Annotated in this window: 42 protein-coding genes (1 of these 42 only partly in view); 28 read left to right on the top strand and 14 right to left on the bottom strand. The window is 75.3% G+C overall.

Annotated features, from left to right (window positions below; genetic code table 11):
- The 12 genes in view from ACP7TJ_RS32315 to ACP7TJ_RS32370 are tightly spaced (at most 48 nt apart) and all read left to right on the top strand, a layout consistent with a single transcriptional unit that may run on beyond the window.
- A protein-coding gene (locus ACP7TJ_RS32315) for an amino acid adenylation domain-containing protein (protein ID WP_427767627.1) crosses the window boundary here: on the top strand, nucleotides 1-86 show its 3' end. 15,229 nt of this gene lie to the left of the window's left edge; the window shows 86 of its 15,315 coding nt (coding positions 15,230-15,315); its start codon lies off the left edge, out of view; it ends in the stop codon at nucleotides 84-86.
- Nucleotides 83-7,297 carry a beta-ketoacyl synthase N-terminal-like domain-containing protein gene (locus ACP7TJ_RS32320; RefSeq protein ID WP_427767630.1) on the top strand — a complete coding sequence of 2,405 codons (7,215 nt, stop codon included), beginning with the start codon at nucleotides 83-85 and terminating at the stop codon, nucleotides 7,295-7,297. The genes ACP7TJ_RS32315 and ACP7TJ_RS32320 overlap by 4 nt, the downstream gene beginning before the upstream one ends.
- A gap of 39 nt (nucleotides 7,298-7,336) precedes the next feature.
- Nucleotides 7,337-7,612, top strand: a complete 276-nt coding sequence (locus ACP7TJ_RS32325; RefSeq protein ID WP_093769500.1) for a phosphopantetheine-binding protein — start codon at nucleotides 7,337-7,339, stop codon at nucleotides 7,610-7,612.
- Nucleotides 7,609-8,907 carry a beta-ketoacyl synthase N-terminal-like domain-containing protein gene (locus ACP7TJ_RS32330; RefSeq protein ID WP_427767633.1) on the top strand — a complete coding sequence of 433 codons (1,299 nt, stop codon included), beginning with the start codon at nucleotides 7,609-7,611 and terminating at the stop codon, nucleotides 8,905-8,907. The genes ACP7TJ_RS32325 and ACP7TJ_RS32330 overlap by 4 nt, the downstream gene beginning before the upstream one ends.
- 26 nt (nucleotides 8,908-8,933) lie before the next feature.
- Nucleotides 8,934-10,187 carry a hydroxymethylglutaryl-CoA synthase family protein gene (locus ACP7TJ_RS32335; RefSeq protein WP_093769496.1) on the top strand — a complete coding sequence of 418 codons (1,254 nt, stop codon included), beginning with the start codon at nucleotides 8,934-8,936 and terminating at the stop codon, nucleotides 10,185-10,187.
- The gene (locus tag ACP7TJ_RS32340) at nucleotides 10,184-10,957 is read left to right on the top strand and encodes an enoyl-CoA hydratase/isomerase family protein (protein WP_367560643.1); all 774 of its coding nucleotides are present in this window, start codon (nucleotides 10,184-10,186) and stop codon (nucleotides 10,955-10,957) included. The genes ACP7TJ_RS32335 and ACP7TJ_RS32340 overlap by 4 nt, the downstream gene beginning before the upstream one ends.
- A complete protein-coding gene (locus ACP7TJ_RS32345; RefSeq protein ID WP_093769492.1) occupies nucleotides 10,954-11,721 on the top strand; it encodes a polyketide synthase in 768 nt (255 codons plus the stop codon). Before ACP7TJ_RS32340 ends, ACP7TJ_RS32345 begins: the two co-directional genes overlap by 4 nt.
- A gap of 48 nt (nucleotides 11,722-11,769) precedes the next feature.
- Complete coding sequence (locus tag ACP7TJ_RS32350; RefSeq protein WP_427767638.1) at nucleotides 11,770-17,901, top strand: SDR family NAD(P)-dependent oxidoreductase; 6,132 nt, start codon at nucleotides 11,770-11,772, stop codon at nucleotides 17,899-17,901.
- A 21-nt stretch (nucleotides 17,902-17,922) separates the two neighbouring features.
- On the top strand, nucleotides 17,923-25,671 hold the full coding sequence (locus tag ACP7TJ_RS32355; RefSeq protein ID WP_427767641.1) for an amino acid adenylation domain-containing protein: 7,749 nt from the start codon (nucleotides 17,923-17,925) through the stop codon (nucleotides 25,669-25,671).
- Nucleotides 25,672-25,686: 15 nt separating this feature from the next.
- Nucleotides 25,687-26,577, top strand: a complete 891-nt coding sequence (fabD, locus tag ACP7TJ_RS32360; RefSeq protein WP_093769488.1) for an ACP S-malonyltransferase — start codon at nucleotides 25,687-25,689, stop codon at nucleotides 26,575-26,577.
- A complete protein-coding gene (locus tag ACP7TJ_RS32365; protein WP_093769486.1) occupies nucleotides 26,574-27,413 on the top strand; it encodes a 4'-phosphopantetheinyl transferase family protein in 840 nt (279 codons plus the stop codon). The genes fabD and ACP7TJ_RS32365 overlap by 4 nt, the downstream gene beginning before the upstream one ends.
- 31 nt (nucleotides 27,414-27,444) lie before the next feature.
- Nucleotides 27,445-27,996, top strand: a complete 552-nt coding sequence (locus tag ACP7TJ_RS32370) for a flavin reductase family protein (RefSeq protein WP_281403092.1) — start codon at nucleotides 27,445-27,447, stop codon at nucleotides 27,994-27,996.
- Between the two features lie 25 nt (nucleotides 27,997-28,021).
- On the opposite strand, the gene ACP7TJ_RS32375 is transcribed toward ACP7TJ_RS32370, so the two are convergent.
- The 5 genes from ACP7TJ_RS32375 to ACP7TJ_RS32395 form a co-directional block, all read right to left on the bottom strand.
- A complete protein-coding gene (locus ACP7TJ_RS32375; protein WP_093769484.1) occupies nucleotides 28,022-29,014 on the bottom strand; it encodes an AfsR/SARP family transcriptional regulator in 993 nt (330 codons plus the stop codon).
- 18 nt (nucleotides 29,015-29,032) lie between these two features.
- Nucleotides 29,033-30,187: an N-methyl-L-tryptophan oxidase gene (gene solA, locus ACP7TJ_RS32380; protein WP_390924367.1), complete on the bottom strand. Its 1,155-nt coding sequence runs from the start codon at nucleotides 30,185-30,187 to the stop codon at nucleotides 29,033-29,035.
- Entirely contained in the window at nucleotides 30,184-30,939 is a 756-nt protein-coding gene (locus ACP7TJ_RS32385; protein ID WP_193459934.1) for a thioesterase II family protein, read from the bottom strand. Before ACP7TJ_RS32385 ends, solA begins: the two co-directional genes overlap by 4 nt.
- Nucleotides 30,940-30,964: 25 nt before the next feature.
- Nucleotides 30,965-32,044 (bottom strand): LLM class flavin-dependent oxidoreductase, encoded by a 1,080-nt coding sequence (locus ACP7TJ_RS32390; RefSeq protein WP_404715769.1) that lies wholly within the window; start codon nucleotides 32,042-32,044, stop codon nucleotides 30,965-30,967.
- A gap of 146 nt (nucleotides 32,045-32,190) precedes the next feature.
- Entirely contained in the window at nucleotides 32,191-32,493 is a 303-nt protein-coding gene (locus ACP7TJ_RS32395; protein ID WP_093769479.1) for a phosphopantetheine-binding protein, read from the bottom strand.
- Nucleotides 32,494-32,796: 303 nt separating this feature from the next.
- Between ACP7TJ_RS32395 and ACP7TJ_RS32400 the strand changes: the two genes are divergently transcribed.
- The 4 genes from ACP7TJ_RS32400 (at nucleotide 32,797) to ACP7TJ_RS32415 (ending at nucleotide 36,409) form a co-directional block, all read left to right on the top strand.
- Entirely contained in the window at nucleotides 32,797-33,618 is an 822-nt protein-coding gene (locus ACP7TJ_RS32400; protein ID WP_093769477.1) for an AfsR/SARP family transcriptional regulator, read from the top strand.
- Nucleotides 33,619-33,749: 131 nt separating this feature from the next.
- Nucleotides 33,750-34,016 (top strand): acyl carrier protein, encoded by a 267-nt coding sequence (locus ACP7TJ_RS32405; RefSeq protein WP_093769475.1) that lies wholly within the window; start codon nucleotides 33,750-33,752, stop codon nucleotides 34,014-34,016.
- Nucleotides 33,985-35,340, top strand: a complete 1,356-nt coding sequence (locus ACP7TJ_RS32410) for an FAD-dependent monooxygenase (protein WP_367490427.1) — start codon at nucleotides 33,985-33,987, stop codon at nucleotides 35,338-35,340. The genes ACP7TJ_RS32405 and ACP7TJ_RS32410 overlap by 32 nt, the downstream gene beginning before the upstream one ends.
- Before the next feature lie 121 nt (nucleotides 35,341-35,461).
- Entirely contained in the window at nucleotides 35,462-36,409 is a 948-nt protein-coding gene (locus ACP7TJ_RS32415; protein ID WP_189912140.1) for an MBL fold metallo-hydrolase, read from the top strand.
- Nucleotides 36,410-36,500: 91 nt separating this feature from the next.
- On the opposite strand, the gene ACP7TJ_RS32420 is transcribed toward ACP7TJ_RS32415, so the two are convergent.
- Nucleotides 36,501-36,959: a nuclear transport factor 2 family protein gene (locus ACP7TJ_RS32420; protein WP_255304028.1), complete on the bottom strand. Its 459-nt coding sequence runs from the start codon at nucleotides 36,957-36,959 to the stop codon at nucleotides 36,501-36,503.
- Between the two features lie 101 nt (nucleotides 36,960-37,060).
- The gene (locus tag ACP7TJ_RS32425) at nucleotides 37,061-37,852 is read right to left on the bottom strand and encodes an SDR family NAD(P)-dependent oxidoreductase (RefSeq protein WP_093769472.1); all 792 of its coding nucleotides are present in this window, start codon (nucleotides 37,850-37,852) and stop codon (nucleotides 37,061-37,063) included.
- Between the two features lie 179 nt (nucleotides 37,853-38,031).
- Here ACP7TJ_RS32425 and ACP7TJ_RS32430 point away from each other — a divergent pair, with 179 nt between their 5' ends.
- Both ACP7TJ_RS32430 and ACP7TJ_RS32435 read left to right on the top strand, forming a co-directional pair.
- A complete protein-coding gene (locus ACP7TJ_RS32430) occupies nucleotides 38,032-39,099 on the top strand; it encodes a glucose-1-phosphate thymidylyltransferase (protein WP_167743290.1) in 1,068 nt (355 codons plus the stop codon).
- Nucleotides 39,100-39,114: 15 nt separating this feature from the next.
- Nucleotides 39,115-39,774 (top strand): dTDP-4-dehydrorhamnose 3,5-epimerase family protein, encoded by a 660-nt coding sequence (locus tag ACP7TJ_RS32435; RefSeq protein ID WP_093769469.1) that lies wholly within the window; start codon nucleotides 39,115-39,117, stop codon nucleotides 39,772-39,774.
- Nucleotides 39,775-39,794: 20 nt separating this feature from the next.
- On the opposite strand, the gene ACP7TJ_RS32440 is transcribed toward ACP7TJ_RS32435, so the two are convergent.
- Nucleotides 39,795-41,198: an NDP-hexose 2,3-dehydratase family protein gene (locus ACP7TJ_RS32440; protein WP_093769467.1), complete on the bottom strand. Its 1,404-nt coding sequence runs from the start codon at nucleotides 41,196-41,198 to the stop codon at nucleotides 39,795-39,797.
- A gap of 220 nt (nucleotides 41,199-41,418) precedes the next feature.
- Here ACP7TJ_RS32440 and ACP7TJ_RS32445 point away from each other — a divergent pair, with 220 nt between their 5' ends.
- Entirely contained in the window at nucleotides 41,419-42,525 is a 1,107-nt protein-coding gene (locus tag ACP7TJ_RS32445; protein WP_266404722.1) for a Gfo/Idh/MocA family protein, read from the top strand.
- On the opposite strand, the gene rfbB is transcribed toward ACP7TJ_RS32445, so the two are convergent.
- Nucleotides 42,420-43,406, bottom strand: coding sequence for a dTDP-glucose 4,6-dehydratase (gene rfbB, locus ACP7TJ_RS32450; RefSeq protein ID WP_093769464.1), 987 nt, complete (start codon nucleotides 43,404-43,406; stop codon nucleotides 42,420-42,422). The two genes, ACP7TJ_RS32445 and rfbB, sit on opposite strands and share 106 nt — an antisense overlap.
- 282 nt (nucleotides 43,407-43,688) lie before the next feature.
- Between rfbB and ACP7TJ_RS32455 the strand changes: the two genes are divergently transcribed.
- The 8 genes from ACP7TJ_RS32455 to ACP7TJ_RS32490 all read left to right on the top strand — a co-directional run bounded on the left by ACP7TJ_RS32455 (nucleotide 43,689) and on the right by ACP7TJ_RS32490 (nucleotide 52,328).
- Complete coding sequence (locus ACP7TJ_RS32455) at nucleotides 43,689-46,574, top strand: DEAD/DEAH box helicase (protein WP_367490430.1); 2,886 nt, start codon at nucleotides 43,689-43,691, stop codon at nucleotides 46,572-46,574.
- Nucleotides 46,571-47,869 carry a hypothetical protein gene (locus ACP7TJ_RS32460; RefSeq protein ID WP_093769462.1) on the top strand — a complete coding sequence of 433 codons (1,299 nt, stop codon included), beginning with the start codon at nucleotides 46,571-46,573 and terminating at the stop codon, nucleotides 47,867-47,869. Before ACP7TJ_RS32455 ends, ACP7TJ_RS32460 begins: the two co-directional genes overlap by 4 nt.
- A gap of 218 nt (nucleotides 47,870-48,087) precedes the next feature.
- On the top strand, nucleotides 48,088-48,351 hold the full coding sequence (locus ACP7TJ_RS32465) for an acyl carrier protein (RefSeq protein WP_093769461.1): 264 nt from the start codon (nucleotides 48,088-48,090) through the stop codon (nucleotides 48,349-48,351).
- 2 nt (nucleotides 48,352-48,353) lie between these two features.
- Nucleotides 48,354-49,382 carry an anthranilate phosphoribosyltransferase gene (locus tag ACP7TJ_RS32470; protein ID WP_427767658.1) on the top strand — a complete coding sequence of 343 codons (1,029 nt, stop codon included), beginning with the start codon at nucleotides 48,354-48,356 and terminating at the stop codon, nucleotides 49,380-49,382.
- Between the two features lie 57 nt (nucleotides 49,383-49,439).
- The gene (locus tag ACP7TJ_RS32475; protein WP_093769458.1) at nucleotides 49,440-49,814 is read left to right on the top strand and encodes an ectoine synthase; all 375 of its coding nucleotides are present in this window, start codon (nucleotides 49,440-49,442) and stop codon (nucleotides 49,812-49,814) included.
- 141 nt (nucleotides 49,815-49,955) lie between these two features.
- Entirely contained in the window at nucleotides 49,956-50,819 is an 864-nt protein-coding gene (locus ACP7TJ_RS32480) for an NAD(P)H-binding protein (protein WP_167743295.1), read from the top strand.
- Entirely contained in the window at nucleotides 50,816-51,862 is a 1,047-nt protein-coding gene (locus tag ACP7TJ_RS32485; protein WP_167743296.1) for a zinc-binding dehydrogenase, read from the top strand. The genes ACP7TJ_RS32480 and ACP7TJ_RS32485 overlap by 4 nt, the downstream gene beginning before the upstream one ends.
- A 16-nt stretch (nucleotides 51,863-51,878) precedes the next feature.
- The gene (locus ACP7TJ_RS32490) at nucleotides 51,879-52,328 is read left to right on the top strand and encodes an ester cyclase (RefSeq protein ID WP_167743297.1); all 450 of its coding nucleotides are present in this window, start codon (nucleotides 51,879-51,881) and stop codon (nucleotides 52,326-52,328) included.
- Between the two features lie 79 nt (nucleotides 52,329-52,407).
- Here the strand turns inward: ACP7TJ_RS32490 and ACP7TJ_RS32495 are convergent, their stop codons facing one another.
- From ACP7TJ_RS32495 to ACP7TJ_RS32505, 3 genes are read right to left on the bottom strand one after another with little or no spacing between them, the layout of a single operon-like run.
- On the bottom strand, nucleotides 52,408-53,301 hold the full coding sequence (locus ACP7TJ_RS32495) for an NmrA/HSCARG family protein (protein ID WP_193459927.1): 894 nt from the start codon (nucleotides 53,299-53,301) through the stop codon (nucleotides 52,408-52,410).
- Nucleotides 53,302-53,319: 18 nt separating this feature from the next.
- A complete protein-coding gene (locus tag ACP7TJ_RS32500; protein ID WP_167743299.1) occupies nucleotides 53,320-54,159 on the bottom strand; it encodes an NAD(P)H-binding protein in 840 nt (279 codons plus the stop codon).
- A 2-nt stretch (nucleotides 54,160-54,161) separates the two neighbouring features.
- Nucleotides 54,162-54,596: an ester cyclase gene (locus ACP7TJ_RS32505; protein WP_228916394.1), complete on the bottom strand. Its 435-nt coding sequence runs from the start codon at nucleotides 54,594-54,596 to the stop codon at nucleotides 54,162-54,164.
- Between the two features lie 204 nt (nucleotides 54,597-54,800).
- Between ACP7TJ_RS32505 and ACP7TJ_RS32510 the strand changes: the two genes are divergently transcribed.
- Entirely contained in the window at nucleotides 54,801-55,673 is an 873-nt protein-coding gene (locus ACP7TJ_RS32510) for a class I SAM-dependent methyltransferase (RefSeq protein ID WP_093769450.1), read from the top strand.
- Nucleotides 55,674-55,766: 93 nt separating this feature from the next.
- Here ACP7TJ_RS32510 and ACP7TJ_RS32515 read toward each other — a convergent pair whose 3' ends face one another.
- Together ACP7TJ_RS32515 and ACP7TJ_RS32520 are read right to left on the bottom strand one after the other, a co-directional pair.
- Entirely contained in the window at nucleotides 55,767-56,498 is a 732-nt protein-coding gene (locus ACP7TJ_RS32515) for an SDR family NAD(P)-dependent oxidoreductase (protein WP_404715774.1), read from the bottom strand.
- An 86-nt stretch (nucleotides 56,499-56,584) separates the two neighbouring features.
- Nucleotides 56,585-57,661, bottom strand: coding sequence for a serine hydrolase domain-containing protein (locus tag ACP7TJ_RS32520; protein WP_427767666.1), 1,077 nt, complete (start codon nucleotides 57,659-57,661; stop codon nucleotides 56,585-56,587).
- Nucleotides 57,662-57,671: the final 10 nt, after the last annotated feature.

Genomic DNA, 57,671 nt, shown 5'->3' on the forward strand with positions numbered 1-57,671 from the left:
CTCCCCCGCCGGCCGGCGCCGCCCCCGCCCGGCCCTCCCGCCGTGAGCTGCGGCGCGCGTTCCGACTCGGAGACGACCAACGATGAACGAACTGCCCCCCGACCTCGACCCCAACGCCGTCGCCGTCGTCGGCATGGCCTGCGCGTTCGGGCCCGCCACCTCCGTCGACAGGCTCTGGGAGCTGCTGCGCGAGGGCCGTACCGGCATCCGCCGTCACACCCCGGCCGAACTCGTCGCCCTCGGCCACGACCCCGAGACCGTGCGCCGGGAGAACTTCGTGCCCGCCGGGGTGGTGCTCGAGGACGCCGACGCCTTCGACGCCGAGTTCTTCGGCTACAGCGCCCAGCACGCCGAATGGCTCGACCCGCAGCAGCGGCTGCTGCTGGAGACCGCCTGGCACGCGCTGGAGGACGCCGGCTTCGCACCCGACCGCACCGGACTGCGCACCGCCGCCTACGTCTCCGTCGGACAGCCCACCCTCCCGCCGGTCGGCATCACCGAGCTGGACGCCGCCGGAATGATCCGCTTCTCCTCCGCGGACAAGGACTTCGCCGCCACCCGGGTGTCGTACAAGCTGGGCCTGACCGGGCCGAGCATGACCGTGCAGACCGCCTGCTCGAGCGCGCTGGTGGCCCTCCACCTGGCCGCGGAGGCGCTGCTGGCGGAGGAGTGCGAACTGGCGGTCGTCGCCGCCGCCTCGCTGCACTTCCCGCAGGCCGGCTACCTCGCCGCCCCCGGCATGATCCTCTCGCCCAGCGGCACCTGCCGGCCCTTCGACGACCGGGCCGACGGCACCCTCTTCGGCAACGGCGGCGGCGCCCTGGTGCTGCGCCGCCTGGCCGACGCCCTCGCCGACGGGGACCCGGTGCGCGCCGTGCTGCGCGGCAGCGCCGTCAACAACGACGGCGCCCGCAAGATGGACTACCACGCGCCGTCCCCCGAGGGGCAGGAGGCGGTGCTGCGCGAGGCGCTCGCCGTCGCCGGCGTCGACCCGCACTCGGTCGGTCTGCTCGAGACCCACGGCACCGGCACCCACCTCGGCGACCCCGTCGAGTTCGCCGCACTGGAACGCGTCTACGGCGGCGACCGTCCGCACCCCGCCGCCGTCGGCTCCGTCAAGTCCGTGGTCGGCCACCTCAACACGGCCGCGGGCATCGCCGGCGTCGTCAAGGCCGTCCTCGCCCTGGAGCACGGCACGGTGCCCCGCCAGGTCCCCTTCGACACTCCCAACCGCGCGCTCGGCGGGACGGGCGGACTGCGCATCGCCGACGCCGACGTCGCCGAGGCGGGCTGGCCGGTGCCCGGCGGACCGCGGCGCGCCGCCGTCAGCTCCTTCGGCATCGGCGGCACCAACGCGCACGTCGTCCTGGAGCAGGCGCCCGCGCCGGCCCGCCCGGCGGGGGCGGCCGGCTCCGTCCCGGACGGCGGACGGCGCTGGGCGGTGCTGTCCGCGCACACGGAGACCGCCCTGCGCGAGCTGGCCGGCGCCCTCGCCGGCGCGGTGGAGCCGCTGTCCCTGCCGGATGTCGTGCACACCCTGCGCGAGGGCCGCAGCCACCGCCGCACCCGCCTCGTCGTCGGCGCCAGCACGACGGACGAACTGCGGGACAAGCTGCGGGAGTTCGCCGCCGACGGCCGGCTCGACGACGGGGACGTCCCGGACGCGTACCGGGCCTGGGCGGCCGGCGAGGGACCGCTGCCCGCGGCCGACGACGAGCAGCGCACCCCGCGCCGCGTCCGGCTGCCCGGTTACCCCTTCGCCCGCGTCCGCCGGCCCCGGCCGGGCGCCGCGCTGGTGCGCACCGTGCGCCCCGACGAACCGCTCGCCGCCGACCATGTGGTGGCCGGCCGGCCCGTGCTGCCCGCCGCGGCCCAGCTCGACCTCGCCCTGACCGCCGTCCGGCGCGACGGGACGGACACCGCCCGCCTCACCGACGTCGCCTTCCACCGGCCCGTGGAGGTCACCGCCGCCGTCACCCTGAGCGCCGCCGTCGCCGACGGCGCCGTCACCGTGGCCTCCGACGTCCCGCACACCGAGGCCCGCGTCTCGGCCACCGGCTCTGATGCGGCCGGCCGGATCGATCTCGCCGCGCTCCGCGCGGCCCACCCCGACGTGGCCGAACCCGCGGACCTGTACCGCTGGTTCGCCGCCCACGGCGTCTCCTACGGACCCGCCTTCCAGGTGCTGCGCGAACTGCGCCACGGCGAGGAGGGCGCCCTGGCCCGGGTCGAGGCCCCCGAGACCCCCGCCGACGGCGACACCGTGTCCCCGTACGTCCTCGACGGCGCCCTGCAGACCGTCGCCGGCTGCGTGCTGCGGGAAGACCTCGGCGGCGAGACCTTCATCCCGTTCGCCGTGGACGCGCTCACCCTGCACGCCGGGCTCCCGCAGGAGGTGTGGGTACACATCCGGCCGCTGCCGCTGGCCGGCCGCGGCCGCCGGGTGCGCAAGTACGACGTGACGGTCGCGGACCCCGACGGGCACGTGGTGCTGACCCTGACCGGCCTCGCCCTGCGCCCGGTCCCGCGCCCGGAGGACACCGCGGCCCGCGAACTTCCCGCGGACGTGCACCTGTTCGCACCGGCCACGGCGCCCCTCACCGCGGCCGGCGGCGGGACGTCCGGGCCGACCGGGGGACCGGACGGGGCCGAGGAGGCACCCCCCGGGCCCGTCGTCGTCATCGGGGACGCGCACGTCGACGACGCGACCCTGGTCCTCGACGACCCGCGGGACCCCGAGGCGGCCGCCGCCACCGGGGCCGAACTGGTCAGGCGGCTCGGCGACGGCACGGCTCCGCCCGTGGTGGTGTGGCCGATCACCGCCTCCGCGCGCGGGACCGCGGACGCCGGGCTGCGCATGCTGGCCCTGCTGCGGGCCCTGCTGCGCCCGCTCGCCCGCCGCGGCGCCCGGGTGATCGTGCCGTACCCCGACAACCCGCTCGACGACGCGGCCGCCGTCAGCGGCGCCGGGATCGCCGCGCTGGGACGTTCCCTGGCAGGGGAGAACCCCCGCTTCGAGCTGACCGCGCTCGCCCTGGACCCCGGCGCGGGCCCCGCCGCCCTGGCCCGGGCACTTCGGCGGCCCGCGCCCGCCTCGCGGCGGCTGGCCGTGGGCGGCGACGGCACCCCGGCCACGACCGAGCTGCGCCCGCTGCCCGTCCCGGCGGCGCACCGCGAGCCGTTCCGGCGCGGCGGACGCTACTGGATCAACGGCATGGGCGCCCTGGCCGCCCTGCTCGCCGCCCACCTCCTCGACCGGTACGCCGCCCATGTCGTGCTGACCGGCCGCTCCGCCGCGGACGGCGGGCGCGCGGCCGAACTGGCCCGGCTCACCGCACGCGCCGAGCGCACCGGCGGCTCGGTCCGCTACCACCGCCTCGACGCCACCGACGCCGACGCGGTACGGGACCGCGCCGTACGTCTCTCCGCCGAGGGCCCCGTCCACGGCGTACTGCACTGCGCGGGAGTCCTGCGCGACGCGTACGTCCTGCGCAAGGAGACGGCCGACGCCGCCGACGTGATCGCCGCCAAGCTGACCGCGGCCGTGGCGCTCGACGAGGCCACCGCCGACTGGCCGCTGGACTGCTTCGTCGTCTACTCGTCGGTCTCCGGGGCGCTGGGCAGCCCCGGCCAGGCGGACTACGCCTTCGCCAACGCCGCGGCCGACGCCCTCGTCGCCCTGCGCGCCCGCCGCGTACGGGCCGGACTGCGCCGGGGGCGGTCCCTGTCGGTCGGCTGGCCCTACTGGGCCGACGGCGGCATGCGCACCGCCGGCGAGGCCGAACAGGTCCTCGGCGGCCTGGGCATGCGGCCGATGCCCGGCACGACGGGGCTGGCCGTCCTGGAGACGCTGCTCGCGGCGGACGACGACGCCGCGCACCCGGCGCCGGTCGTGCTGTACGGGGACCGGAAGCGGCTGCTGGAGTCGTTCCCGCTGCTGCGGGAGGACCCTGCCGCCCCCGCCCCGGCCCCCACCCCGGTCCCCGCTCCTGCACCCGCACCCGCCCCCGGCCCGGCCCCGGTCCCGTCCTCCGCGTCCGGAGCCCGGGACGGAGCCACGGTGCTCGTCGAGCGGCTGCGGGCCGTCGTCGCCGAGGCGACCCGGACACCGCTGAAGGACGTCACCGGGGAACGCCCCTTCGACGACCTCGGCATCGACTCGCTGCTCGCCATCCGGGTCGTGGAGATGCTGGAGGCGGACTTCGGACGGCTGTCCAAGACGCTGCTCTTCGAATGCCGCACGGTCGCCGAACTCGCCGAGCACCTCACCGAGGAGTTCCCCGAGCGGTGCGCGGAGCTCGGCGGCGGCGCCCGGCCGGACGGCTCGCGGCCTTCGGCCCCTCCCGAGCCCGAGCCGCCGGCCTCGGCGACGGCGCCGCTGCCCGCCGTCCAGGTCCTCGGGGAACCCCCGGCCGAGCCGCCGTCACCGGCCGCCGAGGCGGACCCGCGTGCCGTCGCCGTCATCGGTGTCGCCGGGCGCTTCCCGCAGGCCGACGGACTCGACCAGCTCTGGAGCAATCTGCTGGCCGGCCACGACAGCATCACCGAGGTGCCGCGCGACCGCTGGGACGCCGACGCCCTGTACGACCCGGACAGGAGCCGCGTCGACCGCACCTACACCAAGTGGGGCGGATTCGTCGACGGCGTCGAGACCTTCGACGCCCCGCTGTTCAGCATCTCGCCGCGCGAGGCCAGCACCGTCGACCCGCAGGCGCGGCTCTTCCTGGAGGCGTGCTGGGCCGCCGTCGAGAACGCCGGATACACCCCCGACCGGCTGGTGACCACCGGCGACGCGGTGCACCGCAAGGACGTCGGCGTGTTCGTCGGCGCCATGTACGGCGAGTACCAGCTGCACGAGGCCGAGGAACGGCTGCGCGGCAACCCGGTGCTCGCCAACAGCGCCTACTGGTCGATCGCCAACCGGGTGTCGTACTTCTTCGACTTCCAGGGACCCAGCACGGCCGTCGACACGGCCTGCTCCTCCGCGCTGACCGCGCTGCACCTCGCCGTGGAGTCGCTGCGGGCCGGAAGCTCGAAGGTGGCGATCGCGGGCGGGGTCAACGTCCTCATCCACCCCAACAAGTACTTCATGCTGGGCCAGGGCAGATTCGCCTCCGGCGACGGCCGCTGCCGCAGCTTCGGCGCGGGCGGCGACGGCTACGTCCCGGGAGAGGGCGTGGGCGCGTTCGTGCTCAAGCCGCTTCCCGACGCCCTCCGCGACGGCGACCACATCCACGCCGTGATCCGCGGCACGGCCGCCAACCACGGGGGACGCACCAACGGCTACACCGTGCCCAACCCGCGAGCACAGGCCGACCTGGTCACCAAGGCGCTGCGGGACGCCGGACTGACGGCGGCCGATCTCGACTACGTCGAGGCGCACGGCACCGGCACCGCGCTCGGCGATCCCATCGAGATCCGCGGGCTGACGACCGCGTTCGCCCGCGACGGCGTCAAAGGGCCGGGCGAGCTGCCCATCGGCTCGGTGAAGTCCAACGTGGGCCATCTGGAGTCCGCCGCCGGCGCGGTGGCGCTGGCCAAGGTGCTGCTCCAGCTGCGCCACCGCACCCTGGTCCCGTCGCTGCACGCCACCCCCGCCAATCCCGAGATCGACTTCGGCAGGGTGCCGTTCACCGTGCAGCGGGACGTGGCGCCGTGGGCCACCCGCGACGGGACGGAGCGCCCGCTGCGCGCGGGCATCAGCTCCTTCGGCGCGGGCGGCGGCAACGCGCACATCGTCGTGGAGGGCCCGCCCCCGGCTCCGCCCCGGCCCGCCCCCGGGCCGCGTCCCGTCGTGGCGTTCCTGTCCGCGCGCACGCCCGCCGCGCTCGCCGCCACCGCGCGGGACCTGCGGGCCTTCCTGCTGGCGGCCCGCGAGCGGGGCGAGGAACCCGCGCTCGTCGACGTCGCCCTCACCCTGGCCGCCGGGCGCGTCGATCTGGACCACCGGGCGGCCGTGGCCGCCGACTCGCCGGACGCGCTGCTGGACGGGCTCGCCGCCGTGGCGGAGGGCCGCCCGCAGCCCTGGCCGCGTGCCGAGGCCGCGGCCGACGACCCCGTCCGGGAGTGGCTGGACGGCGGGCGCGTCGACCGTGTCGCGGTGTGCGGGGCCGGCCCGGACGCGCGCCGGGTGCCGCTGCCGCACTACCCGTTCGAGCGGGTCCGCTGCTGGTACGACCTCCAGATCGGGCACCTGCACCGCCACGGCCTGGGCACCGCCGCGCACGAGCCCCCGCTGTCCCGCCCCCATCTGCGTGACTTCGGCCGCCCGCGGCGCGGTCCCGGAACCACCGGAGCGCGCGGCACGGAGCCGGAGCGCGAGTCCGCCCCGGCCGCCGGACCGGCCCCGGCGTCCCCACCGAAGGCAGAACCCCAGGAGAGGCCCTCCATGACCCCTGACCGCAAGATCTCCCTGAGGCCGCTGGGCGCGGCGGCACCGGCGCCGGCGCCGTCACCGGCGGCTGCCGTTCCCGCCGTCCCGGCGCCGTCCGCCGCGCCGCCCGTCGTGCCCGCGCCCGTCGTGCCCGCATCCGCCGCGCCCGCCCGTGCCGACGACGCCCTCGTCGCCCAAGTCGCGGACGGCGTGCGGGAGGTGCTCGCCGGGGTGCTCTACGCCGAGCCGGGCGAGCTGGACACCGGGCAGACCTTCCAGGCGCTGGGCGTCGACTCCATCCTCAGCGTCGAGTTCGTGGCGCTGGTCAACGCCCGGTACGGCACCGACGTCAAGGCCACCGAGCTGTACGACCATCCGACCCCGGACGCCTTCGCCCGGCACGTGGCGGCGCAGACGGGCGGCGGGGCCCCGCAGAGGCCGGCGTCCGAGCAGGCGGTGCCGTCCCCGGCGCCGTCCCCCGCTCAGGCTCCCGCGCCCGCACCGGTGCCCGCTGCCGCCCCGGCCGACGGCGACCGTGTCGCCGCCGTCCTCGGCACCCTGCGCGAACAGCTCGCCGAGACGCTGTACTGCGACCTCCACGACGTGGACCCGGGCGCCAGCTTCAGCAGCCTGGGGCTGGACTCCATCCTGGGCGCCGAGTTCGTGGCCTTCGTCAACAACGCCTACGGCCTGAAGGAGAAGGCCGGCGTGCTCTACGACCACCCGAGCCCCCGGGCCCTGGCCGCGCACATCGCCGCCCGCACCGCGGACCCCTCCCCGGCCGCCGCCCCGGCCTCCGCCGCCCCGGGCGGCGCGGCCGGCGGTGGCGTCGCCGCCGCCGAACTCGACGCGCTGCTCGCCGCCGTGCGGGACAACCGCCTCACCGTCGAGCAGGCCCTGCAACTGCTGCCGCAGCACAGCTGACGGCGCGTCCCACCGAGCAATGACGAGGAATGACCAGGAATGACGAGGAATGAGGAACTCACCGTGACCGACGAAGAGATCTTCGCCGTCCTGCGCGCCCAGATCGTCGACGTGCTCCCCGAGGCCGCCGACGTGGAGATCACGCCCGACCACAGCATGCGCGACCTGGGAGCCAACTCCATCGACCGCATGGACGTCGTCATCGCCGCCCAGGAGGAACTCGGCGTCAAGGTGCCCAACAGCGAACTGACCGGCGCGGGCGACCTGCGGTCTCTCGTCGGCGTGTTCCGCCGGTCCCTCAGCGCCCGCGCATGACCCCGCCGGTTCCCGGCGCCGTGGCCGTGACCGCCGCCGCCGTCCTCAGCCCGCTCGCCGACGACCTGGACGGTTTCACCGCCGCCCTGCTCGACGGCCGCAGCGCGGTGACGCTCCCGGACGGCGCACCGGACACCCTGCCCGTCGCCGCGCTCGACGGGTTCACCCTCGGCGGCTGGGCCGGCCGGCATCTCGCCGACGCCCCGGACACCGCGGCGCGGCTGCGCAGGACCGCGGGCCGGGCCGCGCTGCCCGCGCGCACCGCCGCCTGCGTGGCCCTCCGTGCCGTACGGGACGCCGGCCTGACGGACGACCAGCTCGCCGACGGCACCGCCCTGCTCGTCGCCGGCGGCAACCTCGCCCTCGCGCACCAGGCCGAGACCGTCCTGGGCCACCACCGTGCCCCGGGCCGGCTGCGCGCCTCCTACGCGCTCACCCACCTCGACGCCGACGTCATCGGCACCGTGAGCGAGCTGACCGGCATCCGCGGGGAGGGCTGGCTCGTCGGCGGGGCGTCGGCGGCGGGCGCCCTCGCCCTGGTCCAGGCGGCCCGCACCGTCGCGGCCGGCTGGGCCGACCGGGTCCTCGTCGTCGCCCCGGCGGCCGAGCTGTCCCCGGTGGAGGCCGAGGCGTTCCGCCGTGCCGGGGCACTGGCCCATGAGCGGTTCCGGGACCGGCCCGCCCGTATGTGCCGCCCCTTCGACCGCGACCGGCAGGGCTTCGTACCCGGCGAGGGCGCCGCCGCCGTGGTGCTGGAGCGGCCGGACTCCGCCCGGGAGCGTGGCGCACCGGTCCTCGCCGAGCTCGCCGGATGCGGCCAGCGGCTGGACGCCCGGCGCGGCACCGAGCCGGACGCCGAGGGCCAGGCGGCGGCGATGCGCGCCGCGCTCGACGCGGCCGGCCTCGCCCCGGAGGACGTCGACTACGTCAACGCGCACGGCACCGGCTCCGTCCTCGGCGACGAGACCGAGGCGGCCTCCCTGCACAAGGTGTTCGGCGGCCGTGACACCCTCCGCGTCAACTCCACCAAGCCCCTCACCGGCCACTGCCTGTCCGCGGCCGGTCTGGTGGAGGCCGTCGCCGTCGTCGCCCAGCTGCGGGCCGGCGCCGTGCACCCCAACCCCCATCTGGACCACCCGTGCGCCGACCTGCCGCTGGCGGGACGCACGAGCGAACCGCTGCCGCTGCGCACGGCGCTGAGCAACAGCTTCGCCTTCGGCGGCATCAACGCCTCCGTCGTCCTGCGCCTGCCGCGCGACGACCGTCCCGCCTCCCCCTCGGCTCCCGCCCCGTAGGCGCCCTGTAGTTAACGGAGAAGACCATGAAGCAGGTCGGCATCGAAGCCATCAACGCGTACTGCGGCGAGACCTATGTCGACGTCCCCACGCTGTTCGCGGCACGCGGTCTCGACGACAGCCGGATCGGCAACCTGATGATGGCGCGCAAGAGCGTCGCGCTGCACTGCGAGGACGCGGTGTCCTTCGCCGTGAACGCGGCCAAGCCGATCGTGGACGCCCTCACCGAGGAGGAGCGCTCCTCCATCGAACTGCTGATCGTCGGCACCGAGTCGGGCGTCGACTTCGGCAAGTCGCTGGCCACCTACGTCCACGACCACCTCGGACTGCCGCGCAGCTGCCGCCTGTTCGAGACCAAACAGGCCTGCTACAGCGGCACCGCCGCCCTGCAGACGGCCGCGGCCGTCGTCGCCGCCAGCCCCTTCGAGGGCACCAAGGCGCTGGTGATCAGCAGCGACGTGGCCCGGCCCGTGCCGCACACCTATGTCGAGCCCAGCCAGGGCGCGGGCGCGATGGCCATGCTGGTCTCCGACCGGCCCGTGGTCGCCGCCTTCGACCACGGGGCCAACGGCTTCCACAGCTACGAGGTGATGGACACCTGCCGCCCCGACCCCGAGCGGGAGGCCGGCGACACCGACCTGTCCCTGCTGACGTACATCGACTGCCTCAAGGGCGCCTTCGCGGACTACGCGCGCAAGGTGGAGGGCGCCGACTTCGTCGACACCTTCGACCTGCTCGCCATGCACACCCCGTTCCCCGGCATGGTCAAGGGCGCCCATCGCGCCGCGCTGCGCAAACTGCGCCGCGGGATCTCGCCGCAGGCCGTCGAGGACGACTTCACCGCCCGTCTCGGCGCCGCCGTCCAGTACCCGCAGCAGGTGGGCAACATCTACGCCGGCACCGTCTTCCTCGCCCTCGCCTCCACCCTCGACAACGCGGTCGTCGACCGGGAGCGGCGCGTCGGCGTCTTCTCCTACGGGTCCGGCTGCGCCTCGGAGTTCTACAGCGTCGTCGTCACCCCCGACTCCCAGCGCGCCGTGCGCGCCATGGGCATCCGTGAGGCGCTGGACGCGCGCTACCGGCTGAGCATGCAGGAGTACGACGAACTCCTCGCCGCCACCGCCGAGCTCAAGTTCGGCGCACGGGACTTCACCTTCGACCTCGACCGGTTCCCGCAGATCACCAAGGAGCGCTTCACCGGCGGACGCCGCCTGGTCCTCGAGGCCGTGCGCGACTACCACCGCGAGTACGTGTGGCTCGGCCAGGGCGCCGCGCGATGACCGGCGCCCCGGCCGCCCCCGTGGCGCTGAGCCGCTCGCGGGGGGTGCTGCACGCCCTGCTGGACGCGCCCGGGCGGCGCAACGCCGTCACACCGGAACTGCTGGACGCCCTGCACGCCGCCGTCGACACGGCCGAGGCCGACCCCGGCTGCCGCGTCCTGGTGCTGTCCGCCCGCGGCGAGCACTTCTGCGCGGGCACCGATCTGACCGCCCCGGTCCCAGAACCGGCGGCCGGACCGGCGGCCGGCCCGGAGGCCGAACTGCCGTACTGGACACTGCTCGACCGGCTCACGCGCACCCCCGTCGTCACCGTCGCGCTCGTCGAGGGCCGGGCCACCGCCGGCGGCGTCGGACTGGCCGCCGCCTGCGACCTGGTGCTCGCCGGACCCGGCGCCCGGTTCCGCCTGACCGAGGCGCTCGTCGGTCTGGTCCCCGCCATGGCGCTGCCCTTCGTCGCCCGCAGAACCGGCGAGCAGCGGGCCTTCACGGCCACCCTGCTCGCCGAGGACCTCGACGCCCCTGCGGCGGTCGCCGCGGGACTCGCCGACCTGCACGCCGGCGAACCGGCACAGGCGCTGCGCCGCACCCTGGTGGCCCTCAGCCGGGTCGACCGGTCCACGGCCGGCGCGCTCAAGACGTACCGGTCCCGGCTCTACCCGCGCGACGCCCGTCTGGGACAGGACGCCGGCCGGGTCTTCCTCGACCGTCTCACCGACCCCGCGGTCCAGCCGCTGCTGGACCGGATCCCCACCCCGGAGCGTGCCGTATGACCGCACCCGTCGCCGAGTCCGTCGTCCGCCTCTCCTGGGAGGGAGCCGTGGCCGTCGTCACCATGGACGACCCCGGCGGACGCAACACCTTCTCCTCCGGTCTGACCTCGGGCCTGGTCGACTCCGTGGAGTCGGCCGTCGCCGACCCGCGCACCCGGGCCGTCCTCGTCGAAGGGCGCCCGGAGCTGTTCTGCGCCGGCGGGACCCAACGAGAGCTGATCAACTTCGCCCAGGGCAACGGCAGTTTCGACACCGACGACTTCTTCCGGGTGTTCGCCCGCTGCCCCCTCCCGGTGATCGCCTCCGTGCAGGGGCACGCCATCGGCGGCGGCCTGGTGCTCGCGCTGTACGCGGACTTCGCGGTCTTCAGCGAACGCTCCCTGTACGCCGCCAACTTCATGCGGTACGGGTTCACGCCCGGGATGGGCGCCACGCATCTGTTCCCGACGCGCTTCGGCCGCGAACTCGGCACCGAGATGCTCTTCTCGGCCCGCAACTACCGGGGCGCCGAACTGCGGGAGCGGGGCGCTCCGGTCCGGGTCGTGCGCCACACCGACGTGCCCGCCGCCGCGCGGGAACTGGCCCGCTCCGTCAGCGGCGCTCCCCGGGCCTCGCTGGAACTGCTCAAGCGGGAGCTGGCGGCGCCGCTGCTCGCCGACACAGGAGCGGCGGTGGCCCGCGAAGCGGCCCTGCACCGCACCTCGTTCCGTCTCCCCGAGGTCCTGGAGCGCATCGTCGCCGGCTACGGCGACCCCGTGGCCTGACCTCCTGACGCAGCCCGCCGCCCGCCCGCACGAGGACCGATGGAAGCCATGGACGCCAAAGAGATCCTGACCCGCGTGAAGACCGGCACCCTGGACGCCGCGTCCGCCGCCGCCCTGCTCCGGGCCGCCGCCTCCGGGAGCCGCGAGACCCCGGCCGCGGCCCCCGCGACGGGCCCGGCGGACACGGTGTCGCCGGAGCGTGCCGCGGAGCTGCTGCGGGCGGCCGCACCCCGGCGGGACGTGCCCGAGCCCGTGGCCGTCGTCGGGTACAGCGCCCGTTTCCCCGGAGCGGCGGACGCCGACGCCTTCTGGCAGCGGCTGCTGGACGGCGACGACCTCGTGACGGAGGTCCCCGCCGACCGGTGGCGGATCGCCGAGCACTACGACCCCGACCCCGGCGCCGAGGGGAAGTCGGTCAGCAAGTGGGGCGCCTTCGTGGAAGGGGCCGACCGCTTCGACGCCGAGTTCTTCCGGATGCCCCCGCGCGAGGCCGAACTGACGGACCCGCAGGCCCGGCTGTTCCTCCAGGAGGCCTGGCGCGCGCTGGAGCACGCCGGGCAGCGCACCGCGGACCTCGCCGGAACGCGCTGCGGTGTCCACGCGGGCGTCATGATGAACGACTACCAGGACCTCATCGAGCGGGAGAGCGAGCACGCCCGGCTCGCGCAGGTGATGCAGGGCAACTCCAACTCCCTGCTCGCCGCGCGCATCGCCTACCACCTCGACCTCAAGGGCCCCGCCGTCACCGTCGACACGGCATGCTCGTCCTCGCTGGTCGCCCTGCACCAGGCCTGCCAGGCCCTGTGGCTCGGCGAGGCCGACATGATGCTCGTCGGCGGCGTCACCCTGTACCTCACCGAGCTGCCGCACGTGTTCATGAGCCGCGCCGGCATGCTCTCCCCGACCGGCCGCTGCCGCCCCTTCGACGCCGCCGCCGACGGCATCGTCCCCGGCGAGGGCTGCGCCGTCGTCGTCCTCAAGCCGCTGAAGAAGGCCCTGGCCGACGGGGACCCGGTGCACGCGGTGGTGCGCGCCTCCGGGATCGGCCAGGACGGCCGCACCAACGGCATCACCGCCCCCAGCGCCGCCTCCCAGGCCCGGCTCGTCACCGCCACCCTGGACCGCTTCGGCCTCGACGCGTCCGGCATCGACTACGTCGAGTGCCACGGCACCGGCACCCCGCTCGGCGACCCCATCGAGGTCACCGCGCTCAACGAGGCCTTCGCCCCGGCCGCCCGGCCCGCCGGCAGCGTCCCCATCGGCTCGGTCAAGGGCAACGTCGGCCACACCTCGGCCGCCGCCGGGCTGGCGGGGCTGCTCAAGGCCGTCGGGGTGGTGCGCACCGGCCAGGTGCCGCCCTCGCTGCACTGCACCGAGCCCAACCCCCGGATCCCTTTCGGCGAGGGCCCGTTCACCGTGGCCACCGAGGCCGTCCGGCTGCCCGCCACGGGAGGACGGCCCCGCCGCGCCTCGGTCAGCTCCTTCGGATTCAGCGGCACCAACGCCTACGTCGTCGTGGAGGAGGCGCCGCCGCGCCCGTCCTCCCCGACGCCGGACGCGGCGGCGCCGGTGCTCGTCCCGCTGTCCGGACACCGGCCCGAGTCCGTCACCGGCCGGGCCGCCGAACTCGCCCGCTGGCTGCGCTCGCCCGCCGGCGCGGGGACGGCCCTGGCCGACCTCGCCCACACCCTCGCCTGCGCCCGCGACCACCACCGCCACCGGGCGGCGGTCCTGGCGGCCGGCCGTGCCGGACTCCTCGCCTCCCTGGACGCCCTGGCGTCCGGGACGCCCGACGAGCGCACCGTCACCGCGGACGGTCCCGTCCCGGCGGGCGGCCGGGACGCCGCCGGTCCCGACACCGTCCAGGACCGGGCCGCCGCGGGAGACCCGGACGCGCTGCGCGAGGTGGCCGGACGCTACACGGCGGGCCGCCCCGTCGACTGGTCCCGGGTCTGCCCGCCCGCGCGTCACCGTCGCGTTCCCGCCCCGGGGTACGCCTTCGTCCCCGACCGGCACCACGTCGTCCCGGCGGCGGACACCGCCGCGAACGACGGGGACACCGCCGGGAACGCCGAAGGCGCCGCCGGGAGCGTCGCAGGCGCCGTCGAGGAGCCGGCCGGCGCCGCTCCCCGGCCCGGACACGACGGGCTCGACGGCCTGGTGCTGTACACGCCCGGCTGGGAGGAGTGCCCGCTGCCGCGACGCGACGCCGGCCCCGGCGCCGCGCTGTACGTGCACGACGCGCACGGCGACCTCGCCGCCGCGCTCGGCGGCGCCCCGCCGGACCGGGCGGCTTCCGCACCGCAGCCGGCCGCCGCCGCCCTGGTGCTCCGGCTGACCGGGGACGACGTCGCCGCCCTCGACGCCGCGCGGAAGGTCCTCGCCGCCCACCGCACCCAGCCGCTCACCCTGATCGCCGTCACCGCCGACCCGCGCCGGGCCGACGCCGCCCGCGCCCTGGTCCAGACCCTGCGCCAGGAGAACCCGCGGCTGACCGGCCGGGCCCTGCTCGTCGGCGACGACGGTCCGGCCGCGGCGCCGCACCTCCGAGCGGAGCTGGCCGCGCCCGAAGCGGAGTCCGGGCATCTCGCCGATCTGCGCGGCCCCCGGCGCACCCGCCGGGTGCTGCGCCCCGCCGGGCTGCCCGCCCCCGGGTTCACGCCACGCCCGGACGGGGTCTACCTGGTCACCGGAGGCATGGGCGGCATCGGCCTCGCCCTGGTCCGGGACCTGCTGCGGCACCCCGGTGTCCGCGTCGTCGCCTGCGGCCGCACCCCGGCCGAGGACCTCGACCCCGCCTCGCGCCCCCCGGCGGACGGCTCCGGCCGTCTGCGCTACGTCCGCGCCGACGTGGCGGCGCCGGGCGGGGCCGACGCCCTCGTCGCCGACGTCCTCGGCCACGAGGGCGCCCTGCACGGCGTCTTCCACGCGGCCGGGACCGTCGAGGACGCCTACCTGCTGCGCAAGACCGCGGACGGCATGGCCGGCGTCCTCGCCCCCAAGATCACCGGGGCCGCCGCCCTGGACGAGGCCACCGCCGCGCTCCCGCTCGACGCCTTCGTGCTCTTCTCCTCGGTCGCCGCCGTCACCGGCAACATGGGCCAGGCCGACTACGCCTACGCCAACGGGGTGCTCGACGGGTTCGCCGTGCACCGCGCCGCCCGCGCGGCGGCGGGGGAGCGGCACGGGCGCACCCTGTCGGTGCAGTGGCCGTTGTGGGACGTGCCGGGCATGACCATCCCCGAGCCGGTCCGTCAGGTCGTCGAGGAGCGCGTGGGCATGGTCCCCCTGCCCGCCGGGCCCGGCCTCGCCGCGCTGTGGCGGCTGCTGGGCCCCGGCGGCCCCGACGTCGTCTCGGTCTTCCACGGACGGGCCGACGCCTGGCGGCAGCACCTGGAGGGACTCGGCCTGCTGCCCGCGCGGGACCCGGAGGCGGTCACCGGAGCGGCCACCGCTGCGGTCGCCCCCGCGGACGGCGACGGAGGGCTGCTCGGCCTGGTCTGCCGCACGGTCGCCGAGACCCTCGGGCACGACCCGTCCGCCGTGGGACCCGGCACGTCGCTGGAGGCCCTGGGACTGGACTCGGTGATGATCCGCACCCTCGCCGCGAGACTGAGCACCCGGATCGCGCCCATCGGTCCCGAGATGCTCTACGGCCTGCGCGACCTCGCCGAACTCGCCGCCCACCTGCGCCGTCTGACGCCGTCCCGGCCGGCCCCTGACGCCCCCGCCGCCACGTCGACGGAGCACGACGCACGACCCGCCCGGCCGGCACCGTCCGCACCGGCAGCAGCACCCGCCGGACCGTCCGCGGCCGGGGGCGCGGACCCGGGCGACGACGTGTTCGCCGTCGTCGGGCGCGGCGCACGGCCCGTCCAGCCCGTCCCGTCTGCACCGGCAGGAGCACCGGCCGGACCGTTCGCGCCCGGGGACGCAGACCGGGACGTCGACGTGTTCGCCGCTGTCGGGCGCGGCGTCCCGCCCGTCCGGCCCGTACCGGCCGGGCCCGCGGACCCGGACCCGGGCGACGACGTGTTCGCCGTCGTCGGCGTCAGCGGGCGTTACCCGGGCGCCGACGGTCTCGACGCCTTCTGGGACAACCTGCTGGTCGGCAAGGACACCGTCGGCGACCTGCCCGCCGACCGGTGGGGCGACAGCGGCGGCGTCGTCGCCAAGGGCCACTTCCTGGACCGCGTGGACGCCTTCGACCCCGCGTTCTTCGGCCTGTCCGCCCACGAGGCCGCCTACGTCGACCCGCAGGAGCGGCTCTTCCTCGAGGTCGCCTGGGAGGCGCTGGAGGACGCCGGGCTGACCGGTTCCCGGCTCGACGCGCTCACCGCGGCCGACGGCGAGGCCCGCAGTGTCGGGGTGTTCGCCGGGATCACCTCCGCCGACTACCCGCTGCTCGGCGCGGAGCGCTGGGCGGCCGGGCAGCGGGACATGCCGTCCGGCCACCACTGGTCCGGGCCCAACCGCCTGTCGTACCTGCTCGACCTGCGCGGCCCCAGCCAGCCCGTCGACACCGCCTGCTCGTCCTCCCTGGTCGCGCTGCACCTGGCCGTGGAGTCGCTGCGCCGCGGCGAGTGCGCCGCCGCACTGGCCGGCGGCGTCAACCTGTACCTGCACCCGTCCCGGTTCCGGATGCTGCGCCGCTCCGGCTTCCTCGCCGAGGACGGCAGGTGCCGGAGCTTCGGCGCCGGCGGCGCCGGGTTCGGGCCGGGCGAAGGCGCGGGGGCACTGGTGGTCAAGCGGTTCTCGAGGGCCCTCGCGGACGGTGACACCGTGCACGCCCTCATCCGCGCAACCGCCGTCGCCCACGGCGGCCGCACCAACGGATTCACCGCCCCCAGCCCCCGCGCGCAGGCCCGTGTGCTGCGGCAGGCGCTGCGCCGCGGCGGCGTGGACCCGGCCACCGTCACCGTCGTCGAGGCACACGGCACCGGCACGGAACTGGGCGACCCCGTGGAGGTCGCCGCCCTGAACGAGACCTACGGCCAGGGGGCCGCCGCCGGTGTCCCGTGCTCGCTCGGGTCGGTGAAGTCCGCGATCGGACACGGGGAGTCGGCCGCGGGCGTCGCGGCCGTCACCAAGGTCCTGCTGCAACTGCGGCACGGCACCCTCGCGCCGACCCTGCACGCGGAACCCCGCAACCCCGGACTCGACCTGGCCGGATCCCGGTTCCGGCTGCAGCACGAGGCCGCGCCCTGGCCCCGGCTGCGCGACGCCGCCGGACGCGAACTGCCCCGGCGGGCGGGCGTCAGCTCCTTCGGCGCGGGCGGGGTCAACGCCCACGTCATCCTGGAGGAGTACCGTCCCGGCGGGTCCGGCGCCGCGGAACCGGCCGGCCGGACGGACGGACGGCAGCTCGTCCTGTTGTCCGCGCCCACCCCCGGTCACCTCACCGCGTTCGCGGGGCGCCTGGCCGAGTGGCTCACCGGGCCGGGCCGGGACGCCCCGCTCCCCGCCGTGGCCCGCACCCTGCGCACCGGGCGGGCCACGGGCCCCGCACGGCTCGCCGCCGTGGTCGCGGGGACGGACGAACTCGCCGCCGTGCTCGCCCGCTTCGCCGGCGGCTCCACCGCGAGCGGCCTGCGCGCGGGCACGGTCGAGGCCGGGCGGGAACAGGCGCCCGAGACCGACGACCTCCTGGACACCCTGTGGCGCGCGGGCCGCCTGGAGCAGCTGGCCGACCTGTGGGTGACCGGATGGCGGGTGGACCGCCACGCCCCGGACACCGGCACGGCAGCGGTGGTGCCGCTGCCGGCCACCCCGTTCCTGCGCACCCGTCACTGGCTCCCGGAGCACGACGAGGCCGGCGGCGCCGCCGCACCGGCCGCCGCCCCCGCGGCCCGGACACCGGAGCCCGTGACCGCCCCCGGACCCGCGCCGTCCCCCGCGCCCGTCGTCGAGCCGGCGGCGCCCGGGCAGGCGGCCACCCCGGGGGACGAACGGGTGCGCCGGCTGGTGGAGTTCATCGGCGAACTGGCCGCCGGACCCGGCGCCGGCGGCGCGGTCGACACCGGCCGCACCCTCGTCGAGCTGGGCGTGGACTCCATCGGCGCGATGAACCTCCGGTTCGAGATCACCGAGCGCTTCGGCGAGACCCTGCCGCTGCAGCAGCTCAGCGAGTCCACCGTCGACGAACTCGTCGCCCACCTGTCCGCTCTGCCCGCCCTGTAGAGGGAACCGGAGAACCCAGTCATGCCGCAGACCGACCCCGCCGCCCGGTACGAGCCGTTCGCGCTCACCGAAGTACAGGAATCGTTCTACGTCGGCCGCACGCTCGGGGGAGGTACCGGCGCGGGAACGCAGATCCACCTCGAGTTCGACGCCGACGGACTGGACACCGACCGGGCCGAGGCCGCCTGGAACGAGGTCGTCGCCGTCACCGACATGCTGCGCGCCCGCCTGCTGCCCGACGGCCGTCAGGCGGTCCTGCGGGACGTGCCGCACTACGCCGTACGGCGCGCCGACCTCACGGACGCCGCACCGGACGAGGCCGAGGCCGCGCTCGCCCGGTTGCGCCACGAGGCGTTGAGCGGCTTCGACCCGCACCGCTGGCCCCTGTTCGCCGTGCGCGTGGCGCAACTCCCCGGCGGGCGGGCCCGGGTGCTGTTCACCGTGGACGAGCTGATCGCCGACGGACCCAGCGTGTCGCTGCTGCTCCAGCAGTGGTACGCCGCCTACGCGCACGGCACGGCCCCCCGTCCGCCCGGCATCACGTTCCGGGAGTACGCCGAGGCCACGGCCGTCACCGAGGTGCCCGCCGAGTCCCTGGCCTACTGGAGGGAGCAACTGGCCGGCGTCGACCTGGAGCGCCCGCTGCCGCCGGCCGCGGACGCCGGAGGCGCCGTTCCGGACGCCCCCGCGCACCGGCGGCTGACGCTGAGCCTGGAACCGGAGCGCTGGGAGCGGGTGCAGGCGGTGGCCAGGCAGGCCCGGGCCACCCCGACCGCGCTGCTCCTCGCCCTGTGCACCGCCGCCGTGCAGGGTTCCGGCCGCGACCCCCTGCCGGTGGTCCTCACGACGTACAACCGGCGTCCGGTGCATCCCGACGTGGCCCGCCTGGCCGGGCCGTTCCTCTCCACGTCGGTGTTCGTCGCACCGCCGCCCGGCGACACTCTGCGCGCCCGCCTCGACCGGGTGCGCACCCGGCTGTGGCAGGACCTGGAGCACGCGGCGGTCAGCGGGGTGCGCGCCCTGCGCGAGCACGCCAGGGCCGCCGGCGGACAGCGGGGACGCACCGTGCCCGTCGTCTTCACCAGTCTCCTCGGCAGCCTCACCGCGCTCGACGCCGCCGGCGACCCGGCGAACTGGGCCGCCCACGTCGACCTGTCCGCCTCGGCCACCCTCACCTCGGGCGTCCAGCTGGAGGCCTGTGTCCAGGAGCGGGCCGGCGCGCTCCTGCTGTCCTGGGACTACGCGCCGACCGCGCTGGACACCGCCCGCACCGAGGCGGCCTTCGCAGCGCTGCGGGAGTCGCTGGAGCAGCTCGCGCGGGACGGCGCCGACGCCCTCGACCGCCCCCTCGGTCCGCCCGGGCCCGTGCCCCTCACCGAGGTGCAGTCCGCCTACCTCGTCGGCCGCATGGGCGGACTCGGCGGCACCGCCGAGACCCGCGTCTACCAGGAGTTCCTGCTGGAGCGGCACGACCTCGACCGCCTGGAGCGGTGCTGGAACCGGCTCGTGGCGCACCACCCGATGCTGCGGGCCGCCGTGCACGAGGACGGCACCCTCACCGTCGCCGCGCGGGCGGACACCCCCGCGTACCGCATCGCCCGTCATGACCTGACCGCGGTACCCGACACCGAGGCGGAACTCGCCGCGGTCGCCGGGCGGCTGCGCGCGGGCACCTTCCCGCTCGGCAGCCGCCCGATGTACGCGCTCGAGGCGAGCACCCTGCCCGACGGCACCGCCGTGCTGCACGTCGTGCTCGACGCCCTCCTCGCCGACGCCCGCAGCTTCGCCCTGCTGTTCGGCCAGCTCTTCGCCCTGCACGACGGCGACGACTCGGTGCTCACCGGGCCCGCCGACCCCGTGCCCCATCTGCGCGCCCTCGCCGCGCGACGGGCCGACGGCACCGAGGAGCACACGCGGGCCCGCGCCGCATGGCGGCGCAAGTTCGCCTCGCTGCCCCCGGGTCCCGGCCTTCCCGAACCGGCCGCCGGCGCGGCGCGCAGGCACCGTGCGGCCCCGCTCGGCTCCTGGCGGCGGCTGACCGAGCGTGCCGCCGCGCTCGGCGTTCCCGCCGACCTCGTGCTGCTCACCGCCTACACCGACGAACTGCGCGCCGAGTTCGGCCACCGCGGTCCGTTCACCGTGACGGTCGTGTCCTGGGACCGGCCCGGCACGCTGCCGGGCGCCGCCGGCATGGTCGCCGACTTCACCCGGCTCGCCTGGGTCGTCGTCGACGACACCCTGCCGGCGTCCTTCGCCGACCGCGCCCGCGCACTGTGGTCCCGGGTCGAGGCCGACCTCGACCGCCACGAACGCTGCCCGGGACTCGGCGAACTGCGCACCCGGGTCTTCCGCTCCGGCGGGGCGCTGCGGCTGCCCGTGGTGTTCACGCGCGTTCCCGAGATCGACCCGGCGCTGCACCCGCGGGGTGTGCGCCTGCGCACCAGCCAGTCGCAGACCGCGCAGGTCGCCCTGGACCATGTGCCGCTGCTGACCGGCGACGACCTGATCGGCCAGTGGGACGCGGCCGACGGCGCGCTCGACCCGGCCCGCCTCGAGGCGATGTTCGACCGCTACGCGCGCCGGGTGCGCAGCTTCCTGGACGGGGAGGAGCCGGCGCCCGTGCCGGGCGCGGTGCTCGACGCGGCCGTCCTCGCCGACGGCCACGTCGACCCCGAGGACGCCGGAACCGCGGACGCCGCTCCGGCCCCCGCCGTCGCACCCGTGGACCCCCGTGCCCCGGTGACCCTGGTGGAGCTGGTCGAGGCCGGGCTCACCGGACGCGACGAACGGGTCGCCGTACGGTTCGGCGGACGCACCGTGACCTACCGCGAACTCGCCGGGCGCACCGCCCGGCTCGCCCGCCACCTGCACGCGCTCGGGGTACGGCTGGGGGACCACGTCGCCGTGCACATGGACCGCTCCGACGACCTGGTCGCCGCGCTCGTCGCGATCGTGCGCGCCGGCGCCGTGTACGTGCCGGTCGACCCCGCGAACCCGCCCGAGCGGGTACGCCACCTCCTCCGGGACTGCGGCGCCCGGGTCGTCGTCGCCGACGAGGCCCTGGCCGCCGTGCCCGAGGGGACGGGCGCGGTCGTGGTGTGCCCCGGCCGGGAGGACGACCGGCGCGCGCTCGCGGAACACCCCGAGACCCCGCCCGCCGTGACCCTCGGCCCCGACGACCCCGCGTACACCATCTACACCTCCGGCACGACCGGGCAGCCCAAGGGCTGCCGCAACACCCAGCAGGGCGTGGCGAACCGCCTGCTGTGGATGCAGGAACGCTTCCCTCTCGGCCCGGCCGACCGGGTCGCGCAGAAGACGCCGTACGGGTTCGACGTCTCGGTGTGGGAGTTCTTCTGGCCGATCGTGGCCGGCGCCTCGATCGTCGTGGCCCGGCCGGGCGGCCACACCGACCCCGCCTATCTGGCGCGCCTGCTGCGCGAGGAGTCGGTCACGGTCACCCACTTCGTGCCGTCCGTCCTCGGCATGTTCCTGCGCCACCCGCGCGCCGCCGCCTGCGGAGCGCTGCGGTACGTCTTCGCCAGCGGCGAGGCCCTGCCCGTCGCGACCATGCGGCAGTTCTACGAGGTGTACGGCACCGGCGCGGACGCGCCCGAACTGCACAACCTCTACGGGCCGACCGAGGCCGCCGTCGACGTCACGCACTGGGCGTGCCGCCCCGACTGGGACGAGCCGACGGTGCCGATCGGCCGGCCCGTCGCCCACACCCGCGTCCACCTCGTCGACGAGCGGCTGCGGCCGGTGCCGCCGGGCGCCCCCGGCGAGATCCTCATCGGCGGCAGGCAGGTGGCCCTCGGCTACCACCGCCGCCCCGAGCTGACCGCCGAACGGTTCGTCCCGTCGCCGTTCCCGGAACGGGACCCCTCCCCGCGGCTGTACCGCACGGGCGACCTCGGCCTGCTCGGCGACGACGGCGAGCTCCGCTACCTCGGGCGCATCGACGGGCAGTTCAAACTGCGCGGACTGCGCATCGAACCCGAGGAGATCGAGGCCGCGCTCACCGGGCTGCCCGCCGTCGCCGAGGCACGGGTCCTTCCGGTGCGCGAGGAGGCGTCGGGCGAGCAGGTGCTGGCCGCGGTCTGTGTGTCCGGCACGCCCGGCCGGGCGCCGGGCGTCGGGGAACTGCGCCGGGCCCTGGCCGAGGTGCTGCCGCCGTACCTGGTTCCGAGCCGCTTCCGCTTCGTGGACCGGCTGCCGCTGACGGCCAACGGCAAGCTGGACCGCGAGGCCGCCGGCCGGCTCCTCGACGCGGCCCCGGAACCGGGTCCGCGCACACTGCCGGGAGGCTCGGACGGGCCCGCAGCCGTGACGGGGGCGGACGCCGCCCCCGGTGCGGGCCCGGCGGACGACGGCCGGGCCGCCCGCATCCGCACGGCCGTCGCCGAGGTGCTCGGGGTGGGCGACGCCGACGGGATCGACCCGGACGCCGACCTGTTCGACCTGGGCGCGACCTCGTTCAGCATGATCCGCATCGCCCAGGAGATCGAACGGATCACCGGGACCTCGCTGCCGGTCGACGCGCTGATCAGCGGGCCGACGCTCGCCGCGCTGACCGCCGCCGCCCTGCCGGCCGCCCCCGGGACCGCTCCGGACCCCGCGGCCGCGGACGCGGCCCCGGCCGGGCTCACCGCCGAGGACGTGGCCCGGACGGCCGCCGCCGTGCTGAACCTTCCCGCCGTCGACCCGGACGCCGACCTGTTCGACCTGGGCGCGACCTCGTTCAGCATGATCCGCATCGCCCAGGAGATCGAGTCGGCGACCGGCCGGACGGTCCCCGTCGACGTGCTGATCCGGACGCCCACGGCACGCGCCGTCGCGGACGGTCTCGCGCCCGCCGTGACGGATCCGGAGGGGACCGCGCCGGCGGCCGCCGCGGGGACGGACGTGCGCATCGCCCTCGACCCCGAGGCCAAGGCCGCCTTCAAGGAGGCGCGGATCGCCGAACGGCGGCTGCCCGCCTCGCTGCCCCGGCTGTCCGTGCCCGCACCCGGCCCCGCCGAGACGCTGGCCCTGTTCGACGCGTCGTCCTTCCGGGACTTCGCCGACGGGCCGGTGCCCGCGGCCGACCTGCTCGCTCTGCTCGCCACCGTCACCTGGGGCGACCTCGACGGGCGGGCCAAGCGGCGCTACCCCTCCGGCGGGGGCTTCTACCCGGTCCAGGTCTATGTGTACCTGGCGCCCGGCGCCGTGGCCGGCGCCGACCCCGGCCTGTACTACCTGCATCCCGCCGAGCGGGCCCTGATCGCCCTCGCGCCCGACGCCCGGTACGGCACCGACCTGCACGTCTTCCACAACCGTGCCCTCGTGGAGGGCTCCGCCTTCGGCATCTTCCTGCTCTCCACCCCGGCGGCCATCGCACCGGCCTACGGCGAGCGCAACGCCGCCCGGTTCTCCACCGTCGAAGCCGGCCACATCGCCCAGCTGCTGCTCACCGGCGCGCCCGGGTGGGGACTCGGGATGTGCGCGGTCGGCGAGATGGACTTCGACGCCGTCCGCGCCGACTTCGGGGCCGACGACGACCAGGAGCTGCTGCTGTCGCTGTGGGGCGGCGCGCTCACCGCGGACGTCCGGGCCCGGCGGGAGGCGCTGCGGGCCGACGCCTCGGCAGCCCCGCACGCCCCGCACGCCGCTCCCACCGAGGACGAAGGCGCGGCGGTCGCCGTCGTCGGGTTCGCCGCCGAGCTGCCCGGCGCACGCACCCTGGACGAGCTCGACGCGCTGCTGGCCGACGGCGGCACCGCGACCGGACCCGTGCCCGAGCAGCGCTGGGCGCCGCTGGCCTCACGCGCCCGGCGCGCCGGGGCCGCCGTCGGCGGCTACCTCGAGGACGTCCTGGCCGCCGAGGCCGAGGAGTTCGGCATCGATCCGGACGAGGGCCCGGCCGTCGACCCGCAGGAACGGCTGCTGCTGTCCGTGGCCCGCCGCTGCTTCGAGGACGCCGCCGTCGTCCCGGCACGGCTGGCCGAACAGGGGCCGGTCGGGGTGTTCGTCGGGTCCATGTGGCACGACCACGCGCTCCACGGGGTCACCGCCCGGGCCGCCGGACGCCCGGACGAGGGCACGCACGCCACCCGTGGCGGGCTCGCCCACCGCACCTCGCACACGTTCGGGCTGACCGGCCCCAGCGTGCTCCTCGACACCGGGTGCGTGTCCGGGCTCGCCGCCGTCGAGGCCGCCTACCGGGCCGTCGCCGACGGCCGCTGCACGGCCGCCCTGGCCGCGGGGGCCAACCTCGTGCTGCACCCCGACCACCTCGACGTCCTGTCCGAGATGGGGCTGGTCGCGGAGGACCCCGACTCCTGCGCCTTCACCGACCGGGCGAGCGGCTGGCTGGTCGGCGAAGGCGTCGGCGCCGTCCTGCTCAAACCGCTGGAGCGGGCACTCGCCGACGGCGACCCGGTGCACGCCGTCCTGCGCGGCGGGGCGCTCCAGCACTCCGGCACGACACGGCAGTACGGCGTGCCCGACCCGCAGCGGCAGGAGGAGACGATGCGCTCCGCCCTCGCCGACGCCCGCCTCGCGCCCGCCGACATCGGCTACGTGGAGGCCGCCGCGGCCGGCGCCGCGCTCGCCGACGCCCTGGAGTTCTCCGCCCTCAGCCGGCTGTTCGCCGCCGACGCCGGGGCGGGGGAGACGGTGCCGGTGGGCACCGTCAAGCCGAACACCGGGCACCTGGAGGCTGCCTCGGTCTTCGCCCAGCTGGGCAAGGTCATCACGCAGTTCCGCCGCACCGAGGTGTATCCGACGGTCCTGACCGGGGCCGTGAACCCCGCCGTGGCCCGGACCTCGGGGCCGGTGGCCCTGGCGGGACGGCGGACGGACCGCTGGCGCACCGCGCCGGGCCGCCCCCGGCGCGTCCTGGTCAACGGCTTCGCCGGCGGCGGCTCGTACGGCAGTCTCGTCGTCGAGGAGCCGCCCGCCGGGGCCCCGCGGGACGACGACGGCACGGCGCGCGCCCTGCCGCTGTCGGCCGACACCCCGGCGAACCTGGCCCTCCTCGCCGATCGCCTGGCCGACGCCTGGGAGCGCGACCCCGGCCTCACCGTGGCGTCGGTGGCCCGCACCCTGCGCGAAGGCCGTACGGACCGCCCCGCCCGCGCCGTCCTGGTGGCCGGCCGTGCGACCGCGCCGGACGGGCTGCGCGCGCTGGCGCGGCGGGTCCGTCGGGAGGGGGCGGGCATCGCCGAACCGGCGGGCTCCGCCCCGGCGGACGAGCCGGCGCCCGTCGGACGGTGGCTGGCGGGCGAGCGGGTGGTCTGGCCCTCCGTCGACGCGCCCCGGGCCGCTCTCCCGGCCACACCGCTGAACCAGGTCTCCTTCCCGCTGCCGACGACGGGCGCGGGGGGCCGGGACGACGGGCTCTCGGCACGGCTGGGCAGGATGTGGGGTCTCGGCCCGGCCGAGGACGCCGCCCCGGAGCCCGGAGCCGGCCCCGCGCCGCGGGAGGACGCCCCGGAGCCCGGCGGCCGCCCCGCCGGCGGCGCCGGAGCGGGCCGGGACCTCGCGGCCGGCGGGTTCGAGCGGCTGGCGCGGATCGTCGCCGCTGAGACCGGTGTGCCCGCCGAGCGGCTCACCCCTGGCCAGGACCTGTTCGAACTCGGGGCTACCAGCCGCCAGTTGCTGCGGATCGCCGCGCGGATCGCCGCCGACGGCGGCCGGGAGCCGTCCCTGGAGGACCTCTTCACCGCCGCCGATCTGGGCGCGCTCGCCGAGGCCGCCTACCCCGCCCACCCGCCCGCCACCGTCTGACAGGCAGTGATCACCATGACCCGGATCTTCATGTTCCCCGGCCAGGGCGCCCAGCGCGTCGGCATGGGCCGGGAGCTGTTCGACCGCTTCCCCGCACTGGAGGAGCAGGCCAGTGACGTGCTCGGCTACAGCCTGCGCACCCTGTGCCTGGAGGACCCCGGCGGCAGGCTCGGCGACACCCGCTACACCCAGCCCGCCATGTTCGCCGTCAACGCCCTCGCGTTGCGCGCCCACCTGGAGGACACCGGGGAGCGGCCCGACCTCGCCGTCGGCCACAGCCTCGGCGAGTACAACGCCCTCCAGGCCGCCGGCGCGTTCGGCTTCACCGACGGACTGCGGCTGGTCGCCGCCCGCGCCGAGGCCATGGCGGGCACCGGCGGCGGCGGAATGAGCGCGGTGATCGGCCTGCCCGAGACCCAGCTGCGCTTCCTGCTGCTGCGCGCCGGATTCGGCTCGCTCGACCTCGCCAACCTCAACACGCCCGGCCAGATCGTGCTGGCCGGGCCGGTGGAGGACCTGGAGGAGGCGGGGCCGATCCTGGAGGACGCGGGGGCCCGCGCGGTGCGCCGCCTCGCCGTCAGCGGCCCCTTCCACTCCCGGTACATGGCTCCCGCGGCCGAGCGGCTCTACCCGGTCGTCGCGGCCACCCGCTTCGCCCCGCTCACCGTTCCGGTCGTCGCCAACGCCACCGCCCGACCCTACGAACAGGAGCGGATCGGCGACCTGCTGCTCCAGCAGATCCACCAGCCGGTGCGCTGGTGCCGGACCATGGAGTCGATCCTCGACGAGGAGTACGGGCCCGAGCCGGAGTTCACCGAGATAGGCACCGGCACCGTGCTGACCGGCATGCTGCGGCAGATCCGGCGCGAGCGCGGGGCGGCGGTCGGCGCGGCGGGCCCCCGGTGAGCGGGTTCGCGGCCGGGCCGGACCCGGGCAGCGTGCACCTGTGGTTCTGCCCCAACGAGGCGCTGGAGGAGCCCCTGGCGGAGACGCTCGCCGCGCACTGGCTGGACGAGCACGAACACGACGTGGCCCGGCGCTTCATGTTCCCGCGCGACCGGCGTCAGTACCTCGTCGCCCATGTGCTGGTGCGCCGGGTGCTCAGCCTGGTCACCGGGGTGCCGGAGGCCGAGGCGGCGATCTGGCGCTCCTCGCGCGGCCGTCCCTTCCTCCGGTCCGCCTTCGGCGAAGGACCGGGCCGGCCCGTACCGGACTTCAACCTGTCGCACGCGCACGGACACAACGTCGTCGCCGTGGGCCACGGCCGCCGCGTCGGCGTCGACGTCGAGCGCACCGACCGGGCCGCCGAACGCGGCCTGGAGTGGATCGTCCAGAGCTACTCGCCCGAGGAGCGCGCACGCCTCGCCGAGCTGCCGCCCGGCCGTCAGCGGGACCGGGCCACGCTGCGGCTGTGGACGCTGAAGGAGGCGTACGCGAAGGCGCGCGGGCTGGGACTCGGGCTGCCCTTCGACTCCTTCGCCTTCGAACTCGCCGACGACCGCGGTGTGCTGCGCTTCCGGCCGCCCGACGACGACACCGCCGACCGCTGGACCTTCGTCGAACTCCAGCCCCGGCCCGAGGTGCTGGTGTCGCTGGCCGTGGAACGCGGCGCGGAGAACTCCGGTCCCGCACGGCGGCTGTTCGTCCACGACGGGTTCCCCTGGGGCCGGTCCACCCCCCGCGAGCTGCCGCTGCCCGTGCCGCACCGGAGCCCCCCGGCCCCGGCGGGCCTGGCCGGCTGATCCGACCGACCCCGGACCCGAGGAGACGACCGTGAGGACACACCCCCCGACCCAAGGCCAGGACGCCGGCCCGTCCCACGCCGGCGCGCAGGCCTTCCGTGAGGCGATGGCGCGTCTGGCCGCGCCGGTCAGCGTCGTCGCCGTGCTCGATCCGGCGGGCCGGCGCCGCGGCTTCACCGCCACGTCGGTCACCTCCGTGTCGCTGGACCCGCCGATGGTGCTGGTGGGCGTGGACCACCGCTCCAGCTGTCACGCCGCGCTGACCGAAGCCCCGGAGTTCACGGTGAACGTCCTGGGCGCGCACCACGGCGAACTGGCCCGCCGGTTCGCCACCCACGGCGTCGACCGGTTCGCCGGCGCGGGCTTCGCCGGCTGGCCCGGCACCGGCACGCCCTATCTGCCCGACGCCGGGGTGCTGTTGCGCTGCCGCACCGCCGACGTGGTCCGGGCCGGGGACCACGACCTGGTCCTCGGCGCCGTGACCGACGCCCGCACCGCCGACCCCGCCCCGGACCCCCTGCTCTGGTACCGCAGGGCCTTCCACACCCCGTCCCCCGCCCTGCCCGCGGCCGCGGCGGCCTAGGCTCCCGGGCCGGCCGCCCCCGGTGTCAGCGGGCCCGGGCCGGCGCCTGGGAGGAGAGGAGGTCGAAGCGGCGGATCAGGGCCTCCTGTTCCAGGGAGAGGCGCTCCACACGGCGCCGCAGACGGGCGATCTCGTCGGTGAGCGTCACCACCGTGGCCTGGTGCCCGGAGTCCGGGGCGTCCTCGTCGCCGGCCGGACGGGGCAGGGCGTGGACCGAGGCCCGGGGCGGTTCGGCCGCACCGGGCACGGCGAGCGACGGGTCGTGATGGAGGATCGCCTCCATACGGCCGCGCAGCACCGGTCCGGGCTCCACCCCGAGTTCGTGCGCCAGGCGCTTGCGCGCGCGGTCGTAGACGCCGAGCGCCTCGGCCTGGCGGCCGCAGCGGTACAGGGCCACCATCAGCAGGTCGTAGAAACGTTCCCGCATCGGATGGTCGGCGGTCAGCTCCTCGAGTTCGCCGGTGATCTCGTCGTGCCGGGCGGCCCGCAGACAGGCGTCGTACAGCGCCTCCAGGGCGGTCAGCCGGTTCTCCTCCAGCTGCGCGGCCTCGGCGGCGCAGATGTCTCCGCGCACACTGCCTTCCAGCGCCGGTCCGCGCCACAGCGCGAGCGCCTGGCGGAGCAGTTCGGCGGCGTGCCCCGGGTCGGAGACGGCGGCCGCCCGGCCCTCGGCGGCCAGGCGGTGGAACCGCTCGGCGTCGGTGGAGGCCCGGCCCGGGCGCAGCACGTAGCCGAGGGAGCGGGTGACGATCCACTCGTGGTGGGGCTCGCCCGACCCGGCGTGCGGCACCGGCAGCAGCCGGCGCAGCCGGGCCACATGGGCCTGGAGGGCGTTGGTGGCGTTCGCCGGCGGATGCTCGCCCCACAGTTCGTCGATGAGCCGGTGCACGGACACGATCTGTCCCGACTTCACCACGAGTGCGCCCAGCAGGGCGCGCTGCTTGGCGCCCGTGGGCAGGATCCTGAGTCCGGTGCGCTCGTCGTGGACCTCAACGGGACCGAGAATGCGGAACTGCATCTCTTCCTCGCATGTCACTCAGAAGCGGTCGGGGTCGGTGAAGCCCAGCGGCACGGCCGGCTCCTTGCCCTGCACGAGGTCGGCCACCACCTCGCCGATGCCCAGGGAATGCTTGAAACCGTGGCTGGAGCACCCGCCGGCCACCACGACCCGCGGGTCACGCCCCGGCCGCCCGATGACGAACTGGCCGTCCGGCGTGCGGGCGTAGATGCCGGCCAGCGCGCGCGAGGGCACCCGGCCCACGCCGGGCACCGCCCACCGCAGGTGGTCCGCCAGCACCTCCCAGTCGGCCGGCGCGACGGACCGGTCCGGCGTCTCGGGGTCGACGACCCTGAAGTGCTTCCCGCCGTCCTCGAGACCGAGTTTCAGTTCGGTGCGGCCGGGCAGCGTGCCGTGGCCCCACAGCACGTCGCCGCCGTCGATCTCCCGCATGAACACCGGCAGCCGGTTCAGCGCGAACCTCTCGTGCGGTGCGTCGGGCGTGAACCAGGTCGTCGGCATCCGTACGACCTCCAGCGGCAGCCCGGGGAGCAGCCGGCCCAGCCACGGGCCCGGCGTGAGCACCGCCTGCGCGGCGTGCAGCACCCGCCCGGCGGCGGTGTGCACGGCGACGCCGTCCCCCGCGTGCTCCACGGCCGTCACCAGGGTGTCCGTGAGCACCCGCGCCCCGGAAGCGCGGGCCGCTCCGACCGCGGCCTCGATCGTCCGCTCGGGCAGGGTCAGCCCGCCCTGCGGTTCTACGACGGCGACGTCGCCGGCGGCGAGCCCCTGGTGGGCCGGGCAGCGCCGGTGCAGCGCGTCGCGGTCCAGGACCCGTACGTCCAGGTCGTGTTCCCGGGCGGCGCGCAGGGCGCCCCCGGCGATCCGGCCGTCCGGCGGGCCGATCAGCATCGCCCCGGTGGGGTCCAGCAGATGGGCGCCGGTCTCCGTCTCCAGCTGCCGCCACAGCGCGCGGGAGCGCTGCGCGAGCGGCACCAGGCCGGGGTGTTCCAGGCAGGCCGTGCGGAACATCCGGCTCTCCCCGTAGGAGGAGCCGCTGGTGTTGGCCAGTCCGTACCGCTCCACCCCGATCGCGCTCAGACCGCGCCGGGCCAGCTGCCACAGGGCCGCGGCGCCCCAGGCGCCGAGCCCGACGACGACCACGTCGGCGTCCGCCTCCCGCCGGCCGGTCATGACGGCCTCACCGCCGCCGGCGCCCGGAGAGCGGCCGTGGCGTGCCGCGTGACCAGCCGGAGCAGCGGCGCCGGGTCGTCCTGGAAGTAGAAGTGGCCGCCGTCGAACAGGTGCAGTCCCTGGAAGCGCGCGGCGTGCTCCTCCCAGCCGGCCAGACGGTCCGGGGAGACCACCACGTCGGCCCGTCCGCCGTACACCGCGAGGGGCACGGTCAGCGGCGCGGCGCCGGGGCGCGGACGCCAGCTCTCCACCAGGCGCAGGTCGTTGCGGATGGCCGGGGCGAACATCGCCCACAGGTCGGGCTCGTGCAGCACCTCCAGGGGGGTGCCGCCCATGGCCGCGAGATGGACGCGCAGTTCGTCGTCCGGCAGCTCGTGCCGCCGGGTGCCGTCGCCCTGCGGACGGGGCGCCCCGCGCGCCGACAGGCCGAGCCAGACGGGCAGTTCGCGTCCCTCCTCCTCGAGCAGCCGGGTCAGCTCGTAGGCGACGAGCGCGCCCATGCTGTGCCCGAAGAACGCGAACGGGCCGGTCAGGTCAGCGCCCAGGCGGCGCAGGAAGAAGCCCGCCAGCCGGCGTGCGTCGTCCAGCGGCGGCTCGTCGGCCAGCCGCCCCCTGCCGGGAGCGTCCGGCAGGCGCACGTCCCAGCGGTCGGGCAGCAGGCCCGGCCAGGTGCGGTAGAGCAGGTGGGAGCCGCCCGCGTGGTGGAAGACGAACAGGCGGAGCTCCTCGGAAGATCCGGATATGCCGTACATCGCCTCTCCTGAAGGTCGGGCCGGCTCACGCCGCCGCGGCGGCGAGGCCGCCGGTGAACGCAGGGGCCACCTCGCGGGCGAACAGCTCCACGGCCCGCTCGGCGCGGTCGAACGGCAGATGGCCGGGGTTGAACTGCAGGCTCAGGCACAGGTCGTTGCCGTACCAGCCGCGGATGGTCTCGATCTGCGCGGCCACCTCGTCCGGGGTGCCCGCCAGCACCTTGTGGTCGGCCAGCGACCGGTCGAAGTCGTAGGCCCGGACCTTCTCCACGAACGCCTCGTAGCCCGGGTACTGCTCCGAGCGCGCCTCGGCCCAGGAGGCCACCGCGCCGGCCATCGTCCGCACGTAGTTCTCCTCGCCGGCGCGTGCGTCGGCGAGCGCGGTGGCCCGGTCCTCGCCCAGGTAGCAGGTGTACTTGATCTGGATGCGGCCCGGGCCCTCGTGGCCGGCGGCCGCGCGGGCCCCGCGGTAGGCCGCCGTCATCGCGGTGAGCTGCTCGCGGCTGGTGACGGACGGGACCACCTGGAGGTGGTGACCGCGCTCACCCGCCAGCGCACAGGACGCGGCGCTGGTCGCCGACGCCACGAACACCGGGGGGTGCGGGCGCTGGTAGGGGCGGGGGAAGCCGGTGACCGGGCCAAAGCGGTGCACCTCGCCCTCGAAGCGCACCTCGCGTCCGCTCCACAGCGCGACGCAGGCGTCGACGACCTCGTCGAAACGGGTGCGGCTCTCGCCCATGTCCACGCCGAACAGCTCGAATTCGTCGGGCAGGAAGCCCCGTCCGAAGCCGGCGTCCAGCCGTCCGTGGGAGAGATTGTCGAGCTGCGCCAGGCGGGCGGCGATCTGCACCGGGTGCGCGAACGCCGCGATGACCGCACCGGTCACCAGACGTATCCGGCTGGTGCGCGCGGCGACGGCGGTCAGGAAGACCACCGGGTCGGGGCTGTAGCCGCCGTACGGGGAGCCGTAGTGCTCCACCGTCTGCACATGTTCAAAACCCAGGGCCTCGGCGAGCGCGGCCAGCCGCAGACTCTCGTCGTAGTAGGTGCTCGCGCTCTTGCGTTCGGGGTCGACGACCGGAAAGAAGTTCACGCCGAATTCCATGGATGGCTCCGTCTGGTGATCCGATTCCGGCTGACCGGAAAGGGCGGCTTTGATTCCTCCGCTGTCGGACCATAGACGGTCACGGTCACTCCGGGGGCGGGCGCGAGCGTGGCTCCAGCGCTTTTCCGGACCCCTTCGAGTTCACGTCATGCGGCGTTCGCAGGCTTCCGGCGGGAAATGAGCAGCCACCAGTCGCCGAGCGTGGGACGCGCCATCAGCTCGGGGAATCCGACCTCGATGCCGCGCCGGTGCCAGGCGGAGATCAGCGACATGGCGGTGATCGAGTCGAGGCCGTGGTCCACCAGATCCTCGTCGTCGCCGGGGATCTCCGTCTCCGGCAGCTGCATGCTGCGGGCGACCATCTGGCGCAGCAGGCTGCGCGTCAGCGGGTCCGCGCCCTCGGGCACCGCCCGGCCGTCGTCCCGTCCGGTGCTTTCGGTGGTCTCCATGACGCGAAAAGCTAACAGCGGCCCCACCCGGAAGGAAGACAGGTCCGGACGCCCTTTCCTCGCGGTCAGCCAGGCGTCAGAGACGCGTCAGACCCGGCCCGGGAAGGGGCGCCGGAAAACCGCTCGACGACTCCTCGAGAATTCCTGACGGAAAGGTTGCGGCGGGATACGGTGCGGCTCGTGCTCATGTCGTGGGGAAAGGACAGCGGATCCCCGCGCGGCGCAATATCGACGAGCCTCGGGCACCGATTCGCACACCGGCTCGGCAGCCGAGTCCAGCCGTCGAGGTACGGGGAGGAAACCATGAAGATACGTGTTCTGGGTCCACTGAGTGCCGACGTCAACGGGATGTCGATCGTTCCGACAGCCGGGAAGCCACGGCAGATCCTGGCCCTGCTCGCCCTCTACCCGGGACGGGTCATGCCCGTCCCCACCCTCATGGAGGAGATCTGGGGCACCGAACTGCCGCAGAGCGCCCTGACCACCCTCCAGACGTACATCCTCCAGCTGCGCCGCCGGCTCGGCACCGCCATGGGACCGGGCGCCCCCGGCGCCGCCAAGGGCGTCCTCGCCACCCGGCACGGGGGCTATCTGCTGCAGATACCGCCCGAGGCGGTGGACGTGCACGAGTACGAGCGCCTGATCGCCGAAGGCCAGCAGTGCTTCGAGGACGGCGAGGACGAGCGGGCCGCCCGCACCTACCGGAAGGCCCTCGACCTGTGGCAGGGGCCCGCCCTGGTCGACGTGCGCGTCGGCCCCATCCTGGAGATCGAGGCGATGCGCCTGGAGGAGAGCAGGCTCGTCACCCGGGAACGCCGTCTCGACGCCGACCTCCGGCTCGGCCGGCACGCCGAGGTCACCGCCGAGCTGATGGACCTGATCGCCCGGCACCCCGAGCACGAGGGGCTGCACTCGCAGGCGATGGTGGCGCTGTACCGCTCCGGCCGGCAGGCCGCGGCGCTCGAGGTCTACCACCGGCTCCGCCGCCGCCTCGTCGACGAGCTGGGCGTGGAGCCCTCGCCGCAGCTGCAGCGCCTGCACCAGGCGATGCTGGCCGTCGACCCGCAGCTGGACGTGATGTCCGGGCCGCGCCGCACCTCGACCTTCGATCTGTACGCGGCCTGAGCGCCGGCGCGCGCGTCGCCGGCCGCCCGGGCGGCACCCGGACGATTCGAGTGTTTCTCCAGCCCGCTGACCGACTCTCGAGCCGTGACCACACGGCCGGCCGCCCGGGCGTACGAGACGGAGAGGCACCCATGCGACAGTTCGAACTGGACGATCTGAAGGCTCTGCTGCGCGAGTGCGCGGGCGAGGAGGAGGGCGTCGACCTGGACGGCGACGTCGTCGACGTGCCCTTCGCCGAGCTCGGCTACGACTCCCTGGCCATCCTGCAGACCACCGGGCGCATCGAGCGCGACTTCGACGTCGCCCTCGACGAGGAGGCCCTCGACGAGGCGGACACCCCGCGCGCCTATCTGGAGCTGGTCAACCGTGCCCTGGCCGCCGTCCGCACGGCGGCCTGACCACCGCGCGGGGGACACCGCCGGCGCGGACGCCGCGCGCACCCCGGACACCCCGGACGCCGACGACACCGTGGACACGGACGTCGCCGTCGTCGGGGCCGGGCCCGCGGGGCTGGCGCTCAGCCTGATGCTGCTCCGCTCCGGCGTACGCGTCGCGCTGGTCGAGAAGTCCTCCGGGGATCCCGGCTCGGCGGGGCGGGACTTCCACGGGGAGGTCCTCCAGCCCGGCGGCCAGCGGGTGCTCGACCGGCTCGGGGTGCTGTCGCCCGCCCGGGCGCGCGGCGCCCGGCGCCTGGCCGGCTTCCGGCTGCTGGACCGCGGCCGCGTCCTGCTGGACGTCGACTACGGCCGGCTGCCCGGCCCCTACGACCACCTGCTCGCGCTGCCGCAGCGGCACCTGCTCGCCGAACTCCTCGCCGCCTGCCGCTCCCTGCCCGGATTCCGTCATCTGCCGGGCCACCGTGTGTCCGCGCTGACCGGGGGACACGGACGGTGCACCGGCGTGGTGGCGACCGGTCCCGGCGGGCGCCGCGTCACCGTGCGGGCCCGCGTCGTGGCCGGCGCCGACGGCCGGTACTCCAAGACGCGCGCCCTCGCCGGCATCGGCGCAGGCCGCACCGAGGCCTTCGACCAGGACGTCGTGTGGTTCTCGCTGCCCGCCCCCGGCCGTGCGACCGGCACGGTCGCCGTGCACCGGGCGCCCGGCAGCGCCGTCCTGGTCCACGACACCCACCCCGACCGGCTCCGCGTCGGCTGGACGCTGCCGCACCGCGGCTGGCCCGCCGTCGCCGCCCGCGGCGTCGAGGCCGTCCGCGCCGAACTGACCGCCGCGCTGCCGCAGTTCGCCGATCTGATCCGGGACCATGTGCGCGCCCTGGACGACCTGCGGCTGCTCGACGTGTTCGCCGCGCACGCCGACACCTGGGTGCGCGACGGGCTGGTGCTGCTCGGGGACGCCGCCCACACCCACGGCCCGCTCGGCGCCCAGGGCGTCAACCTCGCCCTCCAGGACGCCGCGGCCCTGCACCCGGTCCTGGTGGACGCCCTCCGCGCGGACGACTGCTCCCGCGGCCGGCTCGCCGCCTTCCCCCGGCTGCGGGGGCCCGCCGCCGAGGCGGTGACCCGGATGCAGAAGGTCCAGGCGAAGGCGCTGCTCGGAGCGGGAGGCCCGGCGGCGGACGTGCTGCGCTCCCACGCGGCCCGCCTGGTCGGCCGCACCCCGCTGGGCACGCGCATCACCCGGCGCATCGCCTACGGCCGGACACCGCCCGAGGTGCGGACGGATCTGTTCACCGTGCGGACGCCCGCTCCGCGGCGTGCCTGACGGGCCGCCGGCCCTCCCCGGCGCCCGACGGAGGAACGGCGTGCGCACGGCGGCGCTTCGACCGGGGCGCTAGGGCGCCCCGTGAGACTCGGGGCAACCGACACCCGGGAGGAGAACGGCCGTGCCGTCCAGCCCCACCGTGCCCACCACAGCGCCCGCGCCCTTCGCCGAGACCACGGAGATCGCCGACGGCGTCCACGCCTACGTCCAGGGTCCGGGCGGATGGTGTCTCAACAACGCGGGCATCATCGTCTCCGGCGGCGAGAGCGCCCTCGTCGACACCGCGGCCACCGAGGCCCGCGCCCGCCACCTGCGCCGCACCGCGCTGCGCGTCAGCCCACAGGCCGCGCCGCGGGCCGTGGTCAACACCCATTTCCACGGGGACCACGTCTTCGGCAACCACCTGTTCCCCGAGGCCGTGCTCATCGGCCACGAACGCACCCGGACGGAGATGATCGCCTCCGGCCTGCACCTGACCGGGCTGTGGCCGGACGTGGAGTGGGGCTCCATCGAACTCGCCCCGCCCACCCTCACCTACGCCGACGCCCTCACCCTGCACATCGGTTCGCTGCGCGCCGAGCTCGAGCACGTCGGACCGGCCCACACCTCCAACGACACCGTGGTGTGGCTGCCCCGGGAACGGGTGCTGTTCACCGGCGACCTGGTCATGAACGGGGTGACCCCGTTCTGTCTCATGGGCTCGATCGCCGGGTCGCTGCGGGCGCTGGACCGACTGCGGGGATACGGCGCGCGGACCGTCGTCCCCGGCCACGGGCCGGTGTGCGGGCCCGAGGTGTTCGACTCCGTCGAGGGCTATCTGCGGCTGGTGCTGCGCGTCGCCGAGGACGGAAGACGCGCCGGCCGCACACCGCTGGAGGCCGCCCGCGCCGCGTCCCTCGGCCCGTACGCCGCGCTGCTGGACCCCGAGCGGCTGGTGCCCAACCTGCACCGGGCGTACGCCGAGCTGGACGGCGTCACCGCGGACGAGCCCCTGCCCGGCGAGGTGATGCGGACGGCGCTGGCCGAGATGATCGAGCACCACGGAGGGCTGCCCTGCTGCCTCGCCTGACGGCGGCGGGCGTACCACGACGCCCGGGGCGGGACCCGTCACGGGACGGGCCCCGCCCCGGGCGGGCTGTGCGCGGGACGCCGCGGCCGGGTCAGACCAGGTGGTCCTGGCGGACCCGGCGGAACTTCGTCAGCAGGCCGCCGTCCTCCCCGACCTCCAGCACATCGGTGACGAAGCAGCTCGGACCGGTCTGCGGTTCCGGGGTGCCGGGCCGGGTGTGCAGCACCAGCGCGTAGTACTCCGTGCGCACGGTGCCGTCGTCCTGCGGGAAGACCTGGAGCATGTTGAACCAGTGGCGGCGCTGCACCGGGTCGGCGGCGTGCTTGGTCCGCTGGTAGCCGCTCACCGCCGCGGCGATGGCCTGCCGGCCCAGCAGAGGGTCGGCGCCGGGGCGGTGGTCGAAGACACCGTCCTCGGTGAAGGTCGCGGCGAACTCCTCGGCCCGGAAGGCGTCCAGGTGGCGCACCTGCCCGGCGTAGAACTGCTGGATGCGAGGGTAGAGCTCGGTGAGGACGGGCGTCGCTGCGCTCACCTCGGCGGGGCTGGTCACGGTGCCTCCCGTGAGTCGTGGCGGGGATCTACGGCGCCCCACCCTGCCCCGCCCGGGTGGAAGGGGGGTCGAGCGCCGCTGGGCCGCGGGGCCCGGCCGTCTCAGTAGTTGCCGAGACCGCCGCACACGTTCAGCGCCTGCGCGGTGACGGCCTGCGCGTCGTCGCCCACCAGGTACTCGACCATCGCCGCCACCTCACGGACGGTCACGTAACGGCCCATCGGCACACGGGTGGTGATCCGGTCGAAGGCCTCCTGCTCCGTGACGCCCCAGGCGGCCGCGTAGCCCTCGCGCACGCGCTGTGCCATGGGCGTCTCCACGAAGCCGGGGCAGACGGCGTTGACCGTGATGCCGGTCTTCGCCAGCTCCAGCCCGAGCGCCTTGGAGAAGCCCACCACGCCGTGCTTGGAGGCCGAGTACGGAGCGGCGAGCACCACGCCCTGCTTGCCGCCGGTCGAGGCGATGTTGACGATCCGTCCGTGGCCCGCCTCCCGCATGCCGCCCGTGGTGAGCACCTCCTTGGTCACCCGGAAGACGCTGGTCAGGTTGGTCTCGATGACGTCCGTCCACAGCTCGTCGTCCAGCTCCGCGGTGACCCCGCCGCCGTTGCGGCCCGCGTTGTTCACCAGGATCCGCACCGGTCCGTGGTCCTCGACCACCGTGCGCACCAGCTCCCGTATCTGCTGCGGGTCGCGGACGTCGCACACCGAGCCGGTGACCGGCAGGCCCTCGCCGGCCAGCTCCTTCACTGTGCCGTTCACCGTCTCCTCGTGGCGGCCGCACAGGTGCACCGGCGTACCGGCGCCGGCCAGCCGCCGTACGATCTCCAGACCGATGCCGCTCGTGCCGCCCGTCACGAGCGCGATCCGCTGGTTGCCGTCCCTCTCGGTCATGCCCTCTCCTCACCGTCGTGACCACGCGCAGGCGGCACATCCTCCGGCCCGCCGAGGTGTGACTGTGCCACCGCCGCCGGGGCCGCGGGCCGTGCGTGGACACGCCTTGGACACCACGTCCGCCCCGGCGCGATCCGGTCCCCAGCCGGATTTGAGCGTCGCTGCCTACCGTTCGGGCCATGAAGGCACTGGTCCTGTCCGGAGGAGCCGGCACCCGCCTGCGCCCCTTCACCCACACCTCGCCCAAGCAACTGGTGCCGGTGGCGAACAAGCCTGTCCTCTACTACGTCCTGGAGGCGATCGCCGAGGCCGGGATCACCGAGGTCGGCGTGGTGGTGGGGGACACCGCCGACGAGATCTGCGCCGCGGTCGGCGACGGCTCCCGCTTCGGCCTCGACGTGACCTACCTGCCTCAGCACGCGCCGCTGGGGCTCTCGCACGCCGTGCTCATCGCCCGGGACTTCCTCGGCGACGACGACTTCGTGATGTACCTCGGCGACAACTTCCTGGTGGGCGGCATCACCCCGCTGGTGGAGCAGTTCACCGCCGAGCGCCCCGACGCGCAGATCCTGCTCACCCGGGTCTCGGACCCGACCGCGTTCGGCGTCGCCGAACTCGACGGTCACGGACGCGTGGTGGGGCTGGAGGAGAAGCCGGCGAAGCCCAAGAGCGACCTCGCGCTGGTCGGCGTCTACCTGTTCTCGCCCGCCGTGCACGAGGCCGTACGGGCCATCCGTCCCTCCGCGCGCGGCGAGCTGGAGATCACCGACGCCATCCAGTGGCTCATCGACACCCGGCACGACGTCCGCTCGGCCACCGTCAGCGGCTACTGGAAGGACACCGGGAACGTCGCCGACATGCTCGAGGCCAACCGCTCGGTGCTGGACGGCATCGGCGCGGGCGTCGAGGGGACCGTCGACGCCGGCAGCGAACTCGTCGGCCGGGTCCGCGTCGAGGCCGGCGCCGAGGTCCGCGGCTCACGCATCGTCGGCCCCGCCGTGATCGGCGCCGGCAGCGTGATCAGCGGCTCCTACGTCGGCCCCTACACCTCCATCGCGGAGAACTGCCGTATCGAGGACAGCGAGATCGAGTTCTCCATCGTGCTGCGGGACTCCCGGCTGGACGGCGTGCGCCGCGTGCAGGCCTCGCTCATCGGCCGCAACGTCACGGTGACCCCCGCGCCGCACACCCCGAGGGCCCACCGGCTGATCCTCGGCGACCACAGCAAGGTGCAGATCTTCTCCTGACCCCGGAGGTTCCCGATGAAGAAGCCGACGTCCCTGCCGGGCACACCGATCCCGCGGACGTTCTCCACCCCCACCGCGACGGTGCGGGAGCTGGCGGTCGCCGGCGCCTACGTGTTCACCCCGCGGGTGCACCGCGACCGCCGGGGCGTGTTCGTCTCCCCGCTCCAGGAGGAGGCGTTCACGGCGGCCGTGGGCCGCCGCCCGGCGGTGGTGCAGACGAACCACACCCGCTCCGCCCGGGGGGTGCTGCGCGGCGTGCACTTCACCACCGCCCCGCCAGGACAGGCCAAGTTCGTGCACTGCGCGCACGGCCGCGCCCGCGACGTCGTGGTGGACCTGCGGGTGGGGTCCCCCACGTTCGGGCGGTGGGACACCGTGGAACTGGACACGGAGTCGTTCCGCTCGGTGTACCTGCCCGAGGGGGTGGGCCACGCGTTCCTCGCGCTCGAGGACGACACCGTGATGTCGTACCTGGTGTCGACGCCGTACCGGGCGGAGCTGGAGCAGGCGCTGCACCCCCTCGACCCGGTGCTCGGGCTGCCGTGGCCGTCCGGCGCCGACTTCACCCTCTCGGACCGGGACGCCGCCGCCCCGACCCTCGCCGAGGCCCGCACGGCCGGGCTGCTGCCGCGGTACGAGGACTGCCTCGGCCTCGTCGCCGCGGCGCACGCCTGACCCCGCCGGACGGGGCCGTCTCAGGCCGTCGAGGCCGGCAGCGGCGCACGCGCGGCGGCGGGACGGGCCGGCAGGAAACCCAGCAGCGTCAGCAGACTGCGGGCCTCCACGTTCAGCTGGCTGCCGTGCCGGACGAAGTCGATCAGCTGACGCAGCGTCATCCAGGTGTAGTCGGGCGGCACGTCCAGCGGGAAGTCCTCGTCCACCTCGACGATCATGTAGCGGCTGCGGGCGTGGTGGAAGCGTCCGCCCTCCTCGGACTGGAGCGCGTCGTACCGGACGCGTTCCGGGGCCGCGCCCAGCACCTCGTCCAGGAACGGCGGCCGGGGGCCGGGCAACGGTGCGCCGAGCACGCCCGGGGTGTGGTCGGCGGGCTGGCACTGCACGGTGGGCGCCATCTCGATGCGGTCCAGGGCGCCGGTCTCGATGCGGGCCTGCACCAGCAGGTGCAGTACGCCCTCCACCCGGCGGGCGAGGAAGGCGATCACCCCGCGGCTGCTGGGCGCGAACATCGGCTGGGACCAGCCGGTGACCTCGCGGTTGGACGCCTCCACCCGCACGCCGAGGACGGTGAAGTGCCGTCCGTCGTCGTGGGCGATCACCCCGTCGCGCAGGGACCAGCGCGCCGTGCCGGCCAGCGGGATCAGCCGGCGCTCCAGGGTGCAGCGGTCCTTCGCCTCGGTGAACCAGCTCAGCAGTTCCGCGGTGTCGTGCAGGGCGCGGCCGCCGGGCTGCCAGGAGGCGGCGAGCGCGGCCGAGAAGGCGTCCCCGCCCGGCGCGGGCGGCCGGCGCAGCCCCGCCGCGCCGGACAGCACGGTCCGGGTGTCCATGTTCACCAGGTCGTCCGTCTGCAGCAGTTCGGCGATCTGGTCGAAGGTCAGCCAGCAGAAGTCCTCGTGGAGCGGCACGTCCTCACGGGTCCGCACGATCATGTTGCGGTTGCGCTTGGCGAAGAACCAGGACGCCTGCTCCGACTGGAGGGCGTCGAACAGCACCCGGCCGCCGCGCGGCGCCACGAAGTGCTCCAGGTACGGCACCGGCCGGCCGCCGTGCACCCGTGTGTAGTTGCTCTTGGTGGCCTGCACGGTCGGCGACAGCTGGACCAGGTTCACGTTGCCCGGCTCCATCTTGGCCTGGAGCAGACAGTGCGGGACGCCGCCGAACTCCTTGACCAGGATGCCCAGCACGCCGTGCTCGGGCTGCACGATGATGGGCTGCTGCCAGGCCTCCACGCCACGGCCCGACCGGCGGACGTCGAGACCCCGCACGGAGAAGAACCGCCCGGTGCGGTGCACCAGATCACCCGTCCCCTCCTCCAGGGACCAGCCGTCCAGCCGGTCGAGGGGGGTTCTGGTGACCTTGTACGCGTGTGCCTGGCGCCGCTGGGCGAACCACCGGTGGAACTCCGCTGTGTCGGAGAACATGGCTCGGACTCCTGCCGGTCGGGACGGGGGCGAGGGGGGCGCGCGTGCCGGGTCCGGGGACACGGCCGCGCACCGGGCAATCTCGCCGAGCCCTCTCGATCCCTCCTCGACTGGGGGTCGAGACGCTGTCACCAGGCTCGGAACCCCCGCAGCAGACTGGAGGCGCCATGGGTGCGCGACACACCGCGGTACGGTCCGGCCCCGTGTCCCGGAGGCGCGGGTGAGCGCCGGACGGCCGCTGCGCTTCGGGGTGCTCGGCTGCGCGGGCATCGCGCGCCGGCGGGTGCTCCCCGCGATGGCCGCCGCCCGGGACGTCGAGCTCGTCGCCGTGGCCTCCCGGTCGGCCGCCCGCGCCGCCGGCACCGCCGCCCGCCACGGCGCCCGCCCGGTCACCGGGTACGCGGCGCTGCTGGAGGACCCCGCGGTCGACGCCGTCTATGTGCCGCTGCCCGCCGCGCTGCACGCCGAGTGGGTGGCCGCCGCCCTGGCCGCCGGCAAGCACGTGCTGGCCGAGAAGCCGCTGACCTGTGATCCGGCCCAGACGCGTGCGCTGCTCGCCGGCGCGCGGCGCCGGGGGCTGGTGCTGCGCGAGAACGTGATGTTCGTCCACCACGGGCAGCACGCCGTCGTGCGCAAGCTGATCGCCGACGGCGAGATCGGTGAACTGCGCGCGTTCCACGCCCGGTTCGGCGTGCCGGCGCTGCCCGAGGACGACATCCGCCACGATCCGGCGCTGGGCGGCGGGGCGCTGGCGGACATCGGCCTGTACCCGGTGCGGGCGGCGGTGCACCTGCTGGGCGCCGGCCTGGCCGTGGCCGGCGCGGTCCTCTCCCGCGGCGCGGGACACCGGGTGGAGACCGCGGGCGCCGCGCTGCTGCGGCGCGCCGACGGCGTCACGGCGCAGCTCACGTTCGGCATGGACCACGCCTACGGGTCGTGCTACGAGGTGTGGGGCAGCCGGGGCCGCGTCACCGTCGACCGGGCCTTCACCCCGCCCGCCGACCACCGTCCCGCGCTCGTCGTGGAGGGGGGACGGGGGACCCGCACGCTCCGGCTGCCCGCCGAGGACCAGGTGTCGGCGGTGCTGACCGACTTCGCCCGGGCGGTGCGGGCGGGGGAGACGACCGCGGCCGACGAGGCCGCCACGCTCGCCCAGGCGGACCTGCTGCACGCGATCCGGGCGACCGCGGGGAACGGCCCGGCGCCGGCCTCCGGCGCCGGTCAGGCCGCGGCCGGCGCCGCCGACGGGTCCCACCAGCGGCGGTTGTCCCGGTACCAGGCCACCGTCCCGGCCAGCCCGGCCGCGAAGTCCGTCCGCGGCCGGTAGCCCAGCTGCTCGGTGATCTTGCGGCAGTCGACCGAGTAGCGCCGGTCGTGGCCCTTGCGGTCCGCGACGTGGTCCACCCGCGACCAGTCCGCGCCGCAGGCGTCCAGCAGCAGCGCGGTCAGCTCCCGGTTGGTCAGTTCGGTGCCGCCGCCGATGTTGTAGATCTCTCCGGGCCTGCCGTGGGCGCGGACCAGCTCGATGCCGCGGACGTGGTCGTCCACGTGCAGCCAGTCGCGGACGTTGCCGCCGTCGCCGTACAGCGGCACCCGGCCGCCGTCCAGCAGCCGCGTGACGAACAGCGGGATGAGCTTCTCGGGGAACTGGCGGGGTCCGTAGTTGTTGGAGCAGCGCGTCACCCGCACGTCCAGGCCGTGGGTGCGGTGATGGGCGAGCGCGATCAGGTCGCCGGCCGCCTTGGACGCCGAGTACGGGGAGTTCGGCGCGAGCGGGTGGGTCTCCGGCCAGGATCCCGACTCGATCGAGCCGTACACCTCGTCGGTGGAGATGTGCACGAACGTCGTCGGCGCGTGCCGTACCGCCGCGTCCAGCAGCGTCTGGGTGCCGCCGACGTTGGTGCGCACGAAGTCGCCGGCCCGGTGGATGGAGCGGTCCACGTGCGACTCGGCGGCGAAGTGCACGATCTGGTCGTGCCGCGCCACCAGCCGGCCGACCAGCGGGGCGTCGCAGATGTCCCCGTGCACGAAGGCGAACCGGGCGTCGCCGCGCACCGGTTCGAGGTTGGCCGGGTTGCCCGCGTAGGTCAGCTTGTCCAGGACGGTCACGGTCACGTCCGGGTCGCCCTCGGGACCGAGCAGGGTGCGCACGTAGTGGGAGCCGATGAAGCCGGCCCCGCCGGTCACCAGGATGCGGGTGGTCGTCATCTCTTCTCCAGGCAGGGGCGTCGGGATGTCCCGGGCGGCGTCCGGGGGGACCGGGCCGTCCGGCAGCCGCGATTGTGCTGAACCGGGCTCGAGGAACGGTCGACGGCCGGGGTCCGGCGCGGGGTCCGGCGCGCGTTCTCGAGCGATCCTCGAGCGAGGCCCCGGCACGCCGTGCCGGGCATGAGGGATCATCGGCGGGGGTGTACCCGCATCCGCCGACGCCGCGCCGCCTCGCGACGTGCGGCGGCGGTCCGGAACCATGGGGAGAGAGAGTCGGAACGCATGGAGTGGATGACACCGCGGCAGGCCGCGCCGCTGGCGCGCTGCGCGGCCGTGTTCGAGCCGGGGGACCCGGCGCGCACGGGCCGGATCGCCTTCTGGGACCCGGCCGGCGGCACCCCGCCCACGGCGCCGGGCGGCGAGCCGGGCGAGGCGGACCTCGTGGTCCCCGACGGCGACGGCTTCGCCGTCCGGACCGTGCCCGTCCTGCGCCTGACCCCGGCCCACGCCCTGCCCGCCCTCCTCCACGCCCGCCGCACGGCCACCACCACGGCCGCGACCGCGCCCGCCGGGCCGACGGCGCCCACCACGGCCGAGCCGGCCCCCGCCGTCCCCCACCCCGCCACCGTCTTCTGGGGAGCCGTCACCGCCCTGGCCCTGCATCTGATCGCCCGCGAGCGCCTCCTTCCCGGCGTCTCCCCGGCCGGCTACGACACCTGGCGGGCGGGCCCGTTCGACGCGGACGACATCGCCCGCCTTCGCGCGCTCGCCGACGCCGCCCCCGGCGAGGCCGTCGCCGTCCCCGGCACCGACCCGGCCACGCTCGTACGCGCCTTCCTCGACGCGGTCGCCGACACCCTGCCGCGCACCCCCGCGGCCGAACTCGCCACCGGACGCGCGGCGTTCGCCGCGACCGCACCTCAGCACGTGCCCCAACTGCGCGCCTGGGCCGAGGAGATCTCCGCCGGACTCGACTCCGGCGTACGGATGTCCCTGCGCGTCGAACTCACCGACGCCCCCGCCACCGCGCGGGACACGGAGCCGCCCCGCCCGCGTCTGGTCCCCCGCGCCCACAGCCTGGCCGACCCCACCCTGGCCCTGGACGCCGACGAGCTGTTCGCCCGCGCCGACCACGCCCTCGGACCGCGCGCCCAGGCCGACATGGTCCTCGCCGTCCGCCGCGCCGCGACCGTGTGGCAGCCACTCGCACGCCTGCTGCCCGTGCCCACCGCCCTCGACCTGACCGACGAGGAACTGCGGGACCTGCTGGGCGGGGCCGCGGGCCGGCTGGCCGGGCACGGCATCGACGTCACCTGGCCGGAGACGTCCACCGGTTCGCTCACGGCCCGCGCGGTGGCCGGCGCCGACCGGACCCCGCCCGCCGACCTGCGGTCCTTCTTCGGCGGCGACGGCACCGTCGACCTGCGCTGGCGCCTCGAACTGGACGGCGAACCCCTCACCGACGAGGAGGCGGCGGCCGTCGCCGCCGGCGGGGCCGTCGTCCGGCTGCGCGGCCGCTGGATCCTCGTCGACGCCGGCATCGCCCGCAAGGCCCGCGACCGCCGGCTGCCGCCGCTCACCGCGATCGAGGCGCTCGCCGTCGCCCTCACCGGCCGCACCGACATCGGCGGCGAGCGCGTACGGGTGGCGCCCAGCGCCTGGCTGGACGCCCTGCGCCGCGCCCTCGCCGACCCCGACGGCGGCGACGGACCGGTGGAACAGCCCGCCCGCCTGACCGCCACCCTGCGCGACTACCAGCTGCGCGGACTGCGCTGGATGGACCGCATGACCTCCCTCGGCCTCGGCGGCTGCCTCGCCGACGACATGGGCCTGGGCAAGACGGTCCAGCTCATCTCGCTGCACCTGCTGCGCCAGGAACGCCCCGAGGACCGCGGCCCCACCCTGGTGGTCTGCCCCGCCTCCCTGCTGGGCAACTGGGAGCGCGAGGTGGGCCGCTTCGCGCCGGGCACCCCGGTACGCCGCTACCACGGCCCCGGCCGCACCCTGGACGGCGCCGACGAGGGCTTCGTCCTCACCACGTACGGCACCATGCGTCTGGACGCCGCCCGGCTCGGCGCGCACACCTGGGGTCTGGTCGTCGCCGACGAGGCCCAGCACGTGAAGAACCCCCACTCCTCCACCGCCAAGGCCCTGCGGCAGATCGGCGCCCGCGCCCGCATCGCCCTCACCGGCACCCCGGTGGAGAACAACCTCTCCGAACTGTGGGCCGTCCTCGACTGGACCACGCCCGGACTCCTGGGCACCCACGGCGCGTTCCGCAAACGCTGGATCGCGCCCATCGAGACCGAACGCGTCCTCGCCGCGGAGGGCGAGGGGGAGCAGCACACCGCCCGCCTCCTGGCGGAGCTGGTACGGCCGTTCCTGCTGCGCCGCCGCAAGACCGACCCGGGCATCGCGCCCGAACTGCCGCCCAAGACCGAGACGGACCGCCCGGTCGGCCTCACCGCGGAGCAGGAGACCCTCTACCGCAAGCAGGTGGAGACGGTGATGGGCGAGATCCGCGCCGGCGCGGGCGGCATCGCCCGCAGCGGCCTGGTGCTGAAGCTGCTCACCGGCCTGAAGCAGATCTGCAACCACCCGGCGCAGTTCCTCAAGGAGGAAAACGCCCGGCTCACCGGACGCTCCGGCAAGCTGGAACTGCTCGACGAACTCCTCGCCACCATCACCGCCGAGGGCGGCGCCGCCCTGGTCTTCACCCAGTACGTCACCATGGCCCGCCTCCTGGAACGCCATCTGCGCGACCGCGGCACCCCCGCCGCCCTCCTGCACGGCGGCACCCCGGTCGCCAAGCGCGAGGAACTCGTACAGCGTTTCCAGGACGGCGAGTTTCCCGTCTTCCTGCTGTCGCTGAAGGCGGCCGGCACCGGACTGAACCTCACCCGCGCCGACCACGTCGTGCACTACGACCGCTGGTGGAACCCGGCCGTCGAGGCGCAGGCCACCGACCGCGCCCACCGCATCGGCCAGACCAGGGCCGTCCAGGTGCACCGGCTGATCGCCGAGGGCACCGTCGAGGACCGCATCGCGGCCCTGCTGGAGGCGAAGAAGGAACTGGCCGACGCCGTCCTCGGCTCCGGCGAGCAGGCCCTGACCGAGCTGACCAACGACGAGCTGGCCAACCTGGTGGAACTGAGGAGCATGGCATGAGCGAGGCACAGGGCAGCGGCGCACGGGGCTTCCCCGCCTTCGCGGCACGCCGGGGCGGCCGCGCCCGCGGCCAGTCCTTCTGGGCCGCGCAGTGGGCCGCGGCCGTGGAGGACGTGTGGCCGGAGGAAGGCCCGCTGAAGAAGGGGCGTTCCTTCGCCCGCACCGGCCGCATCGGCCCGATCACGGTCAGCCCCGGCCGGGTGGCCGCCGAGGTGTACGGCGGCGAGGAGACGTACCGCACGCGGCTGACGCTGACCGTGCTGGACGACGACGAGTGGGACCTGCTCTGGGAGAAGACCGCCGACCGGCCCGCCGAGACCGAGGCGCTGCTGGCCGGCGACCTCCCGGAGGACCTGCTGGAGGCCGTCGAGGACGCCCGGGTGCGCATGCTGCCCGGCTACGGCGACCTCGACGCCGACTGCGACTGCGACGCCCTCGACCACCCCTGCCCGCACGCCACCGCCCTCGCCTACCAGCTGTCCTGGCTGCTGGACACCGACCCCTGGCTGCTGCTCCTGATCCGCGGCCGTGACGCCGAGGAGGCGGTGGAGGAACTCAAGTCGGCGCTGCTGCTGCGGGCGTTGGCCGGCGACGACGAGGAGGACGACGAGCCGTACGACGAGGAGGCCGGGGACGGGACCGCCGGCGGGACGGCCGAGACGCCCGACGACAGCCTTCAGCGCGCGGCCTACGCCCGCCCCGCCGCCGCGCTGCCCGCCCTGCCGCCGCTGCCCGAACCGCCCGCCGCCCCCGAGGAGCCGCTGACCGGCATCGAGGCCGACCCGCTGGACCGGCTGGCCGCGGACGCCGCCCTGCGCGCCCGCGAACTCCTCGCCTACGCCCACGGGTTCGGCGCCGAGCCACCGGAACCGCTCGACGTCTGGCAGGACACGGTCCGGCTGGCGGCCACCCACCCCGACCCGCGTGCGGCGGAGCGGCTCCGCACCGGCTCCGGCCGCCCCGCCGAGGACCTGGACCGGGCCGCCGCCGCGTGGCGCACCGGCGGCCGGGCCGCCCTGGACGTCCTGGAACACCCCTGGACCCCGCCCGAGCAGCAGACCGCGCGCGCCCGCACCGCGCTGGCCACGGCCTGGGAGGCGGAGGAACTCCCCCCGGTCGACGTCGACGGCAACCACTGGACGCTCACCGGCCGCGGACTCCAGCTCCGCCTGGGCCGCGACGGCCGCTGGTACCCCTACCGCCGCCGCGACGGCCTGTGGTGGCCCGCCGGCCCCCCGTCCGCCGACCCGGCCGAGGCCCTCGCCGACCTGACCGGCCTGGCGGACGACATCTGAGGCGACCCGCCCGGCCCGGGCCCGGCGCGGCGCGCATCACGCGTGCCGTGCCGGGCCCGTCGTCGTGCGAGGACGGGTGCACCGCGGCTCCAACCGGGCTCCAGCCCGGCCCTTCACCCTCGAAGGCCAGGAGGGCACAGGCACGAGCGGCCCGCCCTCACGCCGGCCGCCCGGCCGCGACCGTGGCGTGCACGACCGCCTCACCAAGGAGAACCGACATGCCCAACGCCCAGGCCATCAAGGCGTTCCTCGTCGAGGAGTTCCTGCCGGACGTGCCCGCGGCGCAGCTCGACGACCACTACGACCTGCTGGAGAACGGAGTCATCGACAGCCTCGGTCTGCTGAAGGTGATCGCCTGGCTGGAGGACCGGTACGGCATCAACACCGACGAGGTCGACCTCGCGCCGGAGTCGTTCCGGTCGGTCGCCGCCATCGAGGAGTTCGCCGCGGCCGCCTCCGGCGCCACGGCGGAGGCCGCGTAGCGATGCACGACGCCGTCACCGCGCTGATCGCCCGTGACCGGCCCGTGACACGGGACGACTTCCACTCCCTGTGGGACGCCCTCCACGACGGCCGGCTGCGCCGGGGCGAGAGCGCGGCGCTCCTGGCCTCGCTGTCCACCCGGACGCCCGGCCGTGCCACGCTGACGGCCCTGCTGGACTCGCTCGCCGAACGCAGACCCCCGGCGGGCGAGCCGTTCACCGGCGCCGTGAACATCGTCGGCACCGGCGGCGGGCCGCCCACGCTCAATCTCTCCACCGCCGCGGCCTTCGTCGCCGCCGCGGCGGGCACCCCGGTGGTCAAGAGCGGCTCGCGCGCCCACACCTCCCGGCTGGGCTCCGTCGACCTGCTGCGGCGGCTCGGCGTCGTCCCGACCTCGTCCCACGAGGAGACGCACGAGACGCTCGCACGCTTCGGCCTGGCGTTCACCGGTTCCTCCGTCTACCCGGCCGAGATCGCGCTGCTGGCCCGCAGCGTGCTGCCGCTGGACTTCCGGCCGCTGGCCCGGTTCGTCAACACCTTCGGGCCGTTCCTCGCCGACGTGCCGGCCGACGCGCAGCTCACCGGCGTCTCCGACGCCCGGCTGGTCACCGGGGTGCGCCAGGCGGCCGAGCACGTCTCGCGCCGCACCGGCCGCACGGTGTGGCTGTGCACCAACGAGGCCGGAGCCGACGAACTGCTCGGCTTCGCGCCGAACCTCGTGCGCACCTACGAGGACGGCGCCGAGGACGACTTCGTCCTCACCCCGGCCCGTTTCGGTCTGCGCCCGGGCGCCCTCGCCGATCTCGCCCCCGGCGCCGACCCGGTCGCCGGGTTCCGGGCGCTGCTGGCGGGCGAGGGCCACCCCGCCGCCGAGGACACCGTGTGCCTCAACGCCGCCGCCCTGGCGGTCGCGGCCCGGGTCACCGGTGACTGGCACGAGGCCGTCCGCGCCGCCCGCGCCGCCATCGGCGACGGATCCGCCCTGGCCCTGGTGGACCGCCTGCGCGGTCGCACCGCGGTCGCCGCCTGAGCCCCCTTCTCCGCTCACGCGCCCCCGCCGGCATCACCGTATGGAAGGAGACGAAGCATGATCGTCCGCAAGCTGGAAGACGTCACCTGTGTCGAGTGGGGCAACGGCCTCAGCCGCCGTTTCCTCACCGAGGCCGACGGCGTCGGCTACACCGTCACGGACACCACCGTGCGGGCGGGCACCAAGTCCCGCCTGGAGTACCGCAACCACCTGGAGAGCTGCTACTGCATCGAGGGCAGCGGCGAAGTCGTCGACAGCGACGGCGTCTCCCACCCGGTCACCCCCGGCACGCTCTACGCCCTCGACCGCCACGACGCCCACTGGCTGGTGGCCTCCCCGCACGAGGACCTGCGTCTGGTGTGCGTGTTCACCCCGGCGCTGCGCGGCGACGAGATCCACGACCTCGATTCCGCCGAGTACTCGCACTACTGACCGGGCGCACCCCGCCGGAGGGCGCGTCGTCCAGCGGCTCTCGACGTGCCCTCCAGCGGACGCCCACAGCCTGGCAAGCACTCAAGCGACTTCGACGGCCCCCCGGCGACCGCCGGGGACATCGACACAGGTGGAGCAGGCATGACAGTTCTCGTGACAGGAGCGACCGGAGCGGTCGGCCGCCACGTGGTCGACGGACTCGTGGCCGCCGGCGCCCCGGTGCGGGCGCTGACCCGCGACCCGGCCGCCGCCGGGCTCCCGCCGGGCGTGGAGGTGTTCCAGGGCGACCTGGAGCAGCCGGAGACCCTGACGGCGGCCCTCGACGGAGTGGAGAAGCTGTATCTCTTCCCGGTGCCCGGCACGGCCCGTGAGGTCGTCGCGCTGGCGAAGGAGGCCGGCGTGCGCCGCATCGTCGTGCTCTCCTCCTCGTCCGTGCTCGACACCTCCGGGGACAACCACAGCGGTGAGCACCACCGCGCCGTGGAGCGGGCCGTCGAGGAGTCCGGCATCGACCACACGTTCGTGCGCCCGGACGAGTTCGCCACCAACGTCCTGTGGAAGTGGGGGCACTCGATCCGCACCGAGGGGGTGGTCCGCGCGCCCTACGGCAACGCCCCGCGCGTGCTGATCCACGAGGCGGACGTCGCCGCCGTGGCGGTGACCGCGCTGCTCGAGGACGGGCACACCGGACAGGCGTACGTGCTGACAGGGCCGGAGGCCGTCACCCAGGCCGACCAGGTCCGGGCCATCGCCGACGCGGTCGGCCACCCGATCGTCTTCGAGGAGATCACCCCGGACGAGGCCCGTGAGCAGATGGGCCGGGTCATGCCGCCGCCGGTCGTCGAGATGGTCCTGGGCTACCTCGCCGACGCCGTCGCCCACCCGCCCGTCCCGCTCGACACCGTCGAGAAGGTCACCGGACGCCCCGCGCGCACCTTCGCCCGCTGGGCCGCCGACCACGCCGCGGACTTCGCCCGCACCACCGAGGCTGTGGCTGCCGTATGACCGTCCACTCCGAAGCCTCCCTCGTCAACGCGCGGGTCACCATGACCGGGAGCGGCGAGCCCGAGCAGAACCTCGTCGCCGTCCGGGACGCCCGGCCGTCGGCCGGCCCCGGCAAGGCCGTGGTCCGCGTCGAGGCCGCCGGCGTCTCCTACGCCGAGGTGCAGATGCTCCAGCACCTGCACCCCTTCCCGCCCAAGTTCCCGTTCGTGCCGGGCTACGACCTCGTCGGACGGGTCGTCGAGACCGGCCCCGGCGTCACCGGCCTGCGCCCCGGGGACCGCGTCGCCGCCATGCCCCGCCAGGGCGCCTGGCAGGAGTACGTCGAACTGCCCGCGAAACACCTCGCCGAGGCGCCCGGGCACCTCGACCCCGCCGTCGCCGTCTCGCTGATCACCAACGGGGTGACCGCCTACCAGATGCTGCACCGCCTCGTCTCGCTCCACCCGGGCGACACCGTGCTGGTGCACGGTGCGAGCGGCGGCGTGGGAACGCTGCTCACCCAGCTCGCCGTCCATCACGGGCTGCGGGTCATCGGCACCGCCTCGCCCGCCAAGCACCCGGCGGTCCGGGCGCTGGGCGCCGAGCCCGTCGACTACCGGCTGCCGGACTTCGCGGGCGCGGTGCGGGAGCTGGCCCCGCAGGGCGTGCAGGCGGTCTTCGACCATGTCGGCGGGCGCGGCCTGGACGTCGGCTGGGACCTCCTCGCCGACGGCGGCACGCTGGTCTCCTTCGACTCGTCCGTCGCCGGCTACCGGCCCGGCCAGTGGTTCCGCCCGCACGTGCCCGCCCTGCGCCGCACGGTCGCCCGCTGGTTCGCCCGCAGGCTCGGGCTCACCCGCGGCCGCCGGCAGACCATGTACTACGTCAAGCCCGGCGCGAAGTTCCAGGCCGACCTGGCGGCCCTCTACCGGCTGGCCGACGAGGGCGTCCTGCGCCCGGAGATCGCGGGCCGCCACCGTCTGGACGAGGCGCCCGCGGCCCTCCGCGCCCTGCTGGACGGCGCCACCGTCGGCAAGCACGTCCTGATCCCCTCGCACCGGTAAGGAAGAGACCTCCGCCATGACCGCAACGCTCACCGGCACCACCGTGCAGGAACGCAACAAGCAGATCGCGCTCGACTGCGCCGCCGCCTGGAACCGCTGGGACGTGGACGGCGTCGTCGCGCACTGGTCCCCGGACATCCGGCACTTCTCCGAGGACCGGCAGGTCGACACCGGGCAGATGATCGCCGCGATGCGCGGCGGGCTCGCCGCCTTCCCCGACCTCCACCTGGACGTCAGAAGCGCCGTCGCCGAGGGCGACCGGGTCATCCTGCGCATCTCCGTGACGGCCACGCACCTGGGCGACTTCTTCGGCAAGGCCCCGACCGGCAGGAAGGTCCGCTGGTTCATGCTGGAGGAGCTGCGCTTCGACGACGCCGGCCGGATCATCGAGCACTACGACGTCTTCAACTACCTGCCGATGCTCAAGGAGCTGGGCTTCGTCGACCACGGCGTGCTCGGGGGCTGACCACGGCTGCCGGGGCGCACGCGCAGGGGCCGGAACCACCCGCGGGTGGTCCCGGCCCCTGCGCGTCCTCGGCCGGCCGTCAGATGTCGAGGCCCTTCAGGAACGCCGCGAACGACTGGAGCCCGGGGTGCTCGGCGCGCAGCGCCGCGATGTCGGCCCGGTAGCCGTGGTCCTGGAACCACTCGAACATCAGGGCGATCTCGGGGGCGTTGGGGATGTACGGGTTCGCGGCGACCATGTCCAGCGGCAGCTCCTCGAACCGCGCCGGCATCCCCGTGCGCGCCGCGTACGCCTGAGCCACCTCGGTCGCGGTCAGCTCGTCGCCGGCCAGCTCCAGCGCCCGGCCGATGTAGTCGTCCGGCCGGTCGAAGGCCTGCGCCGCGAAGAAGCCGATGTCCTCGACGGCGATGAACTGCACCCGCGTGTCCGGCTTCAGACCCAGCTGCACCACCAGCGTCCCGTCGACGTTCTGCGGGCCGTGCGCGGCGAAGTTGTCCATGAAGAACGACGGCCGCAGCACGGTCGTCGGGACGCCCAGCTCCTCCAGGTACCGCTCGATGTGCCGCTTGGACTCGAAGTGCGGTACGCCGCTGTGGCGTTCGGCCCCGCCCACCGAGCTGTAGACCACGTGGGCGACGCCGGCGGCCTTCGCCGCCCGGGCCACGGCACGGCCCTGGCGCACCTCACCGCCCAGCCCCTTGGGCGTCATGAAGTTCTGCACGGAGAACACCCCGCGCACCCCCTCCATCGCCGCCCGCAGGGACGCCTCGTCGTCCATGTCGCCGCGGACCAGGCGCACGCCGAGAGCGGCGAGCTCCTGGGCCTTCGGGGACTCCGGGTCGCGCACCAGGGCCGCCGTGGACCGGCCCCGTCGCACCAGTTCACGCGCCGTGGCGCCGCCCTGCTGCCCGGTCGCGCCGAGCACCAGGACGGTGCCGTCGGGGCCCGTGCCCGTGTTCGTGTCGTTCGTCATCCTCCGCGCCTCCCGGTCTCAGCGGAACAGGGCCGCGTTGGCGACGGCCCACTGACGGTACGGGCGCGGATCGCGGCCCGTGAGCTCCCGTACGGCGGTCGTGGGCCGGGCCCACGGCACCTCGGGGCTGTGCAGGGCCGCCACGTTGGAGACCGCGGCCGGACGGTCGCCGGTGATGCCGGCGAAGACCTCCACGACCTCCTCCCGAGGGGCCACCGAGAACGCCAGCTCCCGGCCCAGCACCTCGCCGAGCACGCGGGCCTGCTCCTCGGAGGTGAGCACCTCGGGCCCGGTGAGCACGTACGCCTTCCCGCCGTGCCCCTCGCCGGTGAGCGCCGCCACCGCCGCGGAGGCGATGTCGTACTCGTCGACCGGCGCGCCCGGGTTGTTGCCGATCCAGTCGCGCACCGAGGAGTTCTCCCGCACCGTCCTGATCCACCACGAGGTGTTCGCGTGGAACGGACCCGGACGCAGGAACGTGGTCGCGACGCCCGAGGCGGTGATCGCCTCCTCGGCGGCCCGGTGCTCCTCCTTGATGCCGTGCGGCAGCGGGTGCAGCACGCTCGCCGACGACAGCAGCACGATGTGCTCCGTCCCCGCGCCGGCCGCGGCCTTCGCCACGTTGCGGGCCTCCCCGGCCACATCGCCCGACAGCACCACCAGCGCCCGGGAGACGCCCTCGAAGGCGGCGGCCAGCGAGGCGGGGTCGGCGGGGCTGCCCGCGACGACCTCCACGCCCTCGGGCAGGCCGGCCTCCTCGGGGCTGCGGCTGAGCGCACGGACCCGGCGGCCGAGGCCCACCAGCTGTTCCACGGCCTCCCGGCCCACCTTGCCGGTCGCTCCGGTGACCAGAATCATCGTCAGTCCCTCCAGCCGTTCGGCTCCGGCCACGGGGAGCCGAGCTGCCGGTAGGTGCTCTGGTACTCGGGCCAGTCGCGGTGGTCGCGGATCTTGCCGTCGACGAACCGGATCAGGTGGATCTGCTCACCGGAGAAGCGGCGGCCGGTCGGCGCCATGCCGACCAGGTTGCCGACGTGACGGCCGTAGAGAACGAGATAGGCACGCACCCAGTCGCCGCGCTCCTCGATCTTCACCTCCTCCAGGTGCGCCTCCTCGGAGAACGTCATCCGCAGCCACTTCACGGCCATCGCGAAGGATTCCGGACCGCGCAGGTCCATGTGCTCCAGCGTCGCCGGGTTGAGGTATTCCGGGTGGATGTACTCGGCCACATCCTCGGTGTTTCCGGTGTTGTACGCCCGCACCATGCGGCGTACCGCGTCTATCTGACTGCTCATCGAATTCCCCTCCACGGATCTCGGTCCAGGACGCCGGGACACTGGCCGTCAGTCTGCGGTGGCCGAATACGGCGGGCAAGCGGCCTTCATCCGCGGTCGAGGCCGCCTCTACGCGGCTTTTAGCGGTTTCCGAAAGGACCACCGGAGCATGGCCTGTGCACCTCGCGATTTCCCGCGCCCCCCGACGAGGACCCGGAGCTGACCGTGGACACCGCCACCGCCACCGACATCTACAAGACGAAAGTCACGGCCGCCTTCAACGGGGCCGCGGCGACCTACGACCGGCTGGGGGTGGAGTTCTTCACCCCGATGGGCCGGCGCCTCGTGGAGCGGGCCGCGCCGCGCCCCGGACAGCGCCTGCTCGACGTCGGCTGCGGCCTCGGCGCCACCCTGCTGCCGGCCGCCCGCCTGCTCGGACCGCAGGGCTCGGCCCTCGGCATCGACATCGCCGAGGCGATGATCGAGCAGGCCGGGCGCGAGATCGAACGCCAGGGCATCGACACCGTGGAACTGCGCGTCATGGACGGCGAGCACCCCGACCTGCCCGAGCGCTCCTTCGACCTCGTGGTGGGCAGCTACAGCGTGATCTTCCTGCCGGACGCCCGCGGGGCACTGGCCCGTTACGCCCGGCTGCTGCGCGACGGCGGCCGGATCGCCTTCACCAGCCCGGTGTTCAGCCAGGACACCTTCCCGTTCCTGCCGCCGCTGTTCACCCGGTGGATCCCGCTGTCGCTGCTGGAGCACCTGCCGGCCGCCTGGCACCCGGAGCGGCTGCGGGAGCAGCTGCACTCCTGGCTGGAGGACCCCGCCGACCTCACCGCGGCCCTGCGCACCGCCGGCTTCCGGGACGTGGAGATCACCGACGAGAGCGTCGACATGACGGCCGTGTCGGGCGCGGACTGGGTCACCTGGTCGCACACGCAGGGCATGCGCCTGCTGTGGCAGCACCTGCCGGAGGACGAGGCGGCCGCCCTGCGCACCCGTCTCACCGAAGGGCTGGACGCGCTGCGCGGCGACGACGGCGTCATCCACATCGACGTCCCCGTCCGCTACGTCACGGCGACCGTCGACCGCTGACCTCCGTCCCGTTCCGTCCGGCGCGCCGGACGGAACGCCGGAAGGCCCCCCGGGCGACGCCCGGGGGGCCTTCCACGTGCGCCGTCCGCTCCCTCACGTCACGGAGAGCGCACCGTCCACCGCCAGGACCGTGCCGTTGGCGTACGCGGCCTCGGGCCGCGTCAGCTGCACGATCCACCAGGCGATGTCCTCCGGCCGGCCGACCCTGCCGGCCGGAATCCGTTTCGCCGTCTCCGCCAGGAACGCCTCGTAGGCCTCCGGCGGCATGCCCGCGCGCACCCCGACACCGGTGTCGACGACGCCGGGGGCGATGCCGACCGACCGGATGCCGCGCGGCGCGAGCTCCACGGCCCAGGTCCGGGTCAGGAAGTCCAGCGCCACCTTGGCCATGCCGTACACCGAGTTCTCCGGCCACGCCCGGCGGCCCAGCGAACCGGCCGAGGACACGTTGACGACCACGCCACGGGCGGCCTCCAGCGCGTCCAGCGCCCGCTGGGTGAGGAACACCGGGGCGAGGAGGTTCGTGCCGAGCTGGGCGCGCACCGACTCCCGGTCCAGCCCGTCGAGCGCGGCGAACCCGGTGACCGCCGCGTTGTTGACCAGGACGTCGATCCGTCCGAATTCCGCGAGCGCCTTTTCCACGATCGCATCGGGCGCGTCGTGATCGTGGATGTCGGCCACCAGAATCCGGATCCGGTCGTGTCCTTCGGCCGTTTCCTTCAGGGTCGCCTCGCTGCGCCCGACGATCAGGACGTGCGCTCCTTCGCCGGCGAACGCGCGGGCCGTGGCGGCGCCGATTCCGGTGCCGCCGCCGGTCACCACCACGGCCTTTTCCACGGATTCCGGCGCCGTATTCCGCGCCGCATTCCGCGCCGTGTTCCTCACCCTGTTCTCCATGAGTGAGTTCTTCCTCAGGCGCAGAGCGCGGTGTTGACGCCGCGGATGACGGCCTGCTCGGCCTCGGGACCGAAGTCCTTGTCCCCGATCGTGAACGACAGCTGGACGCGGGCGCTCAGGTCACGGGTGGTGGCCGCGAAGGTGGCGTAGCCGGGGATGCCGGCGCCGTGACCCCACAGGTCCAGCTTCTTGTCGTTCTCCAGCTTCATGATGCCCAGCCCGTAGCCGATGCCCATCGGCAGGTTCTCGATCATCTCCGGCGGCAGCGGGGTCGTCATCTCCGTGAACTCCGGCCCGTTCAGCAGCTTGCCGTCGAACAGCGCGGCGAAGAACGTGTCGAGGTCCTTGGTGGTGGAGATGATCTCGCCCGCGCAGCCGGCCTCGGAGGGGTTCATCAGCGTCACGTCGACGGGCTCGCCGCCGATCTGCATGTAGCCGCGGGCGTGCGGACCGGGGATCTCCGGGTCGTCGCCGGGCAGCACCGTCTCGGTCAGGCCCAGCGGCTGCAGGATCCGCTCGGTGATCTCCTCGCGGTGGGTGCGGCCGGTGACCTTCTTGATGAGCAGGCCGATGACGAAGTAGTTCGTGTTGCAGTAGGCGAACTTCGTGCCCGGCTCGAACTCCAGCGGCTTGGTGGCCGCGATGGCGATCAGGTCCTCCGGCTCGTAGTGCTTGTAGCGGTCGCGCAGGAAGCGGTCGCCCGGCTTCTGGAACGAGTCCGCGTAGTTGTACAGGCCGCTGGTGTGCTGGAGCAGGTTCCGGACGGTGATCCTGTCGCCGTAGGGGAGCAGGCCCGGCAGATAGCTCTCCACCGTGCGGTCCAGCTCGATCTTCCCCTCCGCGACGAGCTGGAGGACGACCACCGCGACGAACGGCTTGGTGATGCAGGAGATGCGGAAGCGGCCGTCGGCGGGAACCGGGCGGTCGGAGCCCAGCTCGGCGACGCCGGAGGTCACCACGAAGGAGTCGCCGTCCCGGGCCACCCGGAACTGCACGCCCGCGGCGCCGGCTTCGACGAGGCGGTCAGCGGCTTGCTGCACGGCCTGCTGAAGGGCCGAGACCTCAGGCCGGTCGATCGTCGTCTGCGTCATGTCGGGGAGC

The sequence above is a fragment of the Streptomyces sp. DSM 41931 genome, from assembly GCF_050271085.1.
Classification (GTDB): domain Bacteria; phylum Actinomycetota; class Actinomycetes; order Streptomycetales; family Streptomycetaceae; genus Streptomyces; species Streptomyces albogriseolus.

Excerpts from the sequence above, each read along its gene's own strand:
- ACP7TJ_RS32320 (WP_427767630.1), top strand. The coding sequence starts at position 83 with ATGAACGAACTGCCCCCCGACCTCGACCCCAACGCCGTCGCCGTCGTC.
- ACP7TJ_RS32325 (WP_093769500.1), top strand. The coding sequence starts at position 7,337 with ATGACGAGGAATGAGGAACTCACCGTGACCGACGAAGAGATCTTCGCC.
- ACP7TJ_RS32330 (WP_427767633.1), top strand. The coding sequence starts at position 7,609 with ATGACCCCGCCGGTTCCCGGCGCCGTGGCCGTGACCGCCGCCGCCGTC.
- ACP7TJ_RS32335 (WP_093769496.1), top strand. The coding sequence starts at position 8,934 with ATGAAGCAGGTCGGCATCGAAGCCATCAACGCGTACTGCGGCGAGACC.
- ACP7TJ_RS32340 (WP_367560643.1), top strand. The coding sequence starts at position 10,184 with ATGACCGGCGCCCCGGCCGCCCCCGTGGCGCTGAGCCGCTCGCGGGGG.
- ACP7TJ_RS32345 (WP_093769492.1), top strand. The coding sequence starts at position 10,954 with ATGACCGCACCCGTCGCCGAGTCCGTCGTCCGCCTCTCCTGGGAGGGA.
- ACP7TJ_RS32350 (WP_427767638.1), top strand. The coding sequence starts at position 11,770 with ATGGACGCCAAAGAGATCCTGACCCGCGTGAAGACCGGCACCCTGGAC.
- ACP7TJ_RS32355 (WP_427767641.1), top strand. The coding sequence starts at position 17,923 with ATGCCGCAGACCGACCCCGCCGCCCGGTACGAGCCGTTCGCGCTCACC.
- fabD (WP_093769488.1), top strand. The coding sequence starts at position 25,687 with ATGACCCGGATCTTCATGTTCCCCGGCCAGGGCGCCCAGCGCGTCGGC.
- ACP7TJ_RS32375 (WP_093769484.1), bottom strand. The coding sequence starts at position 29,014 with ATGCAGTTCCGCATTCTCGGTCCCGTTGAGGTCCACGACGAGCGCACC.
- solA (WP_390924367.1), bottom strand. The coding sequence starts at position 30,187 with ATGACCGGCCGGCGGGAGGCGGACGCCGACGTGGTCGTCGTCGGGCTC.
- ACP7TJ_RS32385 (WP_193459934.1), bottom strand. The coding sequence starts at position 30,939 with ATGTACGGCATATCCGGATCTTCCGAGGAGCTCCGCCTGTTCGTCTTC.
- ACP7TJ_RS32390 (WP_404715769.1), bottom strand. The coding sequence starts at position 32,044 with ATGGAATTCGGCGTGAACTTCTTTCCGGTCGTCGACCCCGAACGCAAG.
- ACP7TJ_RS32395 (WP_093769479.1), bottom strand. The coding sequence starts at position 32,493 with ATGGAGACCACCGAAAGCACCGGACGGGACGACGGCCGGGCGGTGCCC.
- ACP7TJ_RS32400 (WP_093769477.1), top strand. The coding sequence starts at position 32,797 with ATGAAGATACGTGTTCTGGGTCCACTGAGTGCCGACGTCAACGGGATG.
- ACP7TJ_RS32405 (WP_093769475.1), top strand. The coding sequence starts at position 33,750 with ATGCGACAGTTCGAACTGGACGATCTGAAGGCTCTGCTGCGCGAGTGC.
- ACP7TJ_RS32425 (WP_093769472.1), bottom strand. The coding sequence starts at position 37,852 with ATGACCGAGAGGGACGGCAACCAGCGGATCGCGCTCGTGACGGGCGGC.
- ACP7TJ_RS32430 (WP_167743290.1), top strand. The coding sequence starts at position 38,032 with ATGAAGGCACTGGTCCTGTCCGGAGGAGCCGGCACCCGCCTGCGCCCC.
- ACP7TJ_RS32435 (WP_093769469.1), top strand. The coding sequence starts at position 39,115 with ATGAAGAAGCCGACGTCCCTGCCGGGCACACCGATCCCGCGGACGTTC.
- ACP7TJ_RS32440 (WP_093769467.1), bottom strand. The coding sequence starts at position 41,198 with ATGTTCTCCGACACAGCGGAGTTCCACCGGTGGTTCGCCCAGCGGCGC.
- rfbB (WP_093769464.1), bottom strand. The coding sequence starts at position 43,406 with ATGACGACCACCCGCATCCTGGTGACCGGCGGGGCCGGCTTCATCGGC.
- ACP7TJ_RS32455 (WP_367490430.1), top strand. The coding sequence starts at position 43,689 with ATGGAGTGGATGACACCGCGGCAGGCCGCGCCGCTGGCGCGCTGCGCG.
- ACP7TJ_RS32460 (WP_093769462.1), top strand. The coding sequence starts at position 46,571 with ATGAGCGAGGCACAGGGCAGCGGCGCACGGGGCTTCCCCGCCTTCGCG.
- ACP7TJ_RS32465 (WP_093769461.1), top strand. The coding sequence starts at position 48,088 with ATGCCCAACGCCCAGGCCATCAAGGCGTTCCTCGTCGAGGAGTTCCTG.
- ACP7TJ_RS32470 (WP_427767658.1), top strand. The coding sequence starts at position 48,354 with ATGCACGACGCCGTCACCGCGCTGATCGCCCGTGACCGGCCCGTGACA.
- ACP7TJ_RS32475 (WP_093769458.1), top strand. The coding sequence starts at position 49,440 with ATGATCGTCCGCAAGCTGGAAGACGTCACCTGTGTCGAGTGGGGCAAC.
- ACP7TJ_RS32480 (WP_167743295.1), top strand. The coding sequence starts at position 49,956 with ATGACAGTTCTCGTGACAGGAGCGACCGGAGCGGTCGGCCGCCACGTG.
- ACP7TJ_RS32485 (WP_167743296.1), top strand. The coding sequence starts at position 50,816 with ATGACCGTCCACTCCGAAGCCTCCCTCGTCAACGCGCGGGTCACCATG.
- ACP7TJ_RS32490 (WP_167743297.1), top strand. The coding sequence starts at position 51,879 with ATGACCGCAACGCTCACCGGCACCACCGTGCAGGAACGCAACAAGCAG.
- ACP7TJ_RS32495 (WP_193459927.1), bottom strand. The coding sequence starts at position 53,301 with ATGACGAACGACACGAACACGGGCACGGGCCCCGACGGCACCGTCCTG.
- ACP7TJ_RS32500 (WP_167743299.1), bottom strand. The coding sequence starts at position 54,159 with ATGATTCTGGTCACCGGAGCGACCGGCAAGGTGGGCCGGGAGGCCGTG.
- ACP7TJ_RS32505 (WP_228916394.1), bottom strand. The coding sequence starts at position 54,596 with ATGAGCAGTCAGATAGACGCGGTACGCCGCATGGTGCGGGCGTACAAC.
- ACP7TJ_RS32520 (WP_427767666.1), bottom strand. The coding sequence starts at position 57,661 with ATGACGCAGACGACGATCGACCGGCCTGAGGTCTCGGCCCTTCAGCAG.